Here is a 57,671-nt window from a genome sequence, read left to right as displayed (position 1 = left end):
AAGTGACTCAACTTAAAGCGGGTACGTTTGAATTAACGACAGGATTAAGCCTTAAACAAGCATTGCTTAGCTTGGTTAACGGCCAGCAAGCTCAGCTTAGTATCACCTTTGTGGAAGGTAGCACCTTTAAAGAATGGCGCACTCAATTTGATAAAGCGCCACATCTAATGCATTCGACCGTGGATATGTCAGAGAGCGAGATTGCGCAGCGTTTGGGAATCGATAAGGATAAGCTTGAAGGGCTATTTCTTGCGAACACCTATCATTACACTGTTGGTATGTCAGACCTTGATATCATGCGTCGCGCCCATACCCAGTTGCAAAAAGTTCTGGATAAGTATTGGGGAAAGCGTAAACCAGATCTACCAATTAAGACCCCTTATGAAGCGTTAATTCTAGGCTCTATCATAGAAAAAGAAACCGCAGTGCCTGGTGAGCGTCCTTTGGTGTCATCGGTTTTTGTTAACCGATTAAACCGTGGTATGCGTTTGCAAACCGACCCTACGGTGATCTATGGAATGGGTGACAAGTATGATGGCAATATTCGTAAACGTGATTTACAAACCCATACACCGTACAACACCTATACCATTTATGGACTGCCTCCAACACCAATTGCGATGATCGGTGAACAAGCGATTGCGGCAGCAGTAAGCCCTGACGATAGTAAGTACTTATACTTCGTTGCTAGTGGTGATGGTGGGCATGTGTTTACTAAGAATTTACGTGACCATAATCGAGCAGTTCAACAGTATCTAAAAAAATTGAGGGCGCGTAAGTGAGCCAAGGAAAATTTATCGTTGTAGAAGGCCTTGAAGGGGCAGGTAAAAGTACTGCTATTGCTGCAATTCATGAGGTGTTAAACCAGCACGGTATTAATAATATCGCCGCAACACGTGAGCCTGGCGGTACTGTCCTTGCAGAAAAAATGCGCGCAATAGTAAAAGAAGAAACTGATGGCGAACAGGTACAAGATATTACCGAGCTATTGCTGATGTATGGTGCTCGAGTGCAGTTGGTTGAAACGGTAATCAAGCCATCACTTACGCAAGGTAAGTGGGTGGTGGGTGACCGACACGATCTCTCATCACAAGCATATCAAGGTGGCGGGCGTCAGATAGCAGCCGAAACGATGGCATCTTTGAAAAAGATAAGCTTGGGTGATTTTGAGCCTGACTTAACCCTGTATATGGATATTGACCCTAAGCTTGGGCTTGCTCGTGCTCGTGGTCGCGGTGAATTAGACCGAATTGAAAAAATGGATATTAGCTTCTTTGAGCGCGCTAGAGAACGCTATTTAGAGTTGGCTAACGCAAGCGATAGCATCCTGATTATCGATGCCAGTCAATCTATTGATGAAGTCGCTTGTGATATTCGTACTACCCTTAGCCATTGGTTGGAGACACAGAGTTAGATGTCCAAAGTGAGCTATCCTTGGTTGCTTGATACATGGCAGCAGTTACAGAATGCATTAGATAACAATGTGCTGCCTAGTGCACTGCTAGTTAGCAGCTCTCAAGGTATAGGGGCAGAGCAGATAGTTGACGTATTGTCTGCGGCCTTGCTGTGTAACAATAGTAGTAGTGAGGCATGTGAATTTTGTCATGCTTGCTCATTGTTAGAAGCAAATACACACCCAGATCTACATAACGTCTCACCACTTGAAGGCAAGTCGAGTATCTCGGTAGATCAGATCCGTGAGTGCAATCGATATGCCCTTGAGTCTTCGCAGCTCAATGGTAAGCGGATAATCATTATTTCCCCAGCGGAGTTAATGACCGAAGCGGCAATGAATGCGCTGCTCAAAACACTCGAATCACCACCTAATGATTGCGTATTTGTATTAAACAGCCATGAACCGCACCGTTTGTTGCCAACGATCACCAGTCGTTGTCAGCAATGGCATTTAGAAGCATCTGATGCCGCAGCATTGAGTTGGTATGCCGAGCAAGGCATGACAGATATACCAGAACTTTATAAGGTGCTGTGCAATGGCGCACCGTTACGCTTGGTCGAGTTCTTAAAGCACAATGACGCATTTGAAAATGCGCTGACAGCACTGTATGAATTCATAAAGGATGACTTTGTATTGCCGAGTGATTTTACGAAAGCGATAGCGAAAGGTGAGAGCCTCACTATGTTGTCGGCAATCAGTACTGGGCTCTTAGAGCTGCAAAAAAGCTATTTTACGGAATTAGTCAGCGTGCAGTCTCACAATACGCTCAATAGCCTAAAGGGTTTGCTTACCTACCAGCAAGCTTATTCTATGACGTGTAGGCTTAATCAGTTGGTCGAGCAGTTAACCACTCACAGTGGGCTAAACCATGAGTTACTCATTAGTCGCTGGTTAATTGAAAGTAAGTGCTAACCTTATACTAAGACTTGCTAACCCAAACTATTTAATTATCTAAGTACCTTTATCAATCAAGGTACTTAGTTTGGTGCGTGCTGTTAGCACGACGTTTAACTTGGAAAATTTTATGTTCGTAGATTCCCATTGTCATTTAGACAAGCTTAATTATCAAGATCTTCACCAAGGGATTGAGGATGTCGTTTCTAAAGCACAACAAGCTAATGTAAAGCAGCTTCTCTCGGTAGGGGTAACCTTGGATGCGTTCCCTAACATGATTGAGATGATTTCTGCTTTCGATAACGTTCACGCATCAGCTGGTGTCCATCCACTCGACGTAGAGAGTGAGTTTGATTTGCAGACTTTGAAGAAGTTTGCAGGGCATCCAAAAGTAGTCGCTATTGGCGAAACCGGATTGGATTTTCACTATAAGCCTGAAACCAAGGCGTTACAGATTGAGCGTTTTGAGCAACAAATTGATTTGGCTGTTGAGGTTAACAAGCCCCTTATTATCCATACGCGTCAGGCGCGCACTGAAACTATGCAACGCCTAAGGCAGGGGCATGCGGAGCGTTGCAAAGGCGTGATCCATTGCTTTACTGAGGACCTTGCGTTTGCTGAGCAAGCGATGGAGCTAGGCTTTTATATCTCGATCTCTGGTATTGTTACTTTTAATCAAGCAACTGCATTGAAAGAGGTGGTTAAAGCCTTACCTTTGGATAGATTATTAATCGAGACCGATTCTCCCTATCTTGCGCCTGTTCCTCATCGTGGAAAAGAGAACCAACCTGCGTATGTGGTTGAGGTGGCAAGCTATATTGCAAGTTTAAAAGGGATCTCATTAGGTGAGGTCGCTGAAAAAACAACGCGAAACTACCAGGATCTTTTTTTGCGCCGCTAAGTTAGTTTTTGCGCAAAATAGGGGTGTAAGCCCCTTTTTTATACTCTATAGCTTTATTTTTACTATTTATGTTTAAAGTTACCATTTTAATTGAAAATGCCTGTCACACTGTTAAATGAATAAAGTTTGGTCTGAGAAATAAGTAAATATTCATGAAAACAAAAATCTATCGAAGACTCACGTAGCTATATTTTCTTTTTAAAACAATAATTTATGTGAGTATCTTTGGCTTGTGCTACTGTTTGTAAGTGTGATCTAGCGTGGCTTTTTTAAGATTGCTTTTTGGCAGCTAAAGAAAGTTTTGTCGCATCAATATATATTTAGTAGCGAAAAATATAACTACTGAGTTGGTTACATACTTCAGAGCACTAACATTTAAGCTACGGGGGTAAGCTGTTAGTGCTCATATAATTTAAAATAAATCTAGGAGCATAAACATGTTTAAGAACCTTTTTGCGAGCCTGCAAAAAGTTGGTAAGTCACTGATGCTACCAGTATCAGTATTACCAGTTGCAGGTATTCTACTTGGTGTTGGCGCAGCTGACTTAAGCTTTATTCCAAGCGTTGTTTCAAATCTAATGGAACAAGCCGGTGGTTCGGTGTTCGGCCAGATGCCACTGCTATTTGCAGTAGGTGTTGCGTTGGGCTTCACTAATAACGACGGTGTAGCGGGTCTTGCGGCTATCGTGGGCTACGGCATCATGGCAGCGACATTGACGGTTATGGCTACCGTACTTGGCGCAGATAAGATTGATACCGGTGTTCTAGGTGGTATCCTTGTCGGTGGCCTAGCTGCATGGGCATTTAATCGCTTCTTCAAAATCCAACTTCCAGAATATTTGGGCTTCTTCGCGGGTAAGCGAGCTGTGCCAATTATCACAGGCTTTGCTGCAATCGCATTAGGTATCGTACTTTCTGTTATTTGGCCACCAATTGGTGACGGCATTGGTGCATTCTCACACTGGGCTGCAAGTCAGAATCCAAAAGTTGCTTTTGGTATCTACGGTGTTATTGAACGTTCTCTAATTCCATTTGGTCTACACCATGTATGGAACGTACCGTTCTTCTTTGAAGCAGGTTCTTGTGTAAACTCTGCGGGTGAACCACAAACTGGTATCCTAACTTGTTACCTTGTTGCTGATGATGCATCGCGCATCGCAGGTCATGGCTTCGGTCAACTTGCAGGCGGCTACATGTTTAAGATGTTCGGTCTTCCAGCAGCGGCAATTGCAATTGCACACTCAGCTAAACCTGAGAACCGCGTAAAAGTAATGGGTATCATGGCTTCTGCAGCTCTGACTTCATTCCTTACTGGTATTACTGAACCAATCGAATTCTCTTTCCTATTCGTAGCTCCAGTTCTTTATGCAATCCATGCTCTACTAGCTGGCTCTGCATACGTTGTTGCTAACACGCTAGGCTTTGTACACGGTACTTCGTTCTCGCATGGTTTGATTGACTTTGTTGTTCTATCTGGTCACGCACAAAAAATGGGTCTGATGGTTGCTGTTGGTCTAGTTTACGCAGCTATCTACTACGTAGTATTCCGCGCAGTGATTAAGGCAATGGACCTTAAAACTCCGGGCCGTGAAGATGAATCAGAAGAAGCTATCTCTGTAGCGAGTTCTGAAATGGGTGGTGAACTGGTTGCAGCATTCGGTGGCAAGCAAAACATCACTGGTTTAGATGCATGTATCACTCGTCTACGTGTTGCGGTTGCAGATACTGAGAAGGTTGATCAAGACAAACTAAAAGCACTTGGTGCGGCTGGTGTGGTTGTCGTTGCCGGTGGCGTACAAGCTATCTTTGGTACTAAATCTGATAACCTTAAAACTGAAATGGATGAATGGATTCGTAACCAAGGCTAATCTTGTTTACTTAATATTAATCTAAACAGAAGAGGGCCTATATGGTCCTCTTTTTTTGGTGCTGTAAACCTAAAATCATGCTGTTTGAATCACAGAATTTGCATGAGGTCTCAATTCGAGATATTGGTTTAAAATACCGTATGACTGTTATGGTTATTTAGTTAGAATATGCACATATTATGAATAAATAGGAACTCGTCGCGTGAATATCGGAAAGCTAATATTAGCCACTGTCATTTTGAGTGGGGCCGCGACGTATGTGGGGGCAGCTAAGGCTGCTGAGAATAGCAGCGCAGTTAAGCTTGGGATGGGATTTGACCAAGGCTTAAGCGTTGTCGCTAAGTTTGAAGACCGTTTTGCCTTTACTATTGGTAACGATGGCATGGCGTTTGATTACCACATTGTTACGGGTAGCTTTGATCAAGACGTGCCATTTGATTGGTATGTCGGAGCGGGTGGTTGGTATGAGTGGGATGATGATTTTGGACTGCGAGTTCCACTTGGCCTAGATTGGAACTTTGCACCAAACTGGAATGCTTATGGACAGATAAGCCCTGAGTGGCAGATCCACGATAAGTCTAAGCTTAAATTTGGTGCTGGTATTGGTATCACATATCGCTTCTGATAGGTTTATCAGATGGTAATAAGAAGCCGACATTGTTGTCGGTTTTTTTGTGCCTGTGTATTCAGGTGCTCACAATGTTTAGCTTAAGGATTGCAGACAAAAAAAACCGAGCGCTGAGGCTCGGTTTAATTGAACTATTACAGATTATTTTGACTTATTCATCGCTTTTCGAATGCAGATGGCAGCGCCACCCCAAGTAATGGTAAGTCCAAGCACCATCATGATAATTGCACCAGTAGTCATATTATGCTTCCTTCTTACTAAATGTATTGATAAGTACGCCAACTATTACTAGAAGTGCAAGTAATCCCCAACCTAACATTAGTAGGTCTGATTGTGCATAACCACCGTAACCATCAGTAAAAGTTGTTTTAAGGGTGTTGAATAGCGTAATTGCTAATATTGCTGGGCTTACAAATTTCAAGCAGATGTCATACCAACCAGCAATTTGGAAATCAGATACGCTGTTTACGTAGTTACGGATATTAGCGGCTTTTACCACCATAACAATCAAGATAACCTCAACAAAGCAAGACGATACGATACCAATCTGGTTGGTGAAGTAATCCACTAGGTCTAGAAGTAGTAAACCACCGTTAGTTGCAAATGCTAGCGATACTACAGCACCAATACCACAAACTAGAGTTGCTGCTTTTTTACGAGAAATCTTAAATTTATCGATAATTGCCGATGTTACTGCCTCAATGATGGAAATATGTGAGCTCAATCCCGCAATAGTCAAAGACAAGAACAGCAGTGGACCAAGGATATAAGGTGCTGGAAGCTCGTTTATTGCCGCTGGCAAGGTAACGAAGGCTAGACCTACGCCCGCAGTAACAACGTCGGTAAGTGCTTTACCTTGCTCATGAGCCATGAAGCCCAATACGGCAAAAATCATAATACCAGCAAGGATAGAGAAACCGCAGTTAATCAGAACCGTCATAAAGGCATTGTTATTGATGTCTGATTTCTCAGGCAAATAACTTGAATACGCCAACATGATTGCAAAGCCGATACTTAGGGTGAAGAAGATCTGCCCATAAGCTGCTGCCCATACTTTAATATCTAGGATCTTACTAAAGTCAGGTTCGAACAGATAGTTAACACCGTCTAGCGCACCTGGTAGGAAGATAGTACGGACAATAAGCACTAACACCATAATGAACAGCACAGGCATCATTATCTTAGCTGCACGTTCAATCCCAGCCTTAACACCACCCACAATAGCCGAGTAGGTGATAAGCCAAGCTATCAACATAGTACCGGCAATCTTCCACTGAATTGAGCCCAAGTTAGATGGAGAGTTATCGCCGCCTAAGTTGAGGTAATGACTAAAGAAGAAGGTGTTGGTATCTGCGCCCCAGCCTTGATTAAAAGACATACCAAGGTAGGAGATAGACCAACCAATAACCGCTACATAATAAACAGCGATAGAGGCAGCAATACCTACTTGGAACCAGCCAAGCCATTCAAATTTAGGATTAATAGCTTTTAAGGCTGCAGGAGCTGAACCACGGTATTTTTGCCCTAGCTTGAACTCCATGATCATGAAAGGTATACCAGCTGTAAGCATGGCGAAAATATAAGGGATAAAGAAAGCGCCACCGCCGTTCTCGTATGCCATATATGGGAAGCGCCAGATGTTACCAAGACCGATAGCCGATCCTACTGCGGCTAATATGAAGCCGGTACGGGAACCCCACTGCTCTCGCTTCATGTAAACTCCTTAATGTTATGTTTGCTGTGAAGCGATACCTATGCCGAAAAAATGTTAGTGATTTTCACTTAAATTATTTGTTAATAGAGATTTAAAATCACCCAAAAACGGTTTGAGGGATCTTTAGCTCTATAAAAGTTTTTTGTATCGGCTGTATGCTTCAATAAGTTATTAAATATAGTGAAAAAACGACAGTTTTTCCCTTAATTGACGGTTGGAGAGTATCTGTTAATACACATACTGGCAAGATTAAATAAAGTGAAAAACTAGTGATATTAACTGCATTTAAACTGTCTGGAGTGAATAATGTGGTTTTTGTGACTGGTTATTTGTGATATTCCAGCGAATATAATTGGTTCTTCTTATTTTGAGAGGTTGATCACCTAAAGTGCCACTGACGGAGTGAATGCCTAGAATAGCGTCAATCCGTCAGTGAAATGTGGTTTTTTTAGACAACAGGCGCCTAGAAGTTAAAAGTTAACCCTACGTTGGCTTGGAATTGGCTTAACCAATCGCCTTTATATGCGAATTTACAAGATTGCTGTGTGCTGTCTGATTTGCAGTAAGTAACCGAATTGCCATCAACCAAGGTTCCGAGATAACGAAGTTGGGTTTGAAAGGCGAAATTGCGAGTGAAGCGATATTCTACTCCACCGTAGAAACCCGCGGAAAACTTATAGTCTGTATCTGCACCTTGGATATCGATTTGGGTACCACCAAGGCTCAATCCAAGATAAGAGTTCCATTTATCATGGAATGGGTAATAGACTGCACTTTGAAAATGTAGGTAGCGCATAGTGGTATCAAGTTTGAGATCAGATATCTCAGAGTCTTGTTGGGAGTAGAGTAGCCCCAAACGTCCTTGGTCGACCTTGGTTTCTATAGCAAGGTTTAGGTTCATTGCATGGTCGATGTCAAAACTGTCTTCATTGGCATCTTCAAATGACCCACCCATACCATATCCGACCATAGGGGTGATATATACATCCGCAAGAGTAGAAGTACTAAAGGCGGTTAAGCAGATAGCTAAGCTAAGAATTTTGTTGTTCATATCGCACCATTGTTGGTTAATACTGTATTCAATTGTGACAGTAACTGCATAATTCTGCACGATTTTTTAAGAGTTCTTGAGAGATATTCTTTAAGGTGCTAGAAGTTTAAAGGAGTTTACAAAAAATTTTAAAGGTACTTTGCATACAAACTTAAAGGTAGTTTGCAAAAAATGAATGAGGAAAGCTCGATGGACACAGACTTAAAAGTAAGCATTTCTATTGTCACTATCATATTTGCAGTGTTATTTGCCTATGGAGGCATAGTGCTATTTGCCTAGATTAAGCACACCATGAATAATAGCGGCCTTGTATGGGGAACTGACTCCCTTTATAACCCTGATATATTTTCTGAATATATCGGCGGTAAAACTGCGCTTGTGGCACAAGGTGGTGGGCAGCGCGGTATCTTTACCGCAGGTGTTTTAGATGCTTTTCTCTATTCTAACTTTGACCCTTTTCATACCTTCTACGGAACCTCAGCTGGGGCGATGAATGTTTGTGCCTATCTTTGTCGTCAACCTACATTGGGTAAGTCATTTCTATTAGAACTGACAACCGATAATCAATTTTTCAATCTGTTTAGTTTTATTCGCCAAAAGCACTATATAGGCCTAGATTGGGCGTTAGACAAGATCTGCCATCCTCCCTATAAACTTGATGTTGATATGGGAAGACGAACTTTACAAGGGCGAAGCGCCTTTGCGGCCACAACGCGGGTGGATGATTTCAAAGATGCATATTTACCCATGCTAAAAAATAATTGGGTAGATGTATTACGCGCGAGTTGCGCTATCCCAAATCTGGTTTCTAGAGCCGTTTCTATCGATGGCGTCTCATATGTTGATGGGGGAGTATCGGCTTCTATTCCAGTCCAAGAAGCGTGGCGTAAAGAATCAAGAACGATTGTTGTCATTCGCAGTGAAAAGCCTGAAGCGTCAATTTCAGAACCTAAAATCGCTCAATCTAGCATAAATGAAGAGTGGTACAAAAAGCCGATAGAAGCCGTTCAACAGCTATGGAAAGGGACATTAGACCAAGGATTGAAAGGCTTTAATGAGTTGTTAGAAGAGCGTATTTCTCATAACAAACTGCAACTAACTCAACCTGACCATGAAACACTAAATGGGGGGCGCTGGTTGTTTGGTGCCAATAATATTTATCGCCTTGCACATCTTTTAGGTAATGATGTCGATGCAGGGCTGGTGGATATGTTGATGATTCACTATCAAACCTATGCTCTTACTCATGATTTCATTAGTGCGCCACCTTCTGACTGTTACGTGATGCAAATTGTGCCGCAGCAACCGCTACGCAGTTCAACCTTGATGAGTAGCCCAGAGGATATGCTGTTTGATTATCAGCAGGGTTTAGATGCGGGCTATCGCTTCGTTAACGAGTATCAAGATAGCAAGCAGCTAATTAAAACCCCACGCACGGTATATTAATCGTTCACTATTTCGATTATATCTCACGTTCTATGCATATTATGATGTTTACTTAGTGAGCCGCCTCACGCCTTTCTATGCAAACGCTTCACATTTGTTTTGAGGTGTAAAAAAATAGGAGGTAAGAGCGCTTGGAGGCACCATGTATACGTCACAACCCGGTCATATCGACTACATTAAGCAAGTAAACGCAGGCAAGGTATACCAGTTAATTGACCAGTTTGGGCCAATCTCACGTATCGACTTATCAAAATTGAGCGCACTTGCGCCAGCCAGCATTACTAAAATAACTCGTGAGCTTATCGATGCTCACCTTATCCATGAAACTATTGTTCAAGAGGTTACAAGTCGTGGTCGCCCTGCGGTTGGGTTACAAACCAACAATCAGGGTTGGCAGTTTCTATCGATGCGAGTAGGGCGAGGCTATCTTTCTATAGCCTTGCATAACCTCGGTGGTGAAGTGGTTGTTCAAAATCAAGTTCATATTGAAGAGACACATCAAGACGCCTTCCTTAAGCGGCTTCTAAAAGAGATATATCGCTTTTTTGAGATCAATGCTGAGCACCTTGAAAGGGTAACGAGTATTGCAATCACATTGCCAGGCTTAGTGCATTCAGATAGCGGTATCGTTCAACAGATGCCTTATTATGAAGTGGAGCGTATGGAGCTTGCTTCTGCTGTAGAAACCGATACCGGATTACCGGTATTTGTTGCCAATGATACCCGAGCATGGGCACTTGCTGAGCAGCTGTTTGGTAACTCTCAACAGAATAAAAATTCAGTATTGATATCCGTACATAATGGTTTAGGTGCGGGCATTATCTTAGAAGGGCGACTTCTTGAAGGGCGACTAGGTAACGTTGGAGAGCTTGGACACATCCAAGTTGATGACGATGGTTTACCATGTGAATGTGGCAACCACGGATGTTTAGAAACCGTTGCCAGTGCGCGAGCTGTCGTTCGCCAAACACGAGCATTAATTATCCAAGGTGAAGATACATCGCTTGAGCTTGAGGGGCTAAGCGTGACTAAAATCTGTGAGGCGGCTAATCAAGGTGACTCCCTTGCGTTAAAGGTGATAGACCAGCTTGGTAAGAACCTAGGGAAAGCGGTTGCGATTGTCGTTAATATGTTTAACCCAGAAAAGATCTTAATCGGTGGCGACATTAATACCGCCAAAGAGCTTTTGTTGCCTAATATACGCCAGTGCGTGGCGGAGCAAGCCCTTCCTATCTATTTTAAGGATCTCGAAATCGTACCATGTCGATTTATCAAAAATGCCACTATGCCAGGTGCGGCGTTAATTAAGCAGGCGTTATATGACGGTAACTTATTGCTTAAGGTTGTTGAGGGATAAAGACCTAGCAGTCACATTCTAGAAACAAAAAAACCGACTGATTAAAGTCGGTTTTTGTTTTTATGGCAGCAGGCTACATTACACGCATACCCGGCTTAGCGCCTTGGTGCGGTTCTAGAATCCATAGCTCTTCGCCACCAGGGCCGGCGGCTAATACCATGCCTTCCGACATACCAAACTTCATTTTACGCGGCTTAAGGTTTGCCACCATTACAGTGTGTTTACCGACTAAGTCCTCAGGCTTATAAGCTGATTTGATGCCAGCAAATACCTGACGGATTTCACCACCGATATCCAACTGAAGTTTCAACAGCTTATTGGCTTTTGGCACTTCTTCACATTCGATGATCTTAGCAATGCGCAGGTCAACCTTAGCAAAATCATCGAATTCGATTTCATCAGCTACCGGCTCTTTACTTAGCTCAGTTTCAGTTTTTGCATTCTCGGCTTTCTCTTTTGCCGCTTGCTCTGCTGCTGCGTCTTGTTTTGATGCTTCAATCATAGCTTCAACCTTTTTCGGGTCAATACGGTTAAATAGTGCCTTGAACTTGGTGATTTCATGGCCTGTTAGTGGCGCATTAATCGCTTCCCATGTTAACTCTTGGTTTAAGAAAGCTTCAGTGCGGGCTGCAAGTTCTGGCATTACTGGTTTTAGATAAGTAATCAGCACGCGGAATAGGTTAATACCAACCGAGCAGATATCTTGCAACTGTTGATCTTGGCCTTCTTGCTTGGCAACAACCCAAGGTGCTTTTTCATCAACGTATTGGTTTGCTTTATCCGCAAGCGCTGTGATTTCACGAATAGCGCGACCAAACTCACGAGACTCGTAAAGTGCACCAATCTTGTCAGCGGCATCCACAAACTCTTGATAAAGAGCAGGTTCAGCAAAGGTATCAGACAACTTGCCTTCAAAACGCTTGGTAATGAAACCGGCGTTACGCGATGCAAGGTTAACTATCTTATTCACAACATCAGAGTTTACACGTTGGGTAAAGTCTTCAAGGTTGAGGTCAAGGTCATCAATACGGTTGTTGAGTTTGGCTGCGTAATAGTAACGTAGGCACTCAGGTTCAAGGTGATTTAGGTAGGTACTCGCCTTAATAAAGGTGCCTTTAGATTTTGACATCTTAGCGCCATTTACTGTCACATAACCGTGTACAAAAATGTTATTAGGCTTACGGAAACCCGCACCTTCAAGCATTGCTGGCCAGAATAGGCTGTGGAAATACACGATGTCTTTACCGATGAAGTGATATAACTCGGTAGAGCTGTCTTTATTCCAGTACTCATCAAATTCAAGATCATCACGGCGGTCACATAGGTTCTTGAAAGAAGCCATATAGCCTACCGGTGCGTCAACCCACACATAGAAAAACTTGTTTTTCTCGCCTGGAATTTCAAAGCCGAAATAGGGAGCATCACGAGAGATATCCCACTGCTGTAAGCCTGATTCAAACCATTCTTGCATCTTGTTCGAGGTTTCAGATTGCAATGAGCCTGAGCGAGTCCACTCTTTTAACATACTCTCAAATTGAGGTAGGTCGAAGAAGAAGTGCTCTGAGTCTTTCATTACGGGTGTTGCGCCAGAAACCGCTGATTTTGGATTAATTAGTTCCGTTGGACTGTAAGTTTCGCCACAGTTGTCACAGTTATCACCGTATTGGTCTTCAGATTTACACTTAGGACATGTACCTTTAACAAAGCGATCGGGAAGGAACATCTCTTTTTCAGGATCAAACAGTTGTGAAATGGTGCGGCTATTAATGAAACCGTTTTTCTTCAGCTCTAGGTAAATAGATGACGCCAGTTCGCGGTTCTCTTCACAGTGTGTGCTGTGATAGTTATCAAAACTGATATTGAAGCCAGCAAAATCTTTTTGGTGTTCTTCACTAACTGCGGCAATCATTTCTTCTGGGCTTATGCCCATCTGCTGAGCTTTAAGCATGATCGGAGTGCCGTGTGCGTCATCGGCACAGATAAAATTAGCCGTGTTGCCACGTAAGCGTTGATAACGCACCCAAATATCAGCTTGTATGTGCTCAAGCATATGGCCAAGGTGGATAGAACCGTTAGCGTATGGCAGTGCACAAGTGACAAGCATTTTTCTTAATTCTGTAGTCATACTTTTACTTTTCGCAGATAGGTAACATTTTGGACGCTATATTAACCTAACCCCGGCCTTTCGGGAAGGATCACAGCAGGAAACCCTTCTACTATAGATAAAACCATATGTTTTTCATGGCTGAATTTTTTCAAACTCAGCACTATGATGGTAAAAAAAGGAAACATTTATGTCGGATTCGTTACAAAGCATTCAAAGTTGGCTCAATCAGTTTTCGCACCCAGCATTAATCGAAGGGTGGGCGAGTGAGCATGGGGTTGTGAGCCTCGACCAAACCGGAGACACTGCAATAATTGAGTTTCCATTTCAGCTTAATTTGCTTGAACAAGCCCTTGATAATTGGCTGATTAATAATCCGTTGCCCGCATTAAAAACCCAAATTAGCAGTGTGACCAAGGCGCTAAACTCGAAAGTGCCATCGAATCTCGCACATGTGAAAAACATCATTGCTGTTACCTCAGGCAAAGGTGGTGTCGGGAAGTCCACAACTGCGGCTAACTTAGCCCTTGCTATTGCTCAAAATGGGGGCAAGGTTGGGGTACTTGATGCCGATATCTATGGCCCGTCTATTCCAATGATGTTTGGTCGTCGCAGCGCGCAAATGGTAGTGGTTGATGAAAAGTGGATGCAGCCTGTCGATGCCTTAGGTATTCAAACCCAATCTATTGGCTATTTAATGGGGGATGATGAGGCAACTGTTTGGCGTGGGCCTATGGCTTCGAAGGCATTAGTGCAACTTTTGCAAGAGACTCAATGGCATGACTTAGATTACCTTATTATTGATATGCCCCCTGGTACGGGTGATATCCAGCTCACTTTAGCGCAACAGATACCCTTAACCGCAGCTATTGTGGTGACAACACCGCAGGATATCGCATTAGCCGATGCCTCTAAGGGTATCGCAATGTTTGAAAAGGTTGAGGTGCCTGTGTTAGGTATCATTGAAAATATGAGCTATCACGAATGTTCACACTGTGGGTCTAAAGAGCATATATTTGGCACAGGTGGCGCAGAGAAACTGGCAAAACAAAAAGGAATGGCGCTATTAGGGCAGATACCGTTACATGTCAACGTACAACAAGATGTCGACAAGGGTTTTCCGAGTGTGTTAAACCCTAACTCTAGCGATCAAGCTAAGCATTACCTAGACCTTGCAGAACAGATAGTAAGTCGCCTGTATTGGACCGGAACGGCAAAGCCTGAAAATATTGAATTTGTCTCTGTGTAGATAAAATAAACCAACTTAGAGCAGTATCAGGCATCATTATTGGTGCCTGATGCATTTTAATTGCTCACCTTGTCACCCTAATTAGGTATCTCACCTATTATTCTGGGTAAATATTGTACAACCATTCTTTATTCTCGTTTAAGCGCTGGTATGAAATTATTTCCCTCCCTATAATTACCTCGATTAAAGCTGAACTAACCATTTCTTCAAGGTCACTCCATGTCTGATAATAACCAATGTGTAATTGTGGGAATCGCTGGAGCATCTGCTTCAGGTAAGAGCCTAATTGCAAGTACGATTTATAATGAGTTGCGTGCCAAGGTCGGCCCTAATCAAATTGGTGTCATTACGGAAGATAGATATTACAACGATCAAAGCCATCTCAGCATGGAAGAGCGTGTAAAAACTAACTATGATCACCCTAAAGCGCTAGACCATGACTTGTTATGCGAACATCTACGACAGTTGGCTGCAGGACAATCAGTTGAAGTGCCAGAGTATAGCTATACTGAGCATACTCGCACCGAAAATACCCAGACGATGGAACCTAAAAAGGTGATTATCCTTGAGGGCATCTTGCTACTGACGGACCCACGTTTGAGAGACATTATGCATGCGAGTGTGTTTATGGATACGCCGCTTGATATTTGCCTTTTGCGCCGCGTGAAGCGTGATGTAGAACAACGTGGTCGTACTATGGAGTCTGTTTTAGAGCAGTATCAAAAAACAGTTCGCCCAATGTTTATGCAGTTTATTGAACCGTCTAAACAGTACGCTGATATCATAGTACCTCGTGGTGGCAAGAACCGAATCGCGATTGATGTACTCGAAGCACATATTGCTAAACTTTTGAAATCTTAGTAGTTTGTAGATATATGCTAAGTAAGTGAATTCTATAGCTTACAGGCCATAATTTATGGTCAACACTTAATGGCACTGTGGTGCCATTTTTTGTATCTGAATTATAATTAATTCGTCTGAGACTCAGGGAAGAACAAGATGAAGAAAATCGCTCTTATTATCCTTACACCATTGTTGTTGGTGGTGTTAGCTGTAGCAGCCCTGCTGCTATTTGTAGACCCTAACCAATTTAAGCCCTTAATTGTAGAGCAAACCAAAACCCATACTCAGCTAGACTTAACCATTGAAGGGGATATTGGCTGGCGATTTTTCCCAAGCCTTGGTTTCTCTTTAGGTAAAACGACACTAAGTAATCCCGAGGGCTTTGCGGCTAAAAATATGTTGTCGGTAGATGAGGTAGGGCTAGATATTTCAGTTTTACCAATGATGGATAAACAGCTTCAGGTTGGAAAAATAACCCTGAAAGGCGCGCAGATTTATCTTGAAACCAAAGCTGATGGCAGTAGCAACCTAGATGCATTTAAGAGCCAAGCTGAGCCTGAGCAGGACACGGTTGAGAGCCCAGCAGCTTCTGAACAAGGCTCAACGGCAGCTCCCGAACCTTGGATAATTAGCCTACAAGGTGTCGATATTGAAAATGCACTGCTTGAAATCAAAGACGATAGCCAAGGGGTATACACCAAGTTAGAGCAGGTGAATCTGAACGTCGCGAGCTTTGAATTTGATAAATGGACACCGGTTACATTTAGCTTTCAGGGTGTGAATAATCAGCAACGTTTTGCCGTGTCAGGGCAGGCGAGTGCCAAAACCAATGCTGACTTTAGTGACTACCAAGTAAAGGATGTTGTGGTTAGTGGCGGCTTTTCACAACCTGACCTAGAGGTAGAGAAGTTTACGCTCAATCTAGACACCTTTGCGATTGGCAGTTTTGCCAATATTCAACTTACCGCTAATGGTAAAGCGGCCAACAACACCTTTGAAGTCAACAGTGCTCTGCAAGCAAAGCTAAATCAAGATATGCAGACCTTCGCCTTAAAAGATGTTGCGTTGCAATCAAAGCTCAAAGGACCAGACCTTGACTTGGAGCGCGCTTCGTTAAACTTGAAACAGTTCCAATTTGATAAGCCGGGTGCATTTAACTTAGCCATAAAATCAAAAGCTGCGGGTATCAGTCAGGATGTTTTACTGTCAGGTAGTATCCTAGTAGACAAGGCTATCTCTAAGGTGGCAATCGATAACCTGCAAGCCCATGGTAATCTTGTTGGTGACGCGCTTCCACAATCGCCTTTGAAGCTAGTCCTCGAATCGGATATTAACTTCGACCTTAAGCAAAACAAGCTAAGTGTAATTCTAGGTCAACTGGCATTAAACGACCTCTCGCTAAGCGGTTCAACGCAGGTGACGCTGTCAAAGATACCGCAAGTGCGCTTTAAACTGCATTCACCCTCAATTAATGTTGATGAGTGGACTGGAGGCGAGGAGCCTAATGCGGCAACAGATGCCTCTACAACCTCTACAACCTCTACTGCAACTGCATCACAGGCTAGCACCCCAGCCCAAGAGCCGGATCTTAGTGTGCTAAAAACCCTAGATGTGGCTGGGACTATGACCATTGATAAGCTGGTGGCAAGCAACGCCAAATTGCAGGATGTGTTTACCAATCTAGCCATTAAAGGTGGGGTGTTTAACCTCAAGGCGTTAAAGGCGCGTCTTTATCAAGGTAGCATAGATGCCAAAGCGATAGTCAATGCTAAGAGCACAACCCCAAGCTACGACCTTGATGCCAAAGTAAAGGGGGTTAAGATTGCGCCGTTACTCAAAGATGTTGCGGACAATGATATGCTGGAAGGTAGTGGTAATATCACTTTAGACCTAAAAGGTAAAAGCCTGATCCCTGACAAGCTTAAGCAGAATATTGCCGGTGACATCAACATGAGCCTGAACGACGGGGCGGTTAATGGTATCAACGTTGCTCAGATTATACGTACTAACTATGCCAAATTCCGTGGCCAGAAAGTGCCCGCAGAGCCAGAAGTGAAGAAGACAGATTTTAGTTCGATGTCAGCTAGCGTTAGATTAAACAAGGGCACCGCATATATATCAAAAATCAACGCTCAATCGCCATTGATGAGAATCGATGCCTCAGGGCAAGCCAATTATATTGCTGAAACCATGGATATGCTGGCTAAAACCTCGATAGTAGGTTCTTTGGAAGGACAAGGTGGTAAAAGTCTTGATGACCTTAAGGGGTTAACCCTGCCGATACGCGCTAAGGGCAGTTGGACTGACCCGAAAATCAGTCTAGATTTGGCCGCATTACAGAAGCAAGAATTAGAGCGTAATAAGAAAAAGCTAGAAGCAAAAGCGAAGAAAGAAGCCGAGCGCGGCCTTGAAAAACTGCTTGGTGATAAAGCCAAGGATGACGATGTTAAGAAAATGACCGATTCACTATTGAAGAAGTTTTTCTAAGCTAAGCATCGCAATGCCACAAAAATGGGCTCTTAAATAAGAGCCCATTTTCATTACCAGTCAATCCCTTTGCGAGCCTTTAAGCCCGAATCAAAGGCGTGTTTTATATTCTTAACCTCGGAAACGGTATCTGCCATATCGGTGAGTGTGCGGTGAGCCGCTCGGCCAGTAATGACTACTGATTGATGGCTAGGGCGATTTTCTAGTGCACTTACAATCTGTTGCAGGTCAATATAGCCGTAGGTCACCATGTAGGTCATTTCATCGAGTAGTACTAGATCAAGATTTGGGTCTTGTAACATGCGCTGGCACTCCTTCCATACTAATTGCGCGGCATGGGTATCTGCTTGCTTGTTTTGGGTTTCCCAGGTAAATCCGGTAGCCATAACATGGAACTGTACGCCGTGCTGTTCTAGCAGATTTCGCTCGCCATTATCCCAAGTGCCCTTGATAAACTGCGCCACACCACACTGAAAGCCATGGCCAACAGCACGCGCTACGGTGCCAAAACCTGAAGTAGATTTACCTTTGCCGTTACCGGTTATCACAAGCAGTAACCCACGCTCTTGTTGGGCTTGCTCTATACGTTGATCCACTTGTTGTTTGAGCTTTTGCTGGCGCTGTTGGTGTCGTCCTTGATTCTGTGTCATTGGATATCCCTATTCTGATGTCTGTTTTCAACATCATAATCGTTTAAGCCTATAAACATAAAGAGAAATAGAGATTAAGTAGGGTGTGATGTTCAGGCATTGCAAGCAATATGCGCAATGTTATGCCATGTGAAGGGGAGTGTGTTTCAAATGTGAAATACAAGTTATCACTTTAGGGGTGAGTAAATCTCAATATTTGATGTGAGTCACAGAAAAGTTCAATTTATCAGTAATTGTAAGAAAGTGTATCAAAGTTTGATTACTCTCGACCTTTCTTTGCTCAGAATTTGATAGTTTATTTAGTAATACATATTACTCAAGAACAACAAAAATAAGGTTTTTTTGGAATGATAGAACTGATTATTGGACTTTTAGCCACCATAGTTGTTGGCTACTTTATTATTAAAGGGTATCGAGCGGCCGGTGTACTATTGGTAGCTGGGATATCACTACTACTTATTACGGGTCTACTTGGCCACAATGTGTTGCCATCAAAGGTAGCATCTACAGGTAACAACTTTACGGATGCACTCGAGTTCGTTAAATATATGCTTCAATATCGTGGCGGCGGCCTTGGTCTACAGATCATGTTGTTGTGTGGTTTTGCGTCATACATGACTCATATTGGTGCTAACAACGTTGTAGTAAAACAGTTCTCTAAACCTCTCGCGGTGATTAAATCGCCTTATGTTTTACTAGTGGCTGCTTATATCGTTGCATGTCTAATGTCATTGGCAGTAAGTTCTGCAACGGGTCTTGGCGTGCTATTAATGGCAACACTATTCCCTATGATGACAGCAATGGGGATCTCTCGCCCTGCTGCGGTTGCAGTGTGTGCATCTCCAGCGGCGATTATCCTTTCTCCTACCTCAGGTGATGTTGTGGTTGCGGCTGAGAAGTCGAACATGCCATTGGATATCTTTGCATTTCATACCGTATTACCTGTTTCTATCTGTGCCATTATCGTTATGGCAGCAGCGGCTTTCTTCTGGAACAAATATCTAGATAAGAAAGAGAACACTCCTATGGAGAAGGTTGATCTTTCTGAAATGGAAGTTAATGCACCTGCTTTCTATGCACTTTTACCATTCCTTCCAATTATTGGTGTTTTCTTATTCAACGGACGCACCATTGAAGGCCTATCGTTAGATATTTACACCATAGTGGTATTGTCTATCTTTATTGGCGCTTTGGTGAACTATATAACACATCGCTTTAACGGTAAGAAAGCCCTAGAAGACCTAGACTCATGCTATGCAGGAATGGCTGATGCATTCAAAGGCGTGGTTATGCTGTTGGTTGCCGCCGGTGTATTTGCCCAAGGTCTGATGTCTATTGGTGCTATCGATAACCTAATTCACCTTGCAGATAACGCAGGCGCAGGTGCTGTGGCACTAATGCTTCTATTGACGGGTCTAACGGTTGCAGCAGCAATTGCAACGGGTTCTGGTAACGCACCTTTCTACGCATTCGTAGAGCTTGCGCCAGCACTTGCAGGTAAAATGGGTATCAACCCAGCGTTCCTTATTATCCCAATGCTACAAGCTTCTAACCTTGGTCGTACAATCTCGCCAGTATCTGGTGTTATCGTGGCGACTTCCGGTATGGCAAAAATCAGTCCATTTGAGGTAGTGAAACGTACCTCTGTACCAGTACTATTTGGCCTTATTACCGTTATTCTAGGTACCGTATACTTAGTACCAATGACTGTTTAATTATTTTATCTAAGCCCTTCATTGAAGGGCTTTTTTATTGAGGTTTATATGACTATTAATTTCGAAACGAGTACTTACATAGAGCAACTGAAAAAGTTAGTGAATGTCGATTGTGGTAGCCATACTCCGGCAGGCATCGCTAAAGTTGCGGATGTTCTTGCTCCTATGTTTGAGCAGATCGGCTTTTCAGTCACGCGCCATCAATTGCATGCCGATGCAGGGCCTTGCCTTGAGATCACCAATAAACCGGATGCGACTCACTTTGATGTAATGCTTTGTGGACATATGGATACGGTTTTCCCTGAAGGAACGGTAGCGCAACGACCACTGACCTTTGATGAAGAGAAAATCTATGGTCCGGGTGTTACAGACATGAAATCTGGCATTCTCAGTGCATGGTATGCATTGCAAATGCTAAGCGCTGAGCAGCGACAAAAACTGTCTATTGTGATTGCATTAAACTGTGACGAAGAGATCGGTTCATGTTACTCCAGAGAGTGGATTGAAGCATTAGCACGTAAAAGTGACAAGGTATTGGTGTGCGAGGCAGCGCGTGCAACTGGTAATCTTATTCGCTCTCGTAAAGGGAATGCCAAATATGAGCTTACCTTTAAAGGCGTTGCTTCTCATGCGGGTTCGGCACTAGAAGATGGCGTATCGGCTATCTATGAGCTGAGTCATTGGAGCCTTGCGATTAAAGATCTGGTGAACCTAGAAACAGGTACCACCATGAATGTAGGTATCATCGAGGGTGGGGTTGCGGTCAACGTTGTTCCTGATTTTGCCAAAGCGACGGTTGACCTGCGTTTCTGGAATACAGACGAAGCCGAGATCATCGACAATACCTTGCGCACTATGGCGAAGACACCATTTGAAGCAGGCGCATCGGTTGAAGTTAATCGCCTAGCGTTTAAACCATCAATGGTGCCAACTGATGCCACTGAAGAGATGATAGCTTTGGTTAGCGAAGAAGCCGATAAACTGGGTTTAACCTACGCTTGGGAAAATGCTGGTGGTGGATCAGATGGTAACTTTACTGCCAATGTTGGCACGCCAACCCTAGATGGGTTTGGTCCTATGGGCGCAGGTTTGCACTCAGGTAAAGAGTACCTGATCATCAACTCTATCAAGCCGCGTATTGACCTCTTAGTTAATGTGCTAGAACGCTTCTAGTTTTAGGCGCGTACAATAATAAAAAACCCTCTACCTGTAATAGGTGAGGGGTTTTATTTTAAATGCTTATTACTAGAGGGTTGGGTAGTCAGTTAAGCCTTTTTCATCACCGCCAAATAGCGTATTGGGATCGTGTTTTGCCCACTCTGCGCCAGTGCGAATACGCTCGGGCAGATCTGGGTTAGCTACAAATGGACGACCAAAGCCAATCATGTCTGCTAAGCCTTGTTCAATAGCCTGTTGCGCCGACTGTGGGTTATATCGGCCGGCATAGATTAACGTATTACTAAATGCACTGCGCAATGCTTGTTTAAAGGATTCAGGCGTCTCTGGCGCATCGTCCCAATCCACCTCTGCAATGTGTAAGTATACGATGTTGTGCTGGTCGAGCAGCTTGGCTGCCGCAGTGTAAGTCTGCTCTGGGTGCGCATCGACAGTACCATTGAGAGTGGTTAGTGGTGCTAAACGCACGCCTACACGCTCACACCCAATCGCCTCAACCATAGCGGCAACGACTTCATCTAAGAAACGCAGGCGATTCTCTAAATTGCCACCGTATTGGTCTGTTCTATTGTTGGCTTCAGAGTCGATGAACTGGTTGATTAAATAACCATTTGCTGCATGCAGTTCAATACCATCAAAGCCCGCCTCAATCGCGTTTAAAGCCGCTTGGCGGTATTGTTCAACGATGGATTTGATCTCTGCCACAGAAAGCTCACGCGGTTCAACCACATCCACAAAACCTGGTTCATCGGTGCCGTTATCAATAAACACTTTGACGTTATCTGCCTTGAGAGCGGATGAAGATACAGGTTGCTGTCCGCCAATATTATCTGGATGAGTAACGCGGCCTACATGCCAAAGCTGAGCGAAAATCGTACCACCTTTTTCGTGTACTGCTTGAGTGACTTTTTTCCAACCGGCAATCTGCTCAGCAGAATAGATACCAGGGGTCCACGCATAGCCTTTACCCATCTTAGAAATCTGAGTACCTTCGGATACGATAAGTCCGGCTGAAGCGCGCTGAGCGTAATAGGTAGCCATCATATCATTTGCTGTATCTCCCGGTTGAGAGGCGCGAGAGCGAGTCATAGGTGGCATTACAATACGGTTGTTGAGAGTCAATTTTCCGAGCGTTACTTTATCAAAAAGAGGCGAAGTCATTGCATGTTTCCCATAGTGTTGAATTATTATTGAGGTTATCAGGAGGGCTGGTCAGTTAACAGTATTGATGAAACAAAACACTTTTGTACTAAGTGTAAAAAAGGCTACCGAAGTAACCCTTTTTAGATACCAATAAAGATTAGCTAAGATAGCTTTGAATGCCATTAAGAAACATCTGCACCGCAATCATCAATAGCAACATTCCCATCAAGCGCTCGATAGCTTGCAGGCCTTTTTCACCAACTACGCGTTGGAATACCTCAGAAAACATTAGAATCACCGTTGATGCTGCCCATGCACCTAATAGCGCCAACGCCCAATCTCCCATACGGTCTGGTTCTTGGTGAGCCAGCAAAATAAGGGTGGCAATAATAGAAGGACCTGCAACCAATGGAATTGCCAATGGTACAATCAGAGGCTCGTCACCCGCTCCAAGGCTAGCGCCAAGACCGCCTACAGGGGGAAAGATCATCTTTAAACTGATTAAGAACAGAATGATTGCGCCGGAGATTGAGATAGCTTCTTTATTTAAGCCCAAGAAGTTTAGGATGGTCTCGCCTGCAAACAGAAATATCAGCATGACACACAGCGCAATCACTAGTTCACGAATTAGAATGATGCGACGGCGCTTTTTCTCTATATGCTTTAATAGCGAGGTAAAAACTGGCAGATTACCCATAGGGTCCATGATTAAAAACAGCATTACAGCCGCTGAAAGAGTATCCATTTAAGTGCCTAAATTGAGTAAAATATTGCTGCCCGCGATTATGAATCAATCACTCGCTCATTGTACAGGGGAATAATAAGGATATTTGTTATCGGTGTGCGCAATAAATAGCCGTTCAAGCGCCAAGCAATTGCTAACCTATGGGCGCTATGGTAAAAATGCGGTACGTCCCCTTAGTTCATTTGGATAGAACGCGAGCCTCCTAAGCTTGAGAGACAGGTTCGAATCCTGTAGGGGACGCCACTTCAGCTCCATATTGCTTTATTTATCAATGCCTTAATTAAAATCTGGACACCCATTAATTATAGTTATCAAAACGAGACTTAACCGTTACATGGTGAAGCGGAAGATAATGAATTCAAATCGGATAAATGTTGATTAATGCAGAGAAATTGACATTAAAATACGTAAATTAGCGAATTCAAGGCGTGTCGTACCGTTAGCTAGGCTAATTAATAAAGATGTGCTGTGAATATGAGTAAATAGAGCGAGTGGTCAGTGCAAACATCGTCGCAGTTGGTTCTTTTTGGCTATCCATCGCCTACCTGTGTGCTCTGCAAATAACGCCAACTCATCCAGTGTTCCAACCGCTCCTTGATAATCTTTACCAAAATTACTGGCTAAGCTCATCCAAGTCTCGGTATCTAAGCCGAGTGAGTGCAGTAGTTTAGGGTGTGAAGCGACAATTGCACCGGGTTTATCATTTCGAATAGTACGACCACTCCAATCCACTAGCTCAATATAATCGAGTAATGAATACGGAATGCCACACTGCTCAGACTCACTGGTATCGCCAACAAAACCAAATAATGCCTTCTTGTTACAAGGGGGCTCGCTTTGCTGTTCATCTTGATGTGACACGCCATGAACTCGTTCATAAACGGAGGTGTATTCAGACGCTTCGATGCTGTCGTTGATGCCTGCGCGTATGGGGTTCAAATCGACATAAGCCATGCACGTTAATAAGGCTTCTTCATCGAGTAACGCTTGCGACTTAAACCGCCCCTCCCAAAACCTTCCGGAGCAGTCATCTTCTGCGTTGGCTTTGCGTGCAATAAACTCATTTAGGCTGCGCATGAACCATGAAATATCAATAAGCCGCTCTCGCCAATCATTGATGATACTAAGAGCTGTTTCACTTTCAATTCCAACGCAGGTTTGCTTTCTTAGCCAGCGCTGAACTAATACGGGAAGTGAGTACAACTGCCCCCATCTCCAGCAGACATCTTCATCACTAAGCTGTTGATTTAATTGCTCATCGACATGCAACACAATGTGATAATGATTTGACATCACCGCATAGGCGCAGATATCCATACTAAATACGGTCGACAAATAATGCATCCGCTCAACCACCCACGCTCGGCGATGCTCAAATGATTGCCCTGTATATTTATCGTCGCCACACAGATAGGCTCGACGAACACAACGCGAGATACAATGGTAATAAGGGGTATCAGAAAGGGAGACTTGAGACTGTCGAGATTGGGTCATAGCAACTACCTCCAAGATGCACTGTGTATCACTTAAAACTAGTTGTAGCATTGAGAGGCGTCAATATAATGGGTGTCCACAATTTGCCACATTGAGAGGCGTCAATATAATGGGTGTCCACAATTTGCTGATATCCACAATTTGCTGATATCCACAATTTGATAGTAGGATAGCTGTCTAATCGATAGGTCGATAATAGTATCCCATGCTGTGAGTATGTCGCATGGGATAACCATTTACACAAAAACCTTAAAGTGACCAAATGTCTAAAGATTTTGCTTTCACCACAGAATACACTCTCGATAAGCGCTTTTTTGCTGAGTGTTATGATCAAACTAGCCATCGTGTTAAGTTCCCTCAAGCTTATTTTAAGGGAGTACTTTTTCTTCTTTTTGGTGTGGTTCTATTAAAATTTGAGTTACTTCCGAGCGGTTACGTTGGATGGTTCTTTATTGTTCTAAGTATTATTGAGGCGTTCAGCGTCTATTTTAAGAGAGGCTGGTGGTTATGGCGACAAACACTCAGCATGAGCTCAGGCAGTAAGGTGGTATTTCAGGTTGATGGTGACGGTGTAAGTTATAACAGTGGCCAAAATACCCGTAGCATTACCTGGAGTGAAATAGACCAACTTGAACAAAGTGATTTAGGGTTTATCTTTCATCTGGGCAAACAGCGCCAATATATCAGTAAATCTTGCTTAAATGATGAGGTGATCGCGTTCATTGTTGACAAGCATAGGGCATCTCAAATCGACTAACCCTGATGCGTGCAAAACAAACAACTCTACAGATTAGCAATACTAAGCCCAAGCAATGGATAATAAATTCATCTCATATAGTTACTAGTTGTCTATAATTAGTTGGACAATGTGAGGAAATCAATGATTTTGTTGAGCGTAAAACTACTTCAGATTGGATTTGTCATTGTCTATAGGGAATATAGAAAACGTAACATTCAAATGCCTCCTGCCTAGGGGGCATTTTTTCGCCTATCAACAATGGTATATTCAGTGCTGGTATGTGGCGTGATTACCTGCATGCCTACTGATTTTGTCCCAATCATGTCTATTTGTGGTTCAAATACCATACGCTTTTAATATAAAGATTGACGGTATAGGGCTATGAAACAGGCGTTCTAGTAGAATCAAAAAAACGCCGATTGTGAAGAGCTCGGCGCAGGCTCGTTAAATAGTAGCTAGGCTCCTAGCCAACCTGAGAGAAATTGACCACCTTGCTCTGTTGTTTCTGTTTTAGGTACTCTGTCAGCGCATGCTGTTCCTTACTACTTAGATATAAGCCTAGCTTGGTTCTGCGCCATAAAATATCTTCGTCTGTCATCGCCATTTCGTGATTGATCAGGTAATCAATTTCTACTTGATACACACCATGTGCTTCATGTGAGAACAGGGTGCCAAGATCAGCTTCACTATTCTTACCGTCGAGAAGTTTCCAGGTATAGGTACCAAATTGAGTGATGTAGCGAATCAATAATGCTTTAGATATCCACGGATATTTAGTGTGAATCGTCTCTGCCAACTGCTCGATACTACAGCTGAAATTCCCTCCAGGTAGCGCGTTATTGGCAGTCCATGATGCCCCCATATTGGTTAGATATGGACTAAGTTTGTTCATGGCCGCTTCACTAAGCTTACGATAGGTGGTTAATTTACCGCCGAAGATTGAAAGTAATGGGGCTTGATCGTGCTCGGCATCCAACTCTAAGGTGTAGTCGCGAGTTATGGCTTGCGGTGAATCGGATTCATCATCACATAGCGGTCTCACACCACTATAGGTCCACACTACATCTTCACGGCTAATCTGCTGCACAAAATGTTGATTCACGATGTCGACTAAGTAATCCACTTCGTTATCATCAATGGCAACTTGTCTCGGGTCGCCTTTATATTCTTGATCTGTGGTACCAATGATAGAGAACTTATCAAGGTATGGGATCATGAATACGATACGATTATCTTTGTTCTGCAATATGTAGGCTTGTGGCTCGTCATGGATACGCGGCACAACAATGTGTGAGCCTTTGATGAGGCGAATGTTACGTGGTGATACCTGCTCTAATCCCTGGTCAAAGAACTGCTTAACCCAAGGCCCTGCCGCATTAACCAGCGCCTTTGCTCTGCGTTCAAAGCGTTGGTCGGTCATCATATCGTGAATGGTGACGTACCAAATGTCGCCAACGCGATGGGCTTTTTCTACGCGGCAATAGTTTCGAACCTCAGCGTTGTTTTCTTGAGCGGAGAGGATATTGAGTAACACCATTCGTGCATCATCAACCCAGCAATCTGAATATTCAAATCCGGTTTTGATCTCGGGCTTTAATAGACTGGATTTAGCTAAATTCACACTCTTACTGCTAGGAAGAGTGGTGCGTTTACCTAAATTATCGTACAAGAATAGCCCGCAGCGGATCATCCAAGCGGGGCGTAAGAATGGTCGATGAGGTAAACGAAAACGCATTGGTTTAGCAATGTGAGGTGCTTTTTTTAGTAGAACTTCACGTTCAGCGAGCGCTTCAGAAACTAAACGAAACTCGTAGTGCTCAAGGTAACGCAATCCACCGTGAATTAACTTCGAACTGGCAGATGAAGTCGCAGAGGCAAAATCGTTTGCTTCATATAAACCGACATTCAAGCCACGACCAGCGGCGTCAGCGGCAATACCTGCGCCATTTATTCCACCACCAATTACGATTACGTCCAAGATTGAAGATGTATTACTTTGCGAATTAATTTGTTGAGCACTCATTGTTTTTAGCCTCTTTTTGAGCGAACGAGCATTTTAGAACCGAAACTAAGCGTATATCAGGTTTCGTATTGGGTCATGTTAAACTTTCGTTAATGTTCGTTTATGTGATTCAGGCGTAAAAAAACCTCTATTTATAAAATAGAGGTTAGATGAAGTTTTGCTAGTCTAAGGGTTATGACGGGTCGATAACCTCAAGCGGGATCGATAAATCATTAAGGATGTTGAGGATTTCTTCTGGGGGTTTCTGGTTGGTAAATACCATGTGCGCTTGAGAAATATTACCCAGTTTAACCATGGCGTTACGACCAAACTTGCTGTGGTCAATGGCGAGGAAAATACTGCGGCTATTGTCTATAATCGCCTGCTTTACGCGCACCTCATTGTAATCAAAGTCGAGTAATGAACCGTCAAGACCGATACCACTGATACCTAGAATGCCAAAATCTAGACTGAATTGTTTTACAAAATCGAGGGTTGCCTCGCCAACAATTCCGCCGTCCCTAGTTCTTACTTCGCCCCCGGCCAAGATGACTTTGATCTCCGGGTTGGCAAGCAGAATGGTGGCTACATTGACGTTGTTGGTGACCACTCTAAGCTGTTTGTGGTTTTTATTGAGCGCTCTTGCGATTGATTCTGGGGTTGTTCCAATATCGATGAACAAGGATGCGCCGTTAGGAATGTTCTTAACCAGTTGCTCTGCGATTAAATCTTTCTCGTTAAAATTTAATGTCTTACGCGTACTGTAAGAGGTGTTTTCTGAGCTTAACGGAATGGTTGCGCCACCGTGGTAGCGACGGATCTTATTGTTATCAGCCAGTTCATTGAGGTCACGGCGAATGGTTTGTGGACTCACATCGAACCTTTCAACCAGCTCTTCAGTACTGACGTAGCCTTGCTTGATCACGAGATCGACAATCTTTTGGTGTCTGGGTATCTGCTTCACTTAATGGACCACTCTGTGGTTGGCGAATATGACGAACAATGACCTTGAAAAATATACCATTCGAGCATAAAACGCAAAGAAGAGCACAATTGTGCGCTCCTTTTACTTTCGTTTGATGCGATATTTGCTTAGCGCGTTATTCTAGATCTTGATCTGCTTCATGCATTTCAGACCACACTTGGGCGCACTTAATGGCACGCTTCCAACCCTTGTAGCGGCGGTTTCGTTTTTCTTCATCGTGGTGTGGTGCAAAAGTACGGTCAAGCACAGCTTTACCTTTAAGCTCATCAATGCAATCCCAAAACCCAACTGCGAGACCTGCAAGGTAAGCCGCACCTAATGCGGTAACCTCTGTCACCTGTGGTCGATGTACTTCGGTATCAAGAACATCTGATTGGAATTGCATTAAAAAGTTATTGGCTACCGCGCCCCCATCAACGCGTAAGTTGGCCAGCTTAATTCCAGAATCGGCTTGCATTGCATCTAGTACATCACGGGTTTGATAGGCAATGCCTTCCAGTGTTGCGCGAATAATATGGTTGGAGTTTGAACCGCGAGATAGGCCAACAATAGTGCCGCGCGCGTAGGCGTCCCAATACGGTGCGCCTAAACCAGTAAACGCCGGCACAACGTAAACCCCGTTTGAGGAATCGACCTTAGTGGCAAAGTATTCAGAGTCGGTCGCACAATCTAATAGTTTCATTTCATCGCGCAACCATTGGATAGATGCGCCACCCATAAATACCGCACCCTCAAGTGCATATGCAGGCTCGCCTCTAGCACCACAAGCTAGGGTGGTTAAGAGGTTATTGTTAGATGTGACTTTTTCTTGGCCAGTATTCATCAGCAAGAAGCAACCCGTGCCGTAGGTATTTTTAGCTTGACCTGCTTCAACGCACATCTGACCAAAAAGCGCTGCTTGCTGGTCGCCCGCAATGCCAGCAATGGGTACTCGGGTTCCGCCTTTTCCACCAAGGTTCATCTGACCATATACCATAGAAGATTGTTTGACTTCAGGCATCATGGAGGCGGGTATCCCCATCTCATTTAATAGCGTTTCATCCCAGCATAGGTCATTGATATTAAACAGCATAGTTCGAGACGCATTGGTATAATCGGTGACATGAACACGCCCTTGGGTCATCTTCCACACCAACCATGTATCAACCGTGCCAAATAATAGCTTACCGTTATCAGCTTGCTCACGAGCACCTTCTACATTGTCCAGAATCCACTTTACCTTAGTAGCAGAGAAATAGGGGTCGAGTACCAAGCCAGTGTTATCACGTACGTAATCTTCTAGGCCACGTTGTTTAAGCTCTTCGCAGGTATCAGCGGTGCGGCGACATTGCCACACGATTGCGTTATATACGGGCTTGCCCGTTTCTTTATTCCAAACAATGGTGGTCTCTCGCTGATTGGTGATGCCGATACCCGCGACTTCATCGCTACGAATACCCGCTTTGGCAAGAGCCTCAACTAGGGTTGAGCTTTGTGTGGCCCAAATCTCCATCGGATCATGTTCTACCCAACCTGATTTAGGGTAGATCTGGGTGAACTCTCGTTGAGAAGAACTGACTATGTTCGCGTCATGATCTAGGATTACCGCGCGAGAGCTGGTGGTGCCTTGATCGAGAGCAACAATGTATTTTTTCGCGGTCATAGTAAAAGTCCTTTCTCTTTCTTGTTTATATATATTGGCAGATTCATGGCGTTGCGGTTGAGCACTGTAGAGTTATTGATATAGCAAATTTGAAACCGCCTGTTTTGCCCTTTATTAGGCAATTTGATACCTGCATTTTGCATATATTTACCTGCTCGAAAACGAACGAATGTAAAAAGTGAGTGTTTGATGTGAAATTTGTGGATGTAAGGGGAGTAATTTGCGCACTAATGCTCGATTTTGTTCATATTCACCAGCGTAATAATTTCTAACACAATTATATGTCTTGTCAGTCCGGTTCTAAAATACTGCTTATTGAATCCTTAGTAGCGCTGATTGATGATGAGCTTACTGTCTGTCTTAAAATGACGTTTTAGGTTAGCCGGCTCATAACTAAGGAATAGCTATGCGAAAACATATACAAGGAACCATGGTGCAGCTCAGAGAAGGCTTTGCAGGGCATCATTACACTCTAGAGCAATATCGAGCGTATCGAAAAGAGTTACTTAAACTCAGTATAAAAGCCGATGAAGGGAAGCTTTGCCTAGATGAAAGTTGGTATTAACCCTCAATAGTTATTATTGAAGTATCTAATGTAATACCTAATTACCCCATACATTGATGTGAGAGCAGTTGCATTTGCTATAAAACGGATTTGTCCATTTGAGCAAACTATAATTGCTGTTCTCGTATCAATGCTCATATTGATATCATCTCGCCCATAAAGCATGAGTTGCATAAAGTGCCGTGTTATCAATCCGATAAGGCACTTTATGTAGCTGTTATGGATATTTCGAAGAGAAGGTAAGTCGTGAGCAAGGTATTTACACAAACCCAAATTGGTAATCTGACCCTAAAGAACCGCTTCGTACGCAGTGCAACCTGGGAAAATATGGCGACCGAAGAGGGCCATATGACCGACAAACTGTACGGCATCTATAAAGAGCTAGCCGAAGGTGGAGTGGGGCTGATAGTTACTGGTTACGCTAATATTGTGCCAGAAGAAAAGCCCAATGCTGGCATGATGGGGATGTACGACGACTCTTTTATCGAAGAATATCAAGCTCTCACAGACCTAGTGCACCAACGCGATAGTAAAATCGTCATGCAGCTTGCCTATGGAGGCACTAAAACCACTTACAATCTGGGGGAGCGAGTGATCTTTGCGCCGAGTAATGTTCCTGAAAAAGGCACCAATACTCAAGGCAAGGCGATGACCCTCGATGAGATAGACTACATAGTACAGGCATTTGCCAAAGCGACCTTACGTGCTAAACAGTCTGGCTTTGATGGCGTAGAAATCCACGGCGCGCACACCTATCTTATTAACCAATTTCTGAGTCCTTATTACAACCAACGCACGGATCAATATGGCGGAAGCTTAGAAAACCGTATGCGTTTTTTAATCGAGATCATCGAGCAGAGCCGTAAGCTGGTGGGGGAATCGTTCCCAATTTTGGTTAAGCTAACCGCCACCGAGTTCTTTGAGGGCGGCTTAACCTTCTACGAAACTCGCGTTATCTGTAAAAAAATGGAACAGATCGGTGTTGATGGTTTGATCATCTCTGGCAACATCCACGGCAAGGCTATTGATATGGTCGGTCAAAGCTTTGACGGACACACCCTGCAACAAGAAGGCTTCTTCCATCAATACGGCGCAGTTATCAGTCAAGACGTTAACATCCCAGTGATTACCGTTGGTGGCTTAACCGATATCGCCGCTATTGAGCAGATTGCCGAATCCACTAACATTCAATGCTTCGCACTATCACGCCCACTGCTTTCAGAACCTGATCTGGTAAATCGCTGGCAATCAGGCGACAGGTCAGAATCACTATGTGAAACCTGCTCCAAATGCCGCACCAAGCGCGGTAACTTCTGCATTGTGAATAAAGAACGCAAGCGCATTATCGCGCAGATGGGGTAGAGGGAGTCGACGTATCGGTGTATCGATGATGTCACCCACAGGACCGCAGGATCATAGGACCATAGAACCGCTTCTCCCGGCAGTCCTTTAAGCCGGGGTCTGTGGTAGCTCGGGCTTTACTTTTAAAGTGCGCGTTCAAATTGAATATCGAGTATCCACAGATCCCCGCCTGCGCGGGGACGACGAAATGGGGGCTGGGGTATCGGTGTTGCGATGTATCGATGATGTCACCACAGGACCGCAGGATCATAGCACCATAGAACCGCTCCTCCTCTTCCTCCCCCGTCACCCCGGTAGTCTTTTAAGCCGGGGTCTGTGGCGGCTCGGGCTTTACTTTTAAAGTGCGGGGTTCAAATTGAATATCGAGTATCCACAGATCCCCGCCTACGCGGGGACGACGAAATGGGGGTGGGGTATCGGTGTTGCGATGTATCGATGATGTCACCCACAGGACCGCAGGACCATAGAACCGCTCCTCCCGGTAGTCTTTTAAGCCGGGGTCTGTGGTAGCGCGGGCTTTGCTTCTAAAGTGCGCGTTCAAATTGAATATCGAGTATCCACAGATCCCCGCCTACGCGGGGACGACGAAATGGGGAGTGGGGTATCGGTGTTGCGGTGTATCGATGATGTCACCCACAGGACCGCAGGACCATAGCACCGCTCCTCCCAGCAGTCTTTTAAGCCGGGGTCTGTGGTAGCGCGGGCTTTGCTTCTAAAGTGCGCGTTCAAATTGAATATCGAGTATCCACAGATCCCCGCCTACGCGGGGACGACGAAATGGGGGTGGGGTATCGGTGTTGCGATGTATCGATGATGTCACCCATAGGACCGCAGGATCATAGCACCATAGAACCGCTTCTCCCGGTAGTCTTTTAAGCCGGGGTCTGTGGCGGCTCGGGCTTTACTTTTAAAGTGCGGGCTAAAATTGAGCATCGAGTATCCACAGATCCCCGCCTACGCGGGGACGACGAAATGGGGGCTGGGGTATCGGTGTTACGATGTTGCGATGTATCGATGGTGTCACCCACAGGACCGCAGGACCATAGCACCGCTCCGAATAACGATAAGTGCTTGGTTTTGTCGCCTAGATCACAGATTTAATATTATTACATTTCCTTTACATTTACTCTCTCTGTGATGCTATTCACGAACTCAATGTACTATCACCGTATAAATCTATTTCAACACCAAGTAATGTTATCAATATGTTAATTATGGCGCATTGTCAGGTTTAGCTTATTTTGAGTGTGGGCTTGGCGCTTTCTAATATCGAGGGGAACTTTAATCAAACTCTCCTAACAATATAAGGAAGTATAAACATGTTGAAATCTCTAATTACTCGCTTTGTAAACGACGAGCGCGGTGTGACTGCAATTGAATACGGTGTGATTGGTGTGGCTATTGCGGTAGTTATCGGTGCTGTAATGACTGGCGATACCGGATTAGCTGCTGCAATTGGTGATTCATTCGATGGTATTCTAGACGCTATTTCCGGTGTAAATACCGCTGCAGGTGTATAGGTTGTTCATTATTGTTCTGTGCTATATGTGTATTGGCTAATGCTAATTACTATATAGCGTAAGATAAAAGGAAAAATAATTAACGTATCGCTTGTGATAGCACTAAGTGTTATCTCATTGAAGAGAATGTTAATTAAAATTCTGTTAACGATATATGGAAGTATAAACATGTTTAAATTTATAATTACTCGATTTATAAAAGATGAGCGCGGTGTAACCGCAATTGAATATGGTGTTATTGGTGTGGCTATTGCAGTGGTTATTGGTGCTGTAATGTTAGGTACAGGCACGGATTCAGGGCTAGCTGCTGCAATTGGTGATTCATTCGATGGTATTTTAGCTACTCTTACTGGTGTAAATGAATCAATCCCTACTGACTAATAATATAATTCTATGCTATACGCGTACCTATTAACCTCAATAGCCATATGCCTATCAGACCTATACAGAAGAAAAATAACTAACCCATTGGTTGTAATATTGTTTGTAGTAACACTATTTATTGCAGCCAACTCATGGTTAGGCATATTTCAATCTACATTGCTGGTGTTGGTTATTGGGTTAGCTTTATTTAGTGCGCGTATCTGGGCAGGTGGTGACAGTAAATTACTGATTGCCCTTGCCCCTTTATTTCCTCTAGCGCAGTTACCGGATTTATTCTTTTCTATCTTGGTGTGCGGTGGGGTGTTGTCGGGTATTTATTGGGTTAAATATCGGCTTATTTTCAAGGGCATGCCAGATCAGGGATTGCCTTATGGGGTTGCCATCATCTGTGGTGCGAACCTTTCTCTCTATTTTTCACAAGGGCTGGCTATCTATTCATGAACTCCCGTTTGATTTTTATTCTGTCCTTTATCATTGTGGCGTTTGGGCTATTTGCGGTGATGCAAAACGTGAATGCGCGCGCTGAGGCGAAAGCGCAGCAGCAGGTGCAAGCGCAAGTCGAAGAGAAAAAAGAAGTTAAGTATGTGTTGTGGCGCGCCAAACAAGATATTGCGCGCGGTGAAGTGGTTACTAAGAACAGCCTAGAGCGTGTGATACTGCCTGAAGAAGACGCTAACGCATTGGGCGTAAATGCAGATGTGGACGTGGCACTGGTTCAAGACAGTCGCGCCAATCATGCTATACCTGCCGGGGAGTACGTATTTGCGGAGATGTTTACCGCGCCCCATCAAGCTGGGTATTTAGACTTGCTTGCCTCTGAAGGTAAGATCTTATATCCGCTACCTATTTCTACTTTCAACCTTATTAATAATTATATTCGCCCCGGCGATATGATTGACATTATTTCAGTGAGCTCACCGCTAACCAACCTCGCGGATACAGGGGCGCGCATCACCCAGTTTCAAGGGGTGAAAGCGCGCACTATTAAGCGCGGGGTTAAGGTATTGGCCTTTGAGCAAGCACCTATTGACCCGAAAGAGAAAGCCGCGCAAAACAGCGGCTCTATCAGCCCTAGGGTATCAGCAACGGGCAACACCAAGACTACGGTAGTGATTGAGATTGAGCCGGAGTTTGTGTCTCGGTTATCCCTTGCGCAGCGTACCATGCACCTTGAGATTTATCGCTCGCAGTTTAATGGTGAGATCCCGCCAGCCAATATGAGTGATGTGATTGAAAACTATCAAGGTATTCGCGAATTACGTGGCGCAGATACCCAGACCACCAATGTAGAGGTTTACTGATGCTGTTGAGAATCATACAAAAAATGGCATTGCTGATGTGTCTGGTTTCGTTTCAGGTTGCGGCATATCAGATCCCCCTCAACGATGCGCGTTCGGTGCGCACTAAGCAGCAGATTGGCACGGTATTTATGAGCCAGCCAAGTATCGCGGATTATAAGGTGATTAACGAGCGCCAGATCGTGGTGTTCGGTAGCTCTATTGGCCAAACGCGGCTGATGATCTATGACATTGACGGCAGGCTGGTGGTTTCGCGGTTAGTGAATGTTACCCAGCCCTTAAACCAAGTGCGTTCAGAGATCAAAAAGCGTTATCCAGAGCTGGATATTGAAGTGGTGCCAATGGGGGCGAAGGTTGCAGTTAACGGCGTGGTATTTACTGAGCGCCAGCGCGATAGTATCTATGCTCTCGTGGCGAGCATCCTAGGCAAAGAGCCAACATCGCGTTATCCAACCTCTGATGCGCCGTTACCCCTAGATGCCCCATTTGTGGCTGACCCTCAAACTGAATTTTATCGTAACTACACCTATGATGGCTTGATTGAAGGGCTGGAAATGAGCCACCCATTTCAGGTTAATGTGCGCACGACGATTGCCGCCGTCGGCAGTGAGTTTCGCGAAACCGTGGGTGTGGATTGGACCTCTGGCGGCTCGCCGGGGGTATTTACCTTTCCCGATCTCACCGCCTCTGATATATCCGCCACAATCACCGCCTTAGCCAGCGATAACCTTGGTGAGGTGTTGGCTGAGCCCAATATCACCGTGTTATCCGGTCAAGAAGCCTCATTTTTGGTAGGTGGGGAGATCCCGATGATCACCTCAGATACTAACGGCACTACTATCTCGTTCAAAGAGTATGGTATTGGGCTTGAAATTGCGGCCAAGGTACATAACGAGCAAGAGATCCGTCTGCGAGTGCAACCGAGCGTGAGTGTGGTGGATCAGATCTACCGTACCACAACCGCTGAGGTGCCGCAGCTCACCACACGCAAGGCGACCACCACCATTGAGATTGCCGATGGACAAACCTTTATGATTGGCGGCTTGATGAACAGCGAAGATATTGAGTCGCTACAAAAACTGCCGCTACTGGGCGATATCCCTTTCTTTGGCGCGCTGTTTAGCAAAGCGACTACCAATCGTAAGACTACCGAGGTGGTGATCATTGCTACGGTAAATCTGGTTAAACCAACCAAGGCGAATGAGCTAACCCTGCCGCGCATCCACAAAACCAATACCCTAGTGCGTTGGATGGGAATGAGCAGTGAGTTTGACCAACAGCGTCAGCAAGATGCTGAGTTTGTTGAGCTGCTAGATAACGGAGGGTTTGCCCAATGAGAATTATAAGCTGCGCGATAACCTTATTATTGCTAATAGGTTGCGCCGACCATGCAGTGCAAGACCGAGGCGCAGAGGCGATCGCCTATCAAGAGCAGCACCGATTTGAGCTTAGCTTTGAGTCTGACGACAAGCGATTAGAAACCGAGCGCATTGCCGCCATTGTTAATCAATTTGATCTAAGCCAAGCGCGATTTGATGTGTATGTGCCACAGAGTATGCAAGCACAAGGCAAGCAGCTCCTTAGCTATCTAAAGCAAGATTTAAGGCTACGACCTGACTGGGTAACCAGCCATTCGCTTGAGCAGGGTGAGGGGATCACTTTACAGGTTTCACAATGGCGCTCGGTAATTGAAAAGTGCCAGCCCCTAACTATCTCAAAGCCGCAGCCACAGGCTGGTTGCGCTGTGCAAACCAATAATACCATTCAACTTGTTAACCCAGGGGGGCGCGTAAACTAATGGCAGATATATTCGATCTCTCTGAAGAGCTGGTACTAGATACAGGCAAGAAGAAAGCCGCAACCCCCAAGTCAGTGGTGCCTAAGCAAAGTGGTGGCGCGGCGCTGTTTTATTCTGATGCTGAGTGCAAAGAGGCGGTGCTTGAGGCTTATACCTTTGAGGGGCTAGATGCGCCGCAATGCATCAAGGGTTTGCCGACCGCCGCCAAAGGCAAAGATCAAGAACTTGGGGATGTGGTCATCGTGCAGGTGACCGAGTCACTGGATATCGAGCTCGATGCAGAAGAGATCAACGCCACCTTGCCAAATAGCAAGACAGTGATTCTACTGGGGCAAATCGATTCTATTCACACCCTACGCCGATTAGAAAAAATGGGTTTTTATTATTTGCCGTGGCCGGTAGATAAATCTGAACTGATTGAGTGCCTAAGGCAAGCTAGCCTTGATGAAAGAAAGCGCTATGAGAGCGGCTATTTCCGTAAGGCAAAGCGGATTGCTGTGGTGGGTACTAAGGGCGGAATAGGCACCTCAGTGATAGCTACTGAGCTGTGTGCACTGCTGGCTAAAAAGGGCAGTCGCTCGATCTTGGTGGACCATCATTACACCCTGAGCAATATCGACATTATCTTGAGCCAGAAAGACCTAGAACAGGTTGATATCAGCACTATTACCGTCGAACCAAATAAACTCGACGAAGAGTCCGCCACCAGTTACCTCAACGAGGTCGACCATAACTTCCTTTATCTGGGATTTACTGGTGAAGACAAGATAGAAGAGCTAGAAAAATACACCAATACAGTGAGGAATAAGCTGGGTCGTCAGGCTAATTTTATTGTGAGTGATTTCTCTGGGTCATTAGACTTTCCCCTGAAAGCGGAAAGCTTAGTCACTGACAATGACGTGATTGTATTGATTGCAGACCCTTCAGTAAGTGGGGTGCGAGCTACCCAGCGGTTACTCGATAAAATCAAAGATGTCGCTATTCCACAGTTAGTTCGACCTAGGGTGATGGTGGTACTCAATCATCATCGACCTGAAGGCTCGTTTAATCTTAACCTTGAAGAGGTGGAACGCTTTTTAAAGGTTAAACCGGATGTGGTGATCCCGTTTTATAAAAACGCGGCCAAACAGCTTATTGATGGTAAAAAACTGCATAGTTTAGAGAAAGGCAAGGTCGCGCCATTTACTAAGTTATCGATGGCGATAAACGGCCAGAATCCGAATAAGAAAACCGGTTTGTTGTCTCGACTTTCGTTTAAGCGAGGTAAGAAATGAGCCTAACCCGCGAGCTGTATGAGCAATTTCGAGCGCAAATATTTGAGGTGATAGATGCGGGCATTCTAAATGAGATGACCCCGCAAGAGCTGACCTCACAGATAGAAAAAGCCATCGCTAAACTGTGTGAAAACTATTCTATTCCGGTACCAGCAATTACTCGTACTGAGCTGACCAAAAACTTAGTCGATGAACTGATTGGCCTTGGCCCACTGCAACAGCTTATGGAAGATGAATCCATCTCAGACATCATGGTAAATGGTGTAGATGAGGTATTTATCGAGCGTAATGGCAAGACCCACAAGGCTGATATCTCGTTTATGAACGAAAAGCAGTTACTGGAAATTGCCAAGCGTATCGCCAATAACGTTGGACGTCGGGTTGATGAATCTAGCCCGCTGTGTGATGCAAGGCTTGCCGATGGCAGTCGCGTTAACGTGGTTATTCCGCCGATTGCACTAGATGGGGTTGCTATCTCAATTCGTAAGTTTAAAGAGCAAAAGCTCGGCTTGCGTGAGCTAACCGGCTTTGGGGCGATGTCACCCGCGATGGCACGGGTGTTGATGATTGCCGCACGTTGCCGACTAAATATTATTATCTCAGGTGGTACTGGGTCGGGTAAGACCACCATGCTCAATGCCTTGTCACAATATATAGGCAATGATGAGCGCATCCTGACCATTGAAGATGCCGCCGAGCTTAGAATCCAGCAGCCGCACGTGGTGCGTCTGGAGACTCGCCCTGCAAGTACCGAGGGCTCTGGTGCTATTACCCAGCGTGACTTAGTGATCAACGCCTTGCGTATGCGTCCTGAACGCATCATCTTAGGGGAGTGTCGTGGCGCAGAAGCGTTTGAGATGCTTCAGGCAATGAACACCGGCCACGATGGCTCAATGTCTACCTTGCACGCCAACACCCCGCGTGATGCGATGTCGCGTATTGAATCGATGGTGATGATGGCAAACCTTGCCTTACCACTGCCTGCGATTCGTCGAACTATTGTTTCGGCAGTTAACCTTATCATTCAGGTGAACCGCTTGCGTGATGGCAGCCGTAAGGTGACCAGCATTTCTGAGATATACGGAATGGAAGGTGAGGCGCCAGTGATGGAAGAAATCTATCGCTTTGCGCCTGATGCTGACCAAGAAAAAGATAAAATCAGCGGCCGCTTTGTGACGGCCGGCCTGCCAAGCCGCTCCCAGATTAGTATCCGTGCTGCGGAGTATGGATTGTCCAAAGAGTTAGAAGCCGCATTTGAAATGGAGGCGGAGCCTGCATGATAGGTTGGCTGGTGGTTGGGTTTGGCGTATTCGGTTTGTGCTTGGCGCTATATGCCAAGCGTAGACCTGATCCGCGCTATGTATTTTTAGAGCAAACCATTCACCATAAAAGTCGACAAATCACCGCGGTTGATATCAAAGGGCTGACTAAATCTAATTTGTTGCAGCGCATCACTAGCTTATGGAATGTTATTAGCGCCGCTCTTGGGCGTTTCCCCATCCCTAAGATAGTGCTGTTTATGGCGCTGATTAACGGTTTGGCGCTGTTTGTTAACCAAAGGTGGTTGAGCTTTCCACAATTGGAAATAAACGCTGCGGTTTCCATCATTGGGTTGTTTCTCGGTATTCGCTTTCTCACCGACAAGCGGCGTAAGGCATTTGAAACCGACTTCCCAGATGCTCTTAACATCCTAATGAGCGCGGTGACCGCAGGTGAGAGTATCAATGCAGCTTTTGCTTATGTGTCTAAGGTGTCTAATAACGACGTTGGACGAGAGTTCAAGGACATCTCAGATAGGATGCGCCTTGGTGAATCTACAGAGGCGATCTTTGAGCGCTCTTGTAAGCGATTCCCGTATCCGCCATTTCTGTTTTTCGTTATCACCATCCGCGCCAACATGGAGCGAGGTGGGCAGTTAAAATCGGTACTTAGCAAGCTGATTCGGGTGTTGGTTGAAGCGCGTAATCTTGAAAAGAAAAAGATGGCGATGACCTCTGAGGCGCGCATCTCCGCCAAGATCGTTGGCGCAATTCCGTTCTGTTTTATGTTGTTGCTAAATTGGATAAACCCCAGTGATCTGAATTTTGTACTGTTCCACCCCGATGGCCGCTGGATCCTGTATTACCTGTTGATCAGTGAAGGGATCGGCATGTTTATCGTTTGGTGGCTGGTTAAGAGTATTCGCTAATGATGATTATTGTATTTTTCTTATTGGTTTCAGCCTTGATTGCTTACGGCATTACCCGCTACCTAGACCATAAGGCTAAGCAGCTAAAAATAAAGAGCTTTCTTGAGAACAAAAAACAGCTCAATTTCAGCTTTTTCCATGAAATCCTAGGTGGCATGGGCAGAGGCACTCAGCGCGATATTCGCGATAAGTTTGAAGATGCCGGCATTTATAACCGCGAGTTGCTTCGATATTACAGCCCGGTAAAAGCGGTGCTGTTAGCCATTTCAATTATCAGTATTGTGCTGTTTGTGCATGACACCAAAGAGATGGTAATTGGTTTTATGATGGCGGTTGTTGGGGTGATTATCGTGCCAGATATGTATCTGGCATGGCGCAAGAAAAAGCTGGTAGAAAAGAACTCGCGTCAGTTGCCATACATGCTAGATATGATGTCGGTGTGTGTGCAAACCGGCATGACCTTAGAGGCCGCCTTTAGATACCTTGGTGATGAGCTAAAAAGCTTTGATAAAGACCTTTGTTATCAAATCCGAAAAACCTCAGATGCGGCGGAAGTAAAAGGCATGGAAGCGGCGTTAGTAGACTTAACGCGACGTATTCCAACCCCACAGGTGCGAAGTTTTGCGCTGACTCTAACCCAAAATATTCAATATGGCACCTCGGTAGCGCCAGTGCTTTCAGATCTTGCGGAAGACTTCCGTAATGAACAAATCTTAGTTATGGAAGAGAAGATAGGAAAACTGGCCGCCAAGATGAGTGCGCCACTGATCCTTTTCATTATGTTCCCGATTGTAATCTTGATTCTCGCACCGGGTGTAACCCGAATGATGACAGGAAATTAATATGAAACGCTTGTTGTTGGTTTTTTTACTGTTGGCGGGTGGCTGTGCTAATCATGGCACCAACCGTGATGAGCATGTGGAGAATCAGCTGACCATTAGTAAAAACTATACTGGGCTGATTGAACACTATAAGGCGCAAGTGGTAGCCAACGATAAAGATTGGGATGCGCAGTTTAAGCTTGCTCAAGCCTATTTCAATAATGACGATATTGAGTCTGCTGATTTTTATGTGCAGCGAGTGCTTGAGCTTGCTGATGCGCCATCCGCTAAAGCCCATTTGCTAAAAGGGCGAATTCTGGCCAAAGGATTTGCATTCGACAAGGCACTAGAGGAATACGATCAGGCAATCGCATTGGGGCTAAACGACGCTCAATTGTATATGCAACGCGGCATTGCTTTGGCGCAGGTAAAGCGCTATGAGAGCGCAGTTGATAGCTTCAATATCGCGCGTCTGCGCGGCTTTGATGAGACATCGGTTAAGAACAATATCGCCATGGTTCATATTTACCAAGGGGACTTCCAGGCGGCGGTTGATATTTTATTGCCTGTGTATGAGCAAGATACCAGCAACAGTAAGGTTAGCTCGAACCTTAAGCTGAGCATGTTGAAGCTAGAGGCTCTAGAGCAGAGTAAGCAAGCTAAGGTGAACCCTGAAGCCAAAACGCCAGCGTTAGAGACGAAAAGCGCGCCGATTGAAGATGAGACCTTAAGTGAGGCGGAGGTGTCTGAAATCTCCGCAGAGGAGTTCTTTGCCGCCCAAGCGCCAATTAATCAACAGACGAAACCTAAAGGGCGTAAGTACTACATTCAGCTAGGAGCCTACGACAATATGCCCGAGGCGTTACAAAAGCGAAATGAGCTGCTTGATACCCAGTTACCGATTGCAATTCGTCCTACTGAGCTAAGTAACTCAGGCACTTGGTATCGCCTGTTAACGGGAGAGTTTGACTCTTACCGTCAAGCCCAGCGTTTTGCCTCAAATAATAAGCGCGTTTTAGCCTCCCATGATTACTTTATACAGGTGATCAAATAGATGCGCAGATATCAAACGAATACCCAATCTGGTGTGGTCACCATCGAGTTTGCGCTAGGCGCGTTTGCGCTGTTTTTAGCCTTGTTTTCAGTATTTGAGATAGGACGCTTTTCTTACATCGTGAACCTCACCGATGCCACTCTTTCGGAGAGTACGCGTAAGGTGCGCATCTATGAAGGTGAGAAGTTGGGAACCAGTTATGAAAAACGCTTAACTGAGGTGTTAGAAAGTGACGCTTCAATGTGGAATAACCTTGGCTTTGTTACCTATGAGGATTTCTCTTACGAGATTGAGTCATACACCTCGTTAGATAACCTGTCGCAAGGATTAAGCAGTGCCAATTGCGAGCGTTGTCCACTGATTGTGTATCAGTTGAGCTACAACTATAGCCCTGTGGTATTTCAAAGCGTGCTACCGGACGCGAGAATCACTCGTCGAATCCTGACCATACAAGAGCATGAGGGGTGGGAAGATGAAGACACCTAACAATCAGCGCGGCGCGTTTACGGTCGAGGCGGTATTTGGCATTACTGTGCTGATGATGATGATGATGTTTATTGGCGACCTTGCCAATGTGCTGTCCGGTAAAACCCAATCTGGGCAGGTGAGTTATGCCATTGCTACCGCCACTAAAGAACGACTACGTTTTTTTGATGGTCGACATAAGCTCTCGCAACAAGATTTTGAGCTGTTGGATTCCATAGCCGGCGACCTGCTAGAGCTTCAAGCGCCAGAAAAGCGAGATGGCTATGGGCTGACTATCGAGGGCTATAACGATTCCGATATTGTGGCTTTCACCAACGATTTTGATAACGGAGAGCCGTGTCAGCCGGCTAATACGATCAGTGAATTAGCCCACCTGCGACCAGTACGAGACGATGGGGTGGTGTTTCCAATTTATCAGGTAACTGTCTGTATCAAGATGGACGGATTTTCCCAATATTTCCCAGGTATGAGGTATGTGAATAGCTCCTCGGTGTTACCGGGCCGTTAATTCAAGGAAGGATATTATGAAGGGTTTTAAGCAGCAAAAAGGGGTGGCGATTATCGTTGTTGCCCTGAGTATGGTCGCCATTGGCGGCGCAGCGCAACTGGCCATTGAAGGCAGTCGCATGATTCAAGAGAAGAATCGACTGGCGGATGCGGCAGAGGCGGCAACCCTAGCGGTGTCTATCGCCAATCGTTCTGAGCAGGCGGTATCCGACCAAATGGCGCGTGCTTACCTAGAGAACTACCTGCCAAATGTGGATATAGAAACGGTTAACGTTCGCCGCACCGATGGGCAAGAAGAGATTGACGGTGACCAGCTATTCTATGTCAAATACGAAGTGGAAGCGGATGCTAAATTTGATGCCCAATTTGGCTTTTTGGGTGACAGCTCTAATGTCAGTAATGAGTCGCGCGCTATAGGTAACGATGCGATGGCAAAGACCTATCTGTTACCATCGGATCTGGACTTGATGTATGTGGCGGATTTTTCAGGTTCAATGAATGAAAAATGGCAAGGCAAAAAAACTCAATTAGATGTGCTCAAGGAGCAGGTAAATATTATCTCTAATGATTTGTTGTCTAGCAGTGCTACTAATGCCGGTTATGCCCATCGAATTGGGTTTGTCCCATTTAACCTGCGTACTCAGGAGAGTATCAATGGTGAATTGCGCTGCGTAACCGAGCTGGAATATAAAACGGTTGCAGCTAATGGGACTCAAGTTCCTTTCAATAGCATTGATTGGTATCAGTGGGGTAAGGAAAGGATTGATGACGTAACCGACTGCGAATCTAGGTCTAGGAATTGCCCTGAATTTTCGACTCAGGCTGAAGCTAAGGTAGTGTCTGAGGTGTTTACGAAATCGATGAATGAAACCGGTAACAGTGTTTATTTTCGTTATCCGGATCCGAAGTCCTATATCGATCTTCAAAAGACAGTCTATAACTGGCAAACCAGTAAAACAGCGACGTCGTCTTTGCATCCATCGGCTAATTCTAGCACCCTTTATCACGCTGGAATGTGTGGCTCCGATGCGGGTTTTTACTCCATTCCGTTAGCAATGACTGCGCCAAATATTAATAATATGACAGCGGCTGGCTGGACGTCTGTTTATCAAGGGCTGATACGCGGCGCGCAGATGCTTGCCGATGGCAAGCCGGATGTTGAGGATATGGAGGCGCTGGAAGATTATCATAAGCGCGCACAGATGCTGCTTATCTTGAGTGATGGACAAGAGAACCCGTATAAAAGCACCTTCTCAGATTTGGTTAATCAAGGTTTGTGTACCGAGATCCGAAACCACTTCACAGACCATGAACGCCCACTATATATCGGGGTTATTGGGATTAACTTTGATGCTTCAGGACAAACCGGATTCCAAGAGTGTGCAGACGAAATTATCGATGTATCGAATAGCCAAGACCTGCTCGATAAGATCCAAGAGTTAATCCAAAAAGGAGCGGCCACCAGTGGTGTTACGCGCCTGTATGACAAAACGCTATAGGAGCAGGTTATGAGATTAGTTATCGGCATGCTAGGTTGTGTGTTGTCGTCGATGGCAGTTGGTGCAGATATCAATGCTAATATCGAACAGCTGTGCTCTTCACAGCATATGTTGATAAAGCACTCGGTGAGCATTGGACAGGCGAATGGGGTTGCTAATAGCCGAGCTCAGCACTACCAGATACAACCGTCATTAACTGAGCCACAGAAATCTCAGTTGGTGACGAGTGGCATTGATCTTGGTGATGACTGCTTAGAATATTTGAGTAAGCAAGATGTACTCGAAGTGGACTCCGATGGGGTAGTGGCGCGCGTTTATTTTAACTTTGATAAGAGCGAGCTTACCCAAACCTCTAAGCTTACATTACAGACTCTAGCTCAGAGGATGTCGTCCCTTCACAGTGTACCTAATCTAGATGTTGTTGGTCATACCGATGCGCTGGGCGGTAAAGATTATAACCACCATCTTGGACAACATAGGGCGCAGGCCAGTAAGGTGTATCTAGTTGAAGCGGGAGTGGCGAAAGAGGTGTTAGCACCTCACTCACGTGGATTGGAGCAGCCGCTTCAAGATAACAGTACTGCGCAAGGCCGGGCGGCCAATCGAAGAGTGGAAATTAAACTGGCAGATCCTACCTAGTTCACATTGCTTAACTAAATCGTGGATTATAGTTGCCCAGTCGCTATGCAATTAGTATATAAGTAACTGGGCTTTCTCACTTTTTCTCTATATGAACACCGCAACTGCCAATCCCCTAAGTTTGTTGACGCTACTCAGTATTATGCTGTTTAGCTTTAATCTGTATGTGCTGCCCGATGAGCCAGTCTTAGTTTACGACAGTAAGCGATTGCTGCTATGTGGGTTGATTGTCGCTGGCTGTGTTTGGGTGTTGATAGCCTCTAGTGTGCGCCAGCGCGTGGTTGGGCGCATTGCCGGTATCAACCCGGTTATGCAAGGCTTGTTAGCTGTTTTCTTTAGCTTAGCATTTGCCGCTGATCTGCTTGGCCTATTTCCCGACAAAGCGTTACCCCTTTACTTCTACTATTGCGGCTTATTAATACTGACCTTGCTGTTCTCATTAGAAAAACCGCGCTATGACACCTTTAAGGCGTTCTCTGGGATCATTATATTCTGCTTTTTGTCGGTGTTTGTCGGCTTTACTGTGTCTAATTTTGCGGGGGATGGAAGCTCAATCTTTACTATCTTGAGCTATGCCAATCCGCGATTTTTAAATCAGGTTCAGGTCTGGCTGGTGATCCCTGCCTTATATATCGCGCTTATTTCTAAGCATAGAATCAGTTGTGTAATTCCTATTTTGAACTTTGCGCTGATGTTTGCCCTTGATGCTAGAGGGTTGGCTATTGCCTCCCTTGGAGGAATTGCATTATGGGCATTAATAGATAACAGGCACCGCAAACAGATTTTAAAGCTGGCTATAAGCTGCATTTTACTCGGGTTTGTGGTGTCGTTTGTGTTGCTGTCACCGCTACCTGGCTATCTTGCGCATGGCGAGTTTAGCCGTTCACTCATGGATATGCGAGATGACTCGAGTGGGCGATTGGCGTTGTGGCGTTATTCAATCCAGATGTCGCAGTTTTGGGGATTGGGGAGTGATGGCTTTGTGTGCACCTCTGAGAATTTTATCCGCCCCCATAACTCGATATTACAAATACTTCTCAAGTGGGGAATGATTCCTGCACTGTGTTTTGTTGCGCTGTGTTTGATCTTGTTAAAACAGGTGTGGGTTGAAAGAAGCTATCGCTATCGGATCATTGGTTTGAGTTTGTTATCTGGTTTGGCTTATAGCCTAGTTTCGAGTGTATTAGACTCGCCGTTTAGCCTGCTAATGGCTTCTCTATTTACTGGGTGGTTTTGTGGGCGAAATGCGCTCCAAAAGACTACTGATAAATACAAATGGTTACATGGCATGATCTGTTTGTTGGCTCTGTTATCAATCGTGTCGATTGCGTATAAAGTACATATCCGAGTCGATAATAATTTTTATATACACCAAGAACAAGAGATTATGCGGCCACAGTTCTGGTTAGGAAATAACTGCCCGGATAAGTAATTACCGCTTGTATTACGAAATTAATATCAATCGTTGTTTTTATATCTCTGTTATCAAGATCTTGTGCAAATAATTGATAGGGATAACATTTGTGTAATGGATATTTAAAATAAAGATAGGTATAACGCTAACTTAAGCTTGGCTTGATTACACAGGTTAGAATTAAATATTTTTTTTACATAAATAATTATCCATTATTAGAATAAATATAATTATCTATGCTGTTATTTATTTTTGAAAATGGGGAGTTTATCTTAGGTGAAAAATAATAATGATTGACGCGATTGAAGCCTTCATTTTAGCCGCTGAAAATGGCTCTTTTAGTATTGCAGCCAAAAAACTGGGGAAAAGCCAGTCGGCTATCAGTCAATTGATTCATAATCTAGAAATTGACTTAGGGTATGAACTATTTACTCGCAATGGCCGCTTTATATCCCTCAACGACAATGGTGCAGCATTATTGAAGCAGGGGCGTATGGTAAAAGCGCAGCACGCTAGGTTCATGCAACAAGCGCAGCAGCTGAAACATAATCAAAAACAGCAGCTAAAATTGGGAATTGACCCTTTGCTGTGTCCAACAAATATCACTCGTTTGATACAGGACTTTGAGGCGACATTTCCCTCGGTAGAGCTGTATCTGATTTATCGTGACAGTATGGCGCTACATCAACTGTTACAACAACACCAGCTCGATATCGTGATTGGTGGACGGTGTGAATTTGTATCTGCATCTGAGTTTTATACCGAAAACATCGGTGTGGCTGAAAATGTATGGATTGCCCACAAAGACAATTCGATACGCATTAACGGTGCACTAGAGTTGTTTGAGATGAGTACCTATCGTTACCTGATACCGCCTCAGTTTCAATCGGACGAGCTAAAAGCGATAACCGATTTTGTGTCCGTATGGTGGATGGATGATATCCCAACCCTGTTTCAGATGTGTGAGTCGAATTCGAGCATAGCGTGCGTACCTAAAACTTCCTTAGAACTCCTTTCTCAATATGACAACTTAGTGGTATTGAACACTCGTTTTCTTCCTAAGGTAAGTAAAGGTTTAGTACTCAGTTGGCAGCTTGATAACCGAACCCATCCGTTTTGTGAGTGGATAAGTCAGGCATTGGCTAACGTAAATCAACGGGATTATAGAATGACAGTAGGGCTTGTAGATTGAGACTATCAACCGCCACTATGCAAATTTTTTATCACCAGAAGTGAACCTAACTCAAATAGTGGCTAGATTGTTGTGAATTGTGTGAATGAACGCCTACTAATTGACCGTTTAGATAAGGTCGTATTATTAGCTTATGATATTATCTCAAGCCGTTGTGTTAGATGTCCGTAGGCCATGCTGCAAATAAATGAATTAACTGCAATCCGTGATGAGCGTGTACTGTTCGAAAACCTATCTTTCTGTGTTAAGGCTGGTGACTTGATTCAGGTTGAAGGTCGCAATGGCACGGGCAAAACAACCTTATTGCGTATTATTGCGGGCCTGGGGGATAAAGAGTCTGGTTCCATTGAATGGAACGGAGAGTCTATCTTTAGCGAGCGCGATGCATTCCATCAAGACCTGTTGTTTTTAGGGCATCAAACTGGGGTGAAAAGAGACCTCAACGCCTTTGAAAACCTTTCATTTTATCTGCAAATGACCAACCAGTATTTTCCAGAGCAACAGATATGGCAAGCGCTCACTAAGGTCGGGCTTGCTGGGCGAGAAGACGTACCTGTTGCTCAGCTATCGGCAGGGCAACAGCGCCGTGTTGCGTTGGCAAGGCTATGGCTTAGTAAGCACCCACTTTGGATTTTGGATGAACCTTTGACTGCTATTGATAAGCAGGGGGTATCGGTATTAGAGCAGCTTTTCTTACAGCATACTGAGCAAGGTGGGATGGTTTTATTGACTACGCACCAGGATATGTTCAGCAGCTCTGATAGGCTCAAAAAGATAAGGCTCGGGTATTAATTATGCTAAATAATATGTTAGCTATCATCCGTCGTGAATTGCTGATTGCATTTCGCCGCCGTGCTGATGTATTCAATCCGCTATGGTTTTTTATCATAGTTATTACCTTGTTTCCTTTAGGTATTGGCCCTGAGCCAAATCTTTTGATGCGTATTGCGCCCGGTATCGTCTGGGTGGCAGCACTGCTTTCGGCCATGCTATCCCTAGAGCGCCTATTTCGAGATGATTACCAAGATGGTGCATTAGAGCAGTTGATGTTAATGCCTATTCCATTGCCTTTGGTGGTTATCTCTAAGGTCATTGCCCATTGGTTACTTACCGGTCTACCTCTTATTTTGATCAGTCCGTTGCTGGCAATTCTGTTGAGCCTAGATTTCAATAGCTGGCTTGCGGTATTGGTGACGTTATTGCTAGGCACGCCAACCTTGAGCTTTCTGGGGGCAATTGGCGTGGCCTTAACTGTGGGGCTACAAAAAGGTGGGGTGTTGTTGAGTTTATTGATCTTACCTTTGTATATACCTGTATTAATATTTGCGACGTCAGCCATTGATGCGGCTGGTTTAGGTGTTGACTATAGTGGGCAATTGGCGATTTTAGGCGCAATGCTTGCTGGTTCATTGACCCTAAGCCCCTTCGCAACAAGCGCCGCGTTGCGGGTGTCAGTAAATTAACTTTTTCGAATTACGAGAGAATATTCAATCATGTGGAAGTGGTTACACCCTTATTCTAAACCAGAAATAACCTACAACTTATGTGGGACATTGCAGCCCTGGTTTACCGTTTTAGCATTACTGTGTTTGAGCCTAGGCACTGTGTGGGGATTGGCATATGCACCTGCTGATTATCAGCAAGGTGATAGCTTCCGAATTATTTACATTCATGTGCCATCTGCAATTTGGTCTATGGGTGTTTATATGTCGATGGCGATTGCAGCGTTTATCGGTCTCGTGTGGCAGGTACGCCTTGCTAACATCGCGGCGGCAGCTATGGCTCCTATCGGTGCTGTCTTTACCTTTATTGCACTGATGACGGGCGCAGTTTGGGGTAAACCTATGTGGGGAGCTTGGTGGGTTTGGGATGCACGCCTTACTTCCGAGTTGGTGCTACTGTTTTTATATTTGGGGGTTATAGCCCTTTATCACGCCTTTGATGACCAAAAAACTGCGGCTAAAGCGGCGGGTATTTTGGCGGTAGTCGGGGTGATTAACCTACCAATCATTCACTTTTCAGTTGAGTGGTGGAATACGCTTCATCAGGGAGCAACCATTACTAAATTTGACAAGCCTTCAATTTCAAACGATATGTTGTGGCCTCTGCTATTGAATATCTTTGGCTTTGCGTTCTTCTTTGGCTCAGTGATGCTTACACGCTTCAGAAATGCCATCTTACAAAAAGAAGGGCACAGACCTTGGGTACAAAAATTAGCAACCACTACATTTAAACGGGGATGAGTATGCACTTTGACTCTTTTTCAGATTTTTTAGCTATGGGCGGATATGCTGGTTACGTTTGGAGTGCGTTTGGCATTACCTTCGGTGTGATGGCATTTTTGTTTGTTTTCAGTCAACGCAGTCACACTGCAATATTAAAAGAAGTACGTAATAAAATGGATCGACAGGCAAGAGTTGATGCGGCCAGAGATGTGGAGAATACCTTATGAATCCAAGACGTAAAAAACGATTAGGTTTGGTGTTAGCACTGGTGCTAGGCATAGGTGCAACCGTTGGTTTGATGCTATATGCATTGAATCAGAATATGGACCTGTTTTATACGCCTACAGAGATAGTTAATGGTAAGGCTGGTAGCGGTGATAAACCTGAAGTTGGTCAACGCTTGCGTATCGGGGGTATGGTTGTTGCTGGCACTGTTCACCGTGATCAGCAATCATTAAAGGTCTCGTTTGATGTTGCAGATATCGGTCCTGCTGTGACCGTTGAATACGATGGTATTCTTCCAGACTTGTTCCGCGAGGGGCAAGGGATTGTAGCGCAAGGTGTATTGGTGAGCGCAACTAAGGTTAAGGCGTTTGAAGTGTTGGCTAAACACGATGAAGAGTATATGCCGCCAGAAGTTGCAGAAGCGATGAAGGGTGTTCACGAGCCTCTTCAATATACAGATGCTCAAAAGCAAGGAAGTGCACAATGATTGCTGAGATTGGGCATTTTGCCTTAATCGCATCCCTAGCGATGGCGGTTCTATTGAGCGTTCTGCCGTTGTGGGGTGCGAGTAATAATAACGGCTTATTAATGAATACCGCACGACCGCTGTCGTGGGGGATGTTTCTATTATTAGGTGTTTCGTTCTATATACTTTGCTACTCATTTTATATTAATGACTTCACTCTTACTTATGTAGCAAGTAACTCCAACTCTGCACTGCCTTGGTACTATCGAATTACCGCGGTTTGGGGGGCTCATGAAGGGTCACTGTTATTATGGGTGTTTATCCAAGCGGGTTGGACGGTTGCAGTAGCAAGCTTTAGTCGCGGAATGCCTCAAGAGTCAGTGGCGCGCGTGTTGGCGGTAATGGGTATGATTACAGTAGGCTTTTTACTGTTCATCATTGTTACTTCAAACCCGTTCTTACGTACACTCCCTTATTTCCCGGTTGATGGTCGAGACCTTAACCCACTATTGCAAGACCCCGGTTTGATTGTTCATCCACCTATGCTCTACATGGGATATGTTGGATTTTCGGTTGCGTTCGCGTTTGCTATCGCATCGCTGATGACTGGACGCTTAGATACGGCATGGGCGCGCTGGTCTCGCCCTTGGACTATCGCAGCGTGGTCTTTCCTAACGCTAGGTATCGCTCTAGGTTCTTGGTGGGCTTACTATGAGCTTGGCTGGGGCGGCTGGTGGTTCTGGGATCCAGTTGAAAATGCATCCTTTATGCCTTGGCTTGCAGGTACAGCCTTGATGCACTCATTGTCAGTAACCGAAAAACGCGGCACCTTTAAAGCATGGACGGTATTGCTTGCAATTTTGGCGTTTTCACTCAGCCTATTAGGTACCTTCCTGGTTCGTTCTGGGATCTTGGTTTCTGTGCATGCATTTGCTTCAGACCCGTCTCGTGGCATGTTTATTTTAGCATTCTTGGTGTTTGTGATTGGCGGCTCTCTATTGCTGTTCGCCCTTAAGGGACAGTCGGTTCGAGTACGCGGTAACTTTAGCCTGATCTCACGAGAAAATGCCTTATTATCTAACAACATCTTATTGATGGCGGCCTTGGCTGTGGTGTTGGTAGGAACACTTCTTCCATTAGTTCACAAGCAGATTGGCCTAGGGTCAGTTTCGATTGGCGCACCTTTCTTTAATATGCTGTTTACTTGGTTGATGATTCCATTTGCCTTTGTATTGGGTATCGGTCCATTGCTGCGTTGGAAGCGCGATGACCTGCAAAGCTTAGTTAAACCTCTACTGGGTGCTGGCGTTATCTCGCTGCTACTGGGTGCTTTGATGGTATACCTGCTCAGTGACCACTTTAGTGGTATGGCATACCTTGGTTGGGTGATGGCTATCTGGATTGTCACTTTGCATAAGTATGAGGTCTTTCAACGTGCAACTCATCGCCACAGTTTTTTCAAAGGCTTAACTAAGATACATAAGAGCCACTGGGCAATGATGTGCGCGCATATCGGACTTGCTGTTACCGTTATCGGTATCGCAATGGTTCAAACCTATAGTATTGAACATGATGTGCGTTTAGCCCCAGGCGAGAGCTTTGAGGTTCAGGGTTATAGCTTCCATTTTGATAAGGTTAGAGACAACGATGGACCGAACTATGACGGCTACATCGCTGATTTCGATATCATTAAAAATGGTCGATTGATCAATACGTTACATGCTGAAAAACGTTTCTATACTACCCAGCGTTCGATGATGACTGAAGCCGCTATTGATGCGGGCGTCACTCGTGATCTCTATATTGCGATGGGTGAGAAGCTTGATGATGGTGTGTCATGGGCGGTGCGTATTTACTACAAACCGTTTGTACGCTGGATCTGGGCGGGCAGTTTGTTAATGACATTAGGTGGCGCAATCGCGATTAGTGATCGACGTTACCGCTTCCGTAATAAAGCCGTATCCAAGGAGTCATAATGAATAAGAAAGTATTATTTATACCTTTGGTGTTGTTTCTGGCATTGGCCACTGCGTTTGCAATCCAGTTGGTCAATAATGCGGGTGGCGATGATCCAACTAAGCTTGAATCGGTATTAGTGGGCAAACATGTGCCTAGCTTTGTACTGCAAGATTTGGAGGATCCAAACTTGCAACACGATCAAGCGATATTTAAGGGGCAGCCACTGTTGCTTAATGTGTGGGCGACCTGGTGTCCTACCTGTCGCGCTGAGCATCAATATCTTAATCAACTGTCGAAGCAGGGGGTAAAGATTATTGGTCTTAACTATAAAGATGATCGTGGTAAAGCGCTAAAGTGGCTCAAAGAGTTGGGTAATCCATATATGACCAGCCTTTATGACGGTAGTGGTATGTTTGGATTAGACCTAGGGGTATACGGCGCGCCTGAGACATTTTTGATCGATGCCAATGGCATTATTCAATATCGTCATGTGGGTGATGTGAACCCGAGAAACTGGCAAGAAAAGCTGGGACCTATGTATCAACAGATGCTTGATGAGGTGAAATCATGAAAAAATGGTTAGTTGCCTTAGCGATGTTATTTAGTGTTTCTGCATATGCTGCGATAGAAATACATCAATTTGATACCCCAGAGCAAGAGCGCCAATTTCATGAGTTAAACCAAACTCTGCGTTGCCCTAAATGTCAGAATAATAGCATTGGTGACTCCAATGCTGAGCTTGCTATAGACCTGCGTCAAAAGGTCTATGAGATGACCAAAGAAGGCAAATCACGACAAGAAATTGTCGATTATATGGTCGCGCGTTACGGAAACTTTGTGACCTATCAGCCGCCATTTACTTTAGGTACTGCAATCTTGTGGTTTGGACCACTGCTGGTAGTACTGATTGGTTTTAGCATAATGATTACTCGTACCAAACGAAATAAAAAACAAGCTCAACAGCTGAGTTCGGCAGATACAGAGCGACTTAATTCACTGCTAAACGATAAAGACGGAGACAGCAAGTAATGGTAATGTTTTGGATTGTTACTCTGCTTATTATCCTTGTGTCTGCGCTGTTGATTGTAGTGCCATTAACACGACACAAGGTCGCTAATGATGCACAAAGACGCGACGAGCTTAACAAAGCTATTTATAAAGAGCGTGTTGCTGAACTGAAGGTAGAAGATGATGAAGGCATCGTTGCCAATAAAGACGAGCTGATCACTGATTTAAAGCAGTCGCTTTTAGATGATATACCTGAACAGCAAGAGTTGGCGGCGAAGCATTTGAAATCACCTTGGCTGGTAGCTATCGTATCTGCGGTACTATTAGTGGGTATTAGCTACGGCTTTTACGCTAAGTTCGGTGCAATCTCAGAGGTTGCTCATTGGCAGCAAGTAAGTGCGAACTTACCTACGCTCAGTAAAAAACTCATGGATCCCAACAGCGAGGGTATGTCAGATGAAGAAATGGCTGACCTTACCTTAGCACTGCGCACCAGTTTACACCGCAACTCTAAAGATGCGACTGGATGGTTATTGTTAGGTCGTATTGGCTTAGCCAATCGCGACGTGCAAACCGCTATTGGTGCGATGGAACGAGCGCGTAAGCTCAAGCCTCAAGACCCGGATATTCAGTTAGGTTTAGCGCAAGCATTAACCATGTCTCCTGATGAGGTAGATCACGACCAAGCAACGCGAATTCTAAAGTCACTGCTACAACGCAATTATGTTGATGTACGCGTGCTTTCGTTACTTGCTTTTAGTGCCTACGAGAAACAAGATTATGCGGGTGCTATTAAATACTGGCGTGGTATGCAGCAAATGATTGGGCCTGATGATAACCGCTATGAGATGCTCGGACGCAGCATTGCCAATGCGCAAAAGGCAATGGGGCAATCTAGCGATGAAACCTTGAGTGAGCAGATGCCAGCTGCATCAGGCGCTGTGACTATACAGCTTTCTGTTGCTGAGGGTATTACGCTTCCTAAAGATGCTGCGCTTATCGTTTCAATCCATCGCGCAGATGGCTCGCCAATGCCTATAGCCGCGGCTCGCTACGGTTTGGGTTCATTCCCTCGCACTGTGGTAATGGATGATGGTAACAGCATGATTGAAGGGCAAAAGCTCTCTTCTTTAGATCAATTTATCGTTAGAGCACGTATAGATACTGATGGTAACGTGGGCACTCGTGACGGTGATTGGTATGGTGAAAGCAAAGTGACACCTAAGGGTGGGCAAGCTACACTTCAAATTAATCAGCGTTACTAGCTTTAAGACTAGATAATCAGCGGGCTCGTCTTTATGAGCCCGCATTTTTACCACAGGAGATGGATATTCCTGCTATGAAAATATTGTGGCTACTTTTGGCCTCACTATTAGTGGGTTGTGCCTCTGCTCCTTCTGATGAGTACGAATCACACCCCAATGATCCCTTTGAGGGATTCAACCGCACTATGTGGGATTTCAACTATGAAATCCTAGACCCTTATCTGGTTCGCCCGGTCTCCCTTGGCTATGTCGATTATACCCCTGTATTTATTCGCACTGGGATCAGTAACTTCTTGTCTCACCTTGATGAGCCATCAAGTGCGCTCAATGACCTGCTTATGGGGAATGGTCAATTGGCGCTCAACCATTTTAATCGCTTTTGGATCAACTCAACCTTTGGTGTACTAGGGCTGTATGATGCCGCCTCTCAAGGGGGAATAGCTAAGATGGATGAGCGTACCTTCAGTGATGTGCTTGGTTATTATGGAGTCGGTAATGGTTGGTACTTTATGATTCCGGCTTATGGCCCATGGACATTAAGACAAGCAGGGGACTTTGCTGATGATTTTTATCCGCCACTGTCTTTTCTTAATATCTGGGCAAGCCTTGGCAAGTGGTTCTTTGAGGGCATGGAAGGGCGCGCGGCGCTGGTGTCACAAGAAGAGCAGCTAGCAAACTCTCCAGACTCGTATTCATTGAGTCGCGACGTTTTCTTACAAAGACGTGATTATAAAGCGATGGTTTCAGATAATGAGAAAGTTGATGAAGAGGAAGAAGATTATCTGGATGATTATTTAGATGACTACTAAGGCTCATCCTTAGAATACTCGGCTAATAGCGCGTTGCAGTGATAAATTTTCTTTTTTAAATACAAGAAATTGGTTACCGTACTAGTGAATATAGAGGTATATATGAAACTAGAAAAATTCCAAGATATTTATTCAATAGCAGCGCAGCGAAAAGGCGGAGATGAGCAGTTAGAGTGTCGTCTATCCACTCCGCTTTTTGCCGATGAAATTGCCCAAATTTCCGAAGATAGATGGCTTGCTGAATTCAGCCAAAAGGTATTTCAGTGCGGCATATCATGGTCTGTAGTACGAAAAAAATGGCCTAACTTTGAAGAGCTGTTTTTTGGATTCAAGCCAGAATCATTGCTTATGCTCTCTGATGAAATGTGGGAGAAAAAGGCGCAAGACCCGAAAATCATCCGACATTTTGCCAAGGTGATGACGATACAAGCCAATGCGCAGATGATAATTAATGCTCGCCGTGAACACGGCTCCTTTGCCGAGATGGTGGCCAATTGGCCAGCTGAGCGAATTACTGAACTGTGGGATTATTTAAAGAAGCATGGCAAGCGTCTTGGCGGTAACACTGGCCCGTATGCTTTACGACAGTTAGGTGTAGATACCTTTATTTTGTCTTCAGATGTCGAAGGCTATCTAAGAAGCTACAACATCATAGATAGTGGCAGAGACACCAAAAGAGCACGCCTAGCCGCAACCAACGCATTTTGTGAATGGCAACAACAATCCGGACGCAGCTTTACTCAGATCAGTCAGATAATCGCGTATAGCTGTGGGGATAATAGGGTTTAGGGGGAGCGGTTCTATGGTGCTGTGGCCCTGTGGTTCTGTGGGTGGCATCATCGCAACACCGATAAACCGCAACACCGTCAATCTCGTCGTCCCCGCGTAGGCGGGGATCTGTAGATACTCGATATGTAATTTAGTTTGTTTACTATAATTGAACCCCAGAGATCACAGATGCTGGGGGGAGCGGTTCTATGGTGCTGTGGCCCTGTGGGTGGCATCATCGATACACTGCAACACTGCAACACTGCTACATCTCTCCCCCCAAACCCAAAAAAGGCGCTGAGTCGAAACTCAACGCCTTTCACCAATAAATCTAATTAAGAGTTAATTAGAAGCTTTGGCTGTACTGTAGACCTACTAGGATTGCATCTGCACGTGTTGTTGCAGTTAATGCAGTATCGCCAGTGGTTGGGTCTAGTTCTGTAACAGATTCATCAGAGCCGATTAGGTACGTGATACCAAAATCAAGAGATGAGTCTGGAGTGAAGTGGTAAGTTGCACCACCTGAGATCCAGTTACGGTCTGAATCAGGTACTGAGATTGAAGTGATTTCATCTTGAGCACTAGTATCATGCATATAGCCGGTACGTAGTTCAATTTTATCAGTTACATACCAAGTACCACCGATAGCAAAGTGC

At 44.7% G+C, this 57,671-nt stretch carries 56 protein-coding genes and 1 tRNA gene (2 of these 57 running past the window's edge); 45 read left to right on the top strand and 12 right to left on the bottom strand.

Annotated features, from left to right (window positions below; translation table 11 throughout):
- From mltG to OCU28_RS07675, 6 genes are all read left to right on the top strand, one after another.
- Positions 1-782, top strand: partial view of an endolytic transglycosylase MltG gene (gene mltG / locus OCU28_RS07700; RefSeq protein ID WP_261815631.1) — the 3' portion only. Its footprint begins 247 nt before the window's first position; 782 of the gene's 1,029 nt are visible here — the last part of the coding sequence; its start codon lies off the left edge, out of view; it ends in the stop codon at positions 780-782.
- A complete protein-coding gene (gene tmk, locus OCU28_RS07695; protein ID WP_261815630.1) occupies positions 779-1,414 on the top strand; it encodes a dTMP kinase in 636 nt (211 codons plus the stop codon). Before mltG ends, tmk begins: the two co-directional genes overlap by 4 nt.
- Positions 1,415-2,368, top strand: a complete 954-nt coding sequence (locus tag OCU28_RS07690) for a DNA polymerase III subunit delta' C-terminal domain-containing protein (RefSeq protein ID WP_261815629.1) — start codon at positions 1,415-1,417, stop codon at positions 2,366-2,368.
- Positions 2,369-2,480: 112 nt separating this feature from the next.
- Positions 2,481-3,251 carry a TatD family hydrolase gene (locus OCU28_RS07685; RefSeq protein WP_261815628.1) on the top strand — a complete coding sequence of 257 codons (771 nt, stop codon included), beginning with the start codon at positions 2,481-2,483 and terminating at the stop codon, positions 3,249-3,251.
- Positions 3,252-3,688: 437 nt separating this feature from the next.
- The gene (gene ptsG / locus OCU28_RS07680) at positions 3,689-5,119 is read left to right on the top strand and encodes a PTS glucose transporter subunit IIBC (RefSeq protein WP_261815627.1); all 1,431 of its coding nucleotides are present in this window, start codon (positions 3,689-3,691) and stop codon (positions 5,117-5,119) included.
- A 202-nt stretch (positions 5,120-5,321) separates the two neighbouring features.
- Positions 5,322-5,744 carry a hypothetical protein gene (locus tag OCU28_RS07675; RefSeq protein WP_261815626.1) on the top strand — a complete coding sequence of 141 codons (423 nt, stop codon included), beginning with the start codon at positions 5,322-5,324 and terminating at the stop codon, positions 5,742-5,744.
- 144 nt (positions 5,745-5,888) lie between these two features.
- Here the strand turns inward: OCU28_RS07675 and OCU28_RS07670 are convergent, their stop codons facing one another.
- The 3 genes from OCU28_RS07670 to OCU28_RS07660 form a co-directional block, all read right to left on the bottom strand.
- Positions 5,889-5,987, bottom strand: coding sequence for a MetS family NSS transporter small subunit (locus tag OCU28_RS07670; RefSeq protein ID WP_261815625.1), 99 nt, complete (start codon positions 5,985-5,987; stop codon positions 5,889-5,891).
- 1 nt (position 5,988) lies between these two features.
- Positions 5,989-7,461, bottom strand: a complete 1,473-nt coding sequence (locus OCU28_RS07665) for a sodium-dependent transporter (RefSeq protein WP_261815624.1) — start codon at positions 7,459-7,461, stop codon at positions 5,989-5,991.
- A 463-nt stretch (positions 7,462-7,924) separates the two neighbouring features.
- Positions 7,925-8,512: a porin family protein gene (locus tag OCU28_RS07660; RefSeq protein ID WP_261815623.1), complete on the bottom strand. Its 588-nt coding sequence runs from the start codon at positions 8,510-8,512 to the stop codon at positions 7,925-7,927.
- 291 nt (positions 8,513-8,803) lie between these two features.
- Here OCU28_RS07660 and OCU28_RS07655 point away from each other — a divergent pair, with 291 nt between their 5' ends.
- Both OCU28_RS07655 and mlc read left to right on the top strand, forming a co-directional pair.
- A complete protein-coding gene (locus OCU28_RS07655) occupies positions 8,804-9,958 on the top strand; it encodes a patatin-like phospholipase family protein (protein ID WP_261815622.1) in 1,155 nt (384 codons plus the stop codon).
- A 142-nt stretch (positions 9,959-10,100) separates the two neighbouring features.
- A complete protein-coding gene (gene mlc, locus OCU28_RS07650; RefSeq protein WP_261815621.1) occupies positions 10,101-11,315 on the top strand; it encodes a sugar metabolism global transcriptional regulator Mlc in 1,215 nt (404 codons plus the stop codon).
- A gap of 73 nt (positions 11,316-11,388) precedes the next feature.
- On the opposite strand, the gene metG is transcribed toward mlc, so the two are convergent.
- Positions 11,389-13,440 carry a methionine--tRNA ligase gene (gene metG / locus OCU28_RS07645; RefSeq protein WP_261815620.1) on the bottom strand — a complete coding sequence of 684 codons (2,052 nt, stop codon included), beginning with the start codon at positions 13,438-13,440 and terminating at the stop codon, positions 11,389-11,391.
- A 169-nt stretch (positions 13,441-13,609) separates the two neighbouring features.
- Here metG and apbC point away from each other — a divergent pair, with 169 nt between their 5' ends.
- The 3 genes from apbC (at position 13,610) to OCU28_RS07630 (ending at position 17,998) form a co-directional block, all read left to right on the top strand.
- Complete coding sequence (gene apbC / locus OCU28_RS07640) at positions 13,610-14,668, top strand: iron-sulfur cluster carrier protein ApbC (protein ID WP_261815619.1); 1,059 nt, start codon at positions 13,610-13,612, stop codon at positions 14,666-14,668.
- A 219-nt stretch (positions 14,669-14,887) separates the two neighbouring features.
- A complete protein-coding gene (gene udk, locus OCU28_RS07635; protein ID WP_261815618.1) occupies positions 14,888-15,529 on the top strand; it encodes a uridine kinase in 642 nt (213 codons plus the stop codon).
- A gap of 138 nt (positions 15,530-15,667) precedes the next feature.
- A complete protein-coding gene (locus OCU28_RS07630) occupies positions 15,668-17,998 on the top strand; it encodes an AsmA family protein (RefSeq protein WP_261815617.1) in 2,331 nt (776 codons plus the stop codon).
- A gap of 53 nt (positions 17,999-18,051) precedes the next feature.
- On the opposite strand, the gene cobO is transcribed toward OCU28_RS07630, so the two are convergent.
- Positions 18,052-18,648, bottom strand: coding sequence for a cob(I)yrinic acid a,c-diamide adenosyltransferase (gene cobO, locus OCU28_RS07625; RefSeq protein WP_261815616.1), 597 nt, complete (start codon positions 18,646-18,648; stop codon positions 18,052-18,054).
- Positions 18,649-18,995: 347 nt separating this feature from the next.
- Between cobO and dcuC the strand changes: the two genes are divergently transcribed.
- Positions 18,996-20,363 (top strand): anaerobic C4-dicarboxylate transporter DcuC, encoded by a 1,368-nt coding sequence (gene dcuC, locus OCU28_RS07620; protein ID WP_261815615.1) that lies wholly within the window; start codon positions 18,996-18,998, stop codon positions 20,361-20,363.
- Positions 20,364-20,411: 48 nt separating this feature from the next.
- Complete coding sequence (locus OCU28_RS07615; protein WP_261815614.1) at positions 20,412-21,536, top strand: M20 family metallopeptidase; 1,125 nt, start codon at positions 20,412-20,414, stop codon at positions 21,534-21,536.
- 72 nt (positions 21,537-21,608) lie between these two features.
- Here OCU28_RS07615 and OCU28_RS07610 read toward each other — a convergent pair whose 3' ends face one another.
- Positions 21,609-22,700, bottom strand: a complete 1,092-nt coding sequence (locus OCU28_RS07610) for an alkene reductase (protein ID WP_261815613.1) — start codon at positions 22,698-22,700, stop codon at positions 21,609-21,611.
- Between the two features lie 139 nt (positions 22,701-22,839).
- Complete coding sequence (locus OCU28_RS07605) at positions 22,840-23,427, bottom strand: YhgN family NAAT transporter (RefSeq protein WP_261815612.1); 588 nt, start codon at positions 23,425-23,427, stop codon at positions 22,840-22,842.
- Between the two features lie 167 nt (positions 23,428-23,594).
- Here OCU28_RS07605 and OCU28_RS07600 point away from each other — a divergent pair.
- Positions 23,595-23,670: transfer RNA gene (locus OCU28_RS07600), tRNA-Arg, on the top strand.
- A gap of 252 nt (positions 23,671-23,922) precedes the next feature.
- Here the strand turns inward: OCU28_RS07600 and OCU28_RS07595 are convergent.
- Positions 23,923-24,921: a transposase gene (locus tag OCU28_RS07595; protein WP_261815611.1), complete on the bottom strand. Its 999-nt coding sequence runs from the start codon at positions 24,919-24,921 to the stop codon at positions 23,923-23,925.
- A 262-nt stretch (positions 24,922-25,183) separates the two neighbouring features.
- Here OCU28_RS07595 and OCU28_RS07590 point away from each other — a divergent pair, with 262 nt between their 5' ends.
- On the top strand, positions 25,184-25,678 hold the full coding sequence (locus tag OCU28_RS07590; protein WP_261815610.1) for a YcxB family protein: 495 nt from the start codon (positions 25,184-25,186) through the stop codon (positions 25,676-25,678).
- 445 nt (positions 25,679-26,123) lie between these two features.
- On the opposite strand, the gene glpD is transcribed toward OCU28_RS07590, so the two are convergent.
- The 3 genes from glpD to glpK all read right to left on the bottom strand — a co-directional run bounded on the left by glpD (position 26,124) and on the right by glpK (position 30,289).
- Entirely contained in the window at positions 26,124-27,683 is a 1,560-nt protein-coding gene (gene glpD / locus OCU28_RS07585) for a glycerol-3-phosphate dehydrogenase (RefSeq protein WP_261815609.1), read from the bottom strand.
- Between the two features lie 172 nt (positions 27,684-27,855).
- Positions 27,856-28,626: a DeoR/GlpR family transcriptional regulator gene (locus OCU28_RS07580; protein WP_261815608.1), complete on the bottom strand. Its 771-nt coding sequence runs from the start codon at positions 28,624-28,626 to the stop codon at positions 27,856-27,858.
- Between the two features lie 136 nt (positions 28,627-28,762).
- Complete coding sequence (gene glpK, locus OCU28_RS07575; protein WP_261815607.1) at positions 28,763-30,289, bottom strand: glycerol kinase GlpK; 1,527 nt, start codon at positions 30,287-30,289, stop codon at positions 28,763-28,765.
- A gap of 406 nt (positions 30,290-30,695) precedes the next feature.
- Between glpK and OCU28_RS07570 the strand changes: the two genes are divergently transcribed.
- The 30 genes from OCU28_RS07570 (at position 30,696) to OCU28_RS07425 (ending at position 57,036) form a co-directional block, all read left to right on the top strand.
- Positions 30,696-30,854 (top strand): hypothetical protein, encoded by a 159-nt coding sequence (locus tag OCU28_RS07570; protein ID WP_261815606.1) that lies wholly within the window; start codon positions 30,696-30,698, stop codon positions 30,852-30,854.
- Positions 30,855-31,100: 246 nt separating this feature from the next.
- The gene (locus OCU28_RS07565; RefSeq protein WP_261815605.1) at positions 31,101-32,216 is read left to right on the top strand and encodes an NADH:flavin oxidoreductase; all 1,116 of its coding nucleotides are present in this window, start codon (positions 31,101-31,103) and stop codon (positions 32,214-32,216) included.
- 1,319 nt (positions 32,217-33,535) lie between these two features.
- Positions 33,536-33,736 (top strand): Flp family type IVb pilin, encoded by a 201-nt coding sequence (locus OCU28_RS07560; protein ID WP_261815604.1) that lies wholly within the window; start codon positions 33,536-33,538, stop codon positions 33,734-33,736.
- Between the two features lie 168 nt (positions 33,737-33,904).
- On the top strand, positions 33,905-34,117 hold the full coding sequence (locus OCU28_RS07555; RefSeq protein ID WP_261815603.1) for a Flp family type IVb pilin: 213 nt from the start codon (positions 33,905-33,907) through the stop codon (positions 34,115-34,117).
- A 12-nt stretch (positions 34,118-34,129) separates the two neighbouring features.
- Positions 34,130-34,561: an A24 family peptidase gene (locus OCU28_RS07550; protein WP_261815602.1), complete on the top strand. Its 432-nt coding sequence runs from the start codon at positions 34,130-34,132 to the stop codon at positions 34,559-34,561.
- Positions 34,558-35,421: a Flp pilus assembly protein CpaB gene (gene cpaB / locus OCU28_RS07545; protein ID WP_261815601.1), complete on the top strand. Its 864-nt coding sequence runs from the start codon at positions 34,558-34,560 to the stop codon at positions 35,419-35,421. The genes OCU28_RS07550 and cpaB overlap by 4 nt, the downstream gene beginning before the upstream one ends.
- On the top strand, positions 35,421-36,755 hold the full coding sequence (locus OCU28_RS07540) for a type II and III secretion system protein family protein (RefSeq protein WP_261815600.1): 1,335 nt from the start codon (positions 35,421-35,423) through the stop codon (positions 36,753-36,755). The genes cpaB and OCU28_RS07540 overlap by 1 nt, the downstream gene beginning before the upstream one ends.
- A complete protein-coding gene (locus OCU28_RS07535; protein WP_261815599.1) occupies positions 36,752-37,216 on the top strand; it encodes a hypothetical protein in 465 nt (154 codons plus the stop codon). Before OCU28_RS07540 ends, OCU28_RS07535 begins: the two co-directional genes overlap by 4 nt.
- On the top strand, positions 37,216-38,490 hold the full coding sequence (locus tag OCU28_RS07530; protein WP_261815598.1) for an AAA family ATPase: 1,275 nt from the start codon (positions 37,216-37,218) through the stop codon (positions 38,488-38,490). Before OCU28_RS07535 ends, OCU28_RS07530 begins: the two co-directional genes overlap by 1 nt.
- Positions 38,487-39,770, top strand: coding sequence for a CpaF family protein (locus OCU28_RS07525; protein ID WP_261815597.1), 1,284 nt, complete (start codon positions 38,487-38,489; stop codon positions 39,768-39,770). Before OCU28_RS07530 ends, OCU28_RS07525 begins: the two co-directional genes overlap by 4 nt.
- Complete coding sequence (locus tag OCU28_RS07520; protein WP_261815596.1) at positions 39,767-40,678, top strand: type II secretion system F family protein; 912 nt, start codon at positions 39,767-39,769, stop codon at positions 40,676-40,678. The genes OCU28_RS07525 and OCU28_RS07520 overlap by 4 nt, the downstream gene beginning before the upstream one ends.
- Entirely contained in the window at positions 40,678-41,520 is an 843-nt protein-coding gene (locus OCU28_RS07515) for a type II secretion system F family protein (RefSeq protein WP_261815595.1), read from the top strand. Before OCU28_RS07520 ends, OCU28_RS07515 begins: the two co-directional genes overlap by 1 nt.
- 1 nt (position 41,521) lies before the next feature.
- The gene (locus tag OCU28_RS07510) at positions 41,522-42,553 is read left to right on the top strand and encodes an SPOR domain-containing protein (RefSeq protein WP_261815594.1); all 1,032 of its coding nucleotides are present in this window, start codon (positions 41,522-41,524) and stop codon (positions 42,551-42,553) included.
- Positions 42,554-43,039: a TadE/TadG family type IV pilus assembly protein gene (locus tag OCU28_RS07505; protein ID WP_261815593.1), complete on the top strand. Its 486-nt coding sequence runs from the start codon at positions 42,554-42,556 to the stop codon at positions 43,037-43,039. It begins immediately after the preceding gene.
- Positions 43,026-43,547: a tight adherence pilus pseudopilin TadF gene (gene tadF, locus OCU28_RS07500; RefSeq protein WP_261815592.1), complete on the top strand. Its 522-nt coding sequence runs from the start codon at positions 43,026-43,028 to the stop codon at positions 43,545-43,547. The genes OCU28_RS07505 and tadF overlap by 14 nt, the downstream gene beginning before the upstream one ends.
- A 16-nt stretch (positions 43,548-43,563) precedes the next feature.
- Positions 43,564-45,045 (top strand): hypothetical protein, encoded by a 1,482-nt coding sequence (locus tag OCU28_RS07495; RefSeq protein WP_261815591.1) that lies wholly within the window; start codon positions 43,564-43,566, stop codon positions 45,043-45,045.
- 9 nt (positions 45,046-45,054) lie between these two features.
- Complete coding sequence (locus tag OCU28_RS07490; protein WP_261815590.1) at positions 45,055-45,684, top strand: OmpA family protein; 630 nt, start codon at positions 45,055-45,057, stop codon at positions 45,682-45,684.
- A gap of 91 nt (positions 45,685-45,775) precedes the next feature.
- On the top strand, positions 45,776-47,116 hold the full coding sequence (locus OCU28_RS07485; protein ID WP_261815589.1) for an O-antigen ligase family protein: 1,341 nt from the start codon (positions 45,776-45,778) through the stop codon (positions 47,114-47,116).
- Between the two features lie 271 nt (positions 47,117-47,387).
- The gene (locus OCU28_RS07480; protein WP_261815588.1) at positions 47,388-48,290 is read left to right on the top strand and encodes a LysR family transcriptional regulator; all 903 of its coding nucleotides are present in this window, start codon (positions 47,388-47,390) and stop codon (positions 48,288-48,290) included.
- A gap of 174 nt (positions 48,291-48,464) precedes the next feature.
- On the top strand, positions 48,465-49,082 hold the full coding sequence (gene ccmA, locus OCU28_RS07475; RefSeq protein ID WP_261815587.1) for a cytochrome c biogenesis heme-transporting ATPase CcmA: 618 nt from the start codon (positions 48,465-48,467) through the stop codon (positions 49,080-49,082).
- Between the two features lie 2 nt (positions 49,083-49,084).
- Positions 49,085-49,753, top strand: coding sequence for a heme exporter protein CcmB (gene ccmB / locus OCU28_RS07470; RefSeq protein ID WP_261815586.1), 669 nt, complete (start codon positions 49,085-49,087; stop codon positions 49,751-49,753).
- Between the two features lie 30 nt (positions 49,754-49,783).
- Positions 49,784-50,533: a heme ABC transporter permease gene (locus OCU28_RS07465; protein WP_261815585.1), complete on the top strand. Its 750-nt coding sequence runs from the start codon at positions 49,784-49,786 to the stop codon at positions 50,531-50,533.
- A gap of 2 nt (positions 50,534-50,535) precedes the next feature.
- Positions 50,536-50,742 carry a heme exporter protein CcmD gene (gene ccmD / locus OCU28_RS07460; protein ID WP_261815584.1) on the top strand — a complete coding sequence of 69 codons (207 nt, stop codon included), beginning with the start codon at positions 50,536-50,538 and terminating at the stop codon, positions 50,740-50,742.
- Entirely contained in the window at positions 50,739-51,227 is a 489-nt protein-coding gene (gene ccmE, locus OCU28_RS07455) for a cytochrome c maturation protein CcmE (RefSeq protein WP_261815583.1), read from the top strand. Before ccmD ends, ccmE begins: the two co-directional genes overlap by 4 nt.
- Positions 51,224-53,182: a heme lyase CcmF/NrfE family subunit gene (locus OCU28_RS07450; protein WP_261815582.1), complete on the top strand. Its 1,959-nt coding sequence runs from the start codon at positions 51,224-51,226 to the stop codon at positions 53,180-53,182. The genes ccmE and OCU28_RS07450 overlap by 4 nt, the downstream gene beginning before the upstream one ends.
- Entirely contained in the window at positions 53,182-53,736 is a 555-nt protein-coding gene (locus OCU28_RS07445) for a DsbE family thiol:disulfide interchange protein (RefSeq protein WP_261815581.1), read from the top strand. The genes OCU28_RS07450 and OCU28_RS07445 overlap by 1 nt, the downstream gene beginning before the upstream one ends.
- Complete coding sequence (locus OCU28_RS07440; RefSeq protein WP_261815580.1) at positions 53,733-54,194, top strand: cytochrome c-type biogenesis protein; 462 nt, start codon at positions 53,733-53,735, stop codon at positions 54,192-54,194. The genes OCU28_RS07445 and OCU28_RS07440 overlap by 4 nt, the downstream gene beginning before the upstream one ends.
- A complete protein-coding gene (gene ccmI, locus OCU28_RS07435; protein ID WP_261815579.1) occupies positions 54,194-55,438 on the top strand; it encodes a c-type cytochrome biogenesis protein CcmI in 1,245 nt (414 codons plus the stop codon). Before OCU28_RS07440 ends, ccmI begins: the two co-directional genes overlap by 1 nt.
- Before the next feature lie 74 nt (positions 55,439-55,512).
- Positions 55,513-56,247, top strand: a complete 735-nt coding sequence (locus OCU28_RS07430) for an MlaA family lipoprotein (RefSeq protein ID WP_390623765.1) — start codon at positions 55,513-55,515, stop codon at positions 56,245-56,247.
- A gap of 102 nt (positions 56,248-56,349) precedes the next feature.
- A complete protein-coding gene (locus OCU28_RS07425; protein WP_261815577.1) occupies positions 56,350-57,036 on the top strand; it encodes a DNA-3-methyladenine glycosylase I in 687 nt (228 codons plus the stop codon).
- A 325-nt stretch (positions 57,037-57,361) separates the two neighbouring features.
- Here OCU28_RS07425 and OCU28_RS07420 read toward each other — a convergent pair whose 3' ends face one another.
- On the bottom strand, positions 57,362-57,671 hold the 3' end of the coding sequence (locus OCU28_RS07420; RefSeq protein ID WP_261815576.1) for an outer membrane protein transport protein. Its footprint extends 986 nt past the window's final position; the window shows 310 of its 1,296 coding nt (coding positions 987-1,296); the start codon falls outside the window, past its right edge — the gene reads right to left on this strand; the stop codon is at positions 57,362-57,364.

Origin of the sequence: Vibrio gallicus (genome assembly GCF_024346875.1) — a bacterium.
Taxonomy (GTDB): Bacteria; Pseudomonadota; Gammaproteobacteria; order Enterobacterales; family Vibrionaceae; genus Vibrio; species Vibrio gallicus.
This window is presented reverse-complemented; position numbering and strand designations above follow the sequence as displayed.

Coding starts and splice junctions, on each gene's coding strand:
- OCU28_RS07425 (WP_261815577.1), top strand. CDS start 56,350: ATGAAACTAGAAAAATTCCAAGATATTTATTCAATAGCAGCGCAGCGA.
- udk (WP_261815618.1), top strand. CDS start 14,888: ATGTCTGATAATAACCAATGTGTAATTGTGGGAATCGCTGGAGCATCT.
- ccmD (WP_261815584.1), top strand. CDS start 50,536: ATGCACTTTGACTCTTTTTCAGATTTTTTAGCTATGGGCGGATATGCT.
- OCU28_RS07670 (WP_261815625.1), bottom strand. CDS start 5,987: ATGACTACTGGTGCAATTATCATGATGGTGCTTGGACTTACCATTACT.
- OCU28_RS07690 (WP_261815629.1), top strand. CDS start 1,415: ATGTCCAAAGTGAGCTATCCTTGGTTGCTTGATACATGGCAGCAGTTA.
- OCU28_RS07615 (WP_261815614.1), top strand. CDS start 20,412: ATGACTATTAATTTCGAAACGAGTACTTACATAGAGCAACTGAAAAAG.
- OCU28_RS07555 (WP_261815603.1), top strand. CDS start 33,905: ATGTTTAAATTTATAATTACTCGATTTATAAAAGATGAGCGCGGTGTA.
- OCU28_RS07605 (WP_261815612.1), bottom strand. CDS start 23,427: ATGGATACTCTTTCAGCGGCTGTAATGCTGTTTTTAATCATGGACCCT.
- OCU28_RS07590 (WP_261815610.1), top strand. CDS start 25,184: ATGTCTAAAGATTTTGCTTTCACCACAGAATACACTCTCGATAAGCGC.
- ccmE (WP_261815583.1), top strand. CDS start 50,739: ATGAATCCAAGACGTAAAAAACGATTAGGTTTGGTGTTAGCACTGGTG.
- OCU28_RS07550 (WP_261815602.1), top strand. CDS start 34,130: ATGCTATACGCGTACCTATTAACCTCAATAGCCATATGCCTATCAGAC.
- OCU28_RS07560 (WP_261815604.1), top strand. CDS start 33,536: ATGTTGAAATCTCTAATTACTCGCTTTGTAAACGACGAGCGCGGTGTG.
- OCU28_RS07595 (WP_261815611.1), bottom strand. CDS start 24,921: ATGACCCAATCTCGACAGTCTCAAGTCTCCCTTTCTGATACCCCTTAT.
- OCU28_RS07480 (WP_261815588.1), top strand. CDS start 47,388: ATGATTGACGCGATTGAAGCCTTCATTTTAGCCGCTGAAAATGGCTCT.
- OCU28_RS07655 (WP_261815622.1), top strand. CDS start 8,804: ATGAATAATAGCGGCCTTGTATGGGGAACTGACTCCCTTTATAACCCT.
- tadF (WP_261815592.1), top strand. CDS start 43,026: ATGAAGACACCTAACAATCAGCGCGGCGCGTTTACGGTCGAGGCGGTA.
- OCU28_RS07535 (WP_261815599.1), top strand. CDS start 36,752: ATGAGAATTATAAGCTGCGCGATAACCTTATTATTGCTAATAGGTTGC.
- OCU28_RS07665 (WP_261815624.1), bottom strand. CDS start 7,461: ATGAAGCGAGAGCAGTGGGGTTCCCGTACCGGCTTCATATTAGCCGCA.
- OCU28_RS07485 (WP_261815589.1), top strand. CDS start 45,776: ATGAACACCGCAACTGCCAATCCCCTAAGTTTGTTGACGCTACTCAGT.
- mlc (WP_261815621.1), top strand. CDS start 10,101: ATGTATACGTCACAACCCGGTCATATCGACTACATTAAGCAAGTAAAC.
- OCU28_RS07570 (WP_261815606.1), top strand. CDS start 30,696: ATGCGAAAACATATACAAGGAACCATGGTGCAGCTCAGAGAAGGCTTT.
- OCU28_RS07430 (WP_390623765.1), top strand. CDS start 55,513: ATGAAAATATTGTGGCTACTTTTGGCCTCACTATTAGTGGGTTGTGCC.
- ccmI (WP_261815579.1), top strand. CDS start 54,194: ATGGTAATGTTTTGGATTGTTACTCTGCTTATTATCCTTGTGTCTGCG.
- OCU28_RS07440 (WP_261815580.1), top strand. CDS start 53,733: ATGAAAAAATGGTTAGTTGCCTTAGCGATGTTATTTAGTGTTTCTGCA.
- OCU28_RS07685 (WP_261815628.1), top strand. CDS start 2,481: ATGTTCGTAGATTCCCATTGTCATTTAGACAAGCTTAATTATCAAGAT.
- OCU28_RS07660 (WP_261815623.1), bottom strand. CDS start 8,512: ATGAACAACAAAATTCTTAGCTTAGCTATCTGCTTAACCGCCTTTAGT.
- ccmA (WP_261815587.1), top strand. CDS start 48,465: ATGCTGCAAATAAATGAATTAACTGCAATCCGTGATGAGCGTGTACTG.
- metG (WP_261815620.1), bottom strand. CDS start 13,440: ATGACTACAGAATTAAGAAAAATGCTTGTCACTTGTGCACTGCCATAC.
- OCU28_RS07610 (WP_261815613.1), bottom strand. CDS start 22,700: ATGACTTCGCCTCTTTTTGATAAAGTAACGCTCGGAAAATTGACTCTC.
- OCU28_RS07510 (WP_261815594.1), top strand. CDS start 41,522: ATGAAACGCTTGTTGTTGGTTTTTTTACTGTTGGCGGGTGGCTGTGCT.
- OCU28_RS07445 (WP_261815581.1), top strand. CDS start 53,182: ATGAATAAGAAAGTATTATTTATACCTTTGGTGTTGTTTCTGGCATTG.
- OCU28_RS07495 (WP_261815591.1), top strand. CDS start 43,564: ATGAAGGGTTTTAAGCAGCAAAAAGGGGTGGCGATTATCGTTGTTGCC.
- OCU28_RS07520 (WP_261815596.1), top strand. CDS start 39,767: ATGATAGGTTGGCTGGTGGTTGGGTTTGGCGTATTCGGTTTGTGCTTG.
- OCU28_RS07490 (WP_261815590.1), top strand. CDS start 45,055: ATGAGATTAGTTATCGGCATGCTAGGTTGTGTGTTGTCGTCGATGGCA.
- OCU28_RS07505 (WP_261815593.1), top strand. CDS start 42,554: ATGCGCAGATATCAAACGAATACCCAATCTGGTGTGGTCACCATCGAG.
- glpK (WP_261815607.1), bottom strand. CDS start 30,289: ATGACCGCGAAAAAATACATTGTTGCTCTCGATCAAGGCACCACCAGC.
- OCU28_RS07525 (WP_261815597.1), top strand. CDS start 38,487: ATGAGCCTAACCCGCGAGCTGTATGAGCAATTTCGAGCGCAAATATTT.
- ptsG (WP_261815627.1), top strand. CDS start 3,689: ATGTTTAAGAACCTTTTTGCGAGCCTGCAAAAAGTTGGTAAGTCACTG.
- dcuC (WP_261815615.1), top strand. CDS start 18,996: ATGATAGAACTGATTATTGGACTTTTAGCCACCATAGTTGTTGGCTAC.
- OCU28_RS07530 (WP_261815598.1), top strand. CDS start 37,216: ATGGCAGATATATTCGATCTCTCTGAAGAGCTGGTACTAGATACAGGC.
- cobO (WP_261815616.1), bottom strand. CDS start 18,648: ATGACACAGAATCAAGGACGACACCAACAGCGCCAGCAAAAGCTCAAA.
- ccmB (WP_261815586.1), top strand. CDS start 49,085: ATGCTAAATAATATGTTAGCTATCATCCGTCGTGAATTGCTGATTGCA.
- OCU28_RS07450 (WP_261815582.1), top strand. CDS start 51,224: ATGATTGCTGAGATTGGGCATTTTGCCTTAATCGCATCCCTAGCGATG.
- OCU28_RS07630 (WP_261815617.1), top strand. CDS start 15,668: ATGAAGAAAATCGCTCTTATTATCCTTACACCATTGTTGTTGGTGGTG.
- OCU28_RS07540 (WP_261815600.1), top strand. CDS start 35,421: ATGCTGTTGAGAATCATACAAAAAATGGCATTGCTGATGTGTCTGGTT.
- OCU28_RS07515 (WP_261815595.1), top strand. CDS start 40,678: ATGATGATTATTGTATTTTTCTTATTGGTTTCAGCCTTGATTGCTTAC.
- OCU28_RS07465 (WP_261815585.1), top strand. CDS start 49,784: ATGTGGAAGTGGTTACACCCTTATTCTAAACCAGAAATAACCTACAAC.
- glpD (WP_261815609.1), bottom strand. CDS start 27,683: ATGAGTGCTCAACAAATTAATTCGCAAAGTAATACATCTTCAATCTTG.
- cpaB (WP_261815601.1), top strand. CDS start 34,558: ATGAACTCCCGTTTGATTTTTATTCTGTCCTTTATCATTGTGGCGTTT.
- apbC (WP_261815619.1), top strand. CDS start 13,610: ATGTCGGATTCGTTACAAAGCATTCAAAGTTGGCTCAATCAGTTTTCG.